Genomic DNA, 50,225 nt, shown 5'->3' on the forward strand with positions numbered 1-50,225 from the left:
GATAAAGCTGCTAAAGACAAAGCCGCTGCTGATAAAGCTGCTAAAGACAAAGCCGCTGCTGATAAAGCTGCAAAAGACAAGGCCGCTGCTGATAAAGCAGCTAAAGACAAAGCCGCTGCCGATAAAGCTGCGAAAGACAAGGCCGCTGCTGATAAAGCTGCAAAAGACAAAGCCACTGCCGATAAAGCTGCAAAAGACAAAGCTGCTGCCGATAAAGCTGCGAAAGACAAAGCCGCTGCTGACAAAGCATCAAAAGACAAAGCTGCCGCTGATAAAGCTGCAAAAGACAAAGCCGCTGCTGATAAAGCTGCAAAAGATAAAGCAGATGCCGAAAGAGCCGAAGCAGATGCAAAAGCCGCTGCTGCTAAAAAGGCAGAGCAAGAGGCAGCTCAGAAAAAGGCAGATTCGAAAAAAATTGCTTCGACTGCCAAACGTGATTTCACAAATAAAATTGAAAGAGCTTGGAATGTCCCTTCTGGTTCAACAGGACAAAAAGCAACAGCCCGTGTAACACTTAGTGATAGTGGTGCTGTTTTATCTGTGATTGTAAATTCTAGTGATCCCGATGTAAAAGCAAGTGTAGAAGCCGCTGTTCGAGCCGCTGCTCCTTACCCTATGCCAGATGACCCTGATGCACGCCGTGAAGCAAGAAGCTTTACTTCTAGCTTTACTGCAAAACAGTAATGAATAGTTAACGTTACATGCTTTTAATAGAACAAAGCCTGTAACTATGTTAAATAATCAACAGCCACAAAAATACGAACATAAGTAATTGTAACTATGGACAAGACTCGTAAACACCTCATCTCCTTAGCAGTTTTGACTGCTATTAGCGCAATTGTTCCAACAGCAACTTTTGCACAACTTCACCTTGAAATTGCAAAAGCACCCGAACAAGCGCCAAAAATTGCAATTATCCCTTTTACAAATGACAGTGCGATTTATCCAATCATTGAAAATGATTTAAATCGTTCAGGTCGATTTACAAGTGCATCGCAAAACTTACCTGCAACTGCAAGCATCAACCAAATCCAAGCTGGTGATTGGCAAAATGCTGGTGTGCCATATGTGGTGGTTGGTCAAATTAAAACCATCGATGCGAATACATTTGAAATCCATTACCAACTCTATGATGTACAAAAACAACAATACTTATTAAATGAAGTGCTGACTGTACCAAGCTCTCGTGTTCGTCAAGCTGGGCATATGATCAGTGATGCGATATATCAAGCACTGACTGGTATTGCGGGTGATTTTAGCGGTCGTATTGCCTATGTATTACGCAATCCAGAAACCCCTGCTCAACGCTATACATTACAAATTGCTGATACGGATGGCGAACAACCTAAAACGGTACTGTCATCACGAGATCCAATCCTTTCTCCAACATGGGCACCTGACGCTAAAAAAATTGCTTATGTCTCTTTCGAAACTAAACGTCCTGCAATTTACATTCAGGATTTAGCAACGGGTCAACGTGAGGTTTTAGCGAGCTTCAAAGGCTTAAATGGTGCACCAAGCTTCTCGCCCGATGGGCAATCTATGTTGTTCACAGCATCTATGCATGGTAATCCTGAAATTTATCAGATGAATTTAAATACGCGCCAACTACAGCGTATGACCAATGACTCAGCGATTGATACCGAAGCACGTTATGCACCTGATGGAAAATCATTTATTTTCACCTCAGATCGTGGCGGTTCTCCTCAAATTTATCGCTACAGTTTTGATGATAGTTCAGTTAAACGCCTTACCTTCAAAGGTGCATTTAATGCACGCGGCACGTTAAGTGCTGACGGTAAAAAAATTGCTTTAGTTCATCGACCAAGTGGCAGTAATTACAAAGTCGCATTACAAGATATTAATACAGGGATCACTAATATATTGACACCAACCAGTCTGGATGAGTCACCAAGTTTCTCTCCGAATGGGCAGATGGTTGTTTATGCAACACGTGAAGGTAACCGCGGCTTACTCTCTATTATGTCTACAGATGGTCGTTTCCGTATGAATTTACCAAGCGAACAAGGTGAAGTCCGTGAACCCGCTTGGGCACCAAAATAAATTTGATTGATTGGAGAATCACATGAATATTAAATACCTAACAGTTCCACTCTTAGCTGCGACGATTGCTTTCACGGGTTGTGCGAGTCGTAAACCTGCTGCTGAAATCACAGCAGGCAATACAGCACCTAATACGTCAACCACGGTAAGCACTGACGGACTAAGTGAAGATGCTGCATTAAATGCACAGAACTTGGCTGGCGCTTCATCAAAAGGGGTAACTGCTGCGAACAAAACATTTTTAGCGAAACGTGTTGTTCACTTTGATTACGATAGCAGCGATCTATCAAATGATGACTATCAAACACTTCAAGCACATGCACAGTTCCTCGTTGCAAATGCCAATTCTCGGGTGGCATTGACAGGTCACACGGATGAACGTGGTACGCGTGAATACAATATGGCTTTAGGTGAGCGTCGTGCAAAAGCGGTCGAAAGTTTCTTGATTACCAATGGTGTCAACCCACAGCAGTTAGAAGCCGTGAGCTACGGTAAAGAAGCACCTGTAAACCCGGGTCATGACGAAGCAGCGTGGAAAGAAAATCGTCGCGTAGAAATTAATTATGAAGCAGTGCCACCATTATTAAAATAATGTTCGGATTTGCAATAAAAATGCTCACAATGTGAGCATTTTTATTTTGATTAAGATGAAGATTTTTGCTTCGACTGAGGTTGCATCGACTCAATCATATCGTGCTTATTAAATTCTTTATACTCAGGCTTCGCTTCATACTCTTTCCAAGCATCTTTCACACTTTCTTTCGAAATCGTATCTAAGCTAATCGATTCACTTGGCGTAGGGGTAGCTTCAAAATTTTTGGTTGACATCGTTCCTCTCCAAACTTCCTGTCTAGTATGCAATCAACATAGCATGTAATAGAATGCTTGTAATCACAAAAGCAACATAAATAAATTAAGATAATTTTTATTTTTCGAGCGATCTCATCTAGAATAGCGACATTCTTTTTATCAATTTTTGATGCGGCTAAATCGGAGCAATTCAATATGTCAAACCTTACATTATCCCAATATTTAGAACAACAAAAAGGGAATTTGACACCAGAATTGGCACAAGTCATTGAAACAATCGCGGCAACATGCCAAACCATTGACCAAGCACTACAAAAAGGCGCTTTAGCTGGTATTTTAGGCAGTGCTGGCAACGAAAATGTACAAGGTGAAACTCAAAAGAAATTAGATGTCATTTCTAACGACTATCTTATTGATGCATTAAAAGCGCATCCGCAAGTAGGTGGATTAGCTTCTGAAGAATTGGATGATTTCACACCTGCCCAAGAAAATGGCAAATATTTAGTGTTATTCGATCCACTCGATGGTTCAAGCAACATCGACATCAACATGTGTGTTGGCACAATTTTCTCTATTCTTCCCGCTAAAAATGCAGTCACTCAATCTGCAGATTTTATGCAAGCGGGTACTGAGCAAGTGGCGGCTGGTTATGTGCTTTATGGTCCTTCGACCATGTTAGCGCTTACCGTAGGTGCAGGTGTTGTATTCTTTACTTTCGATCCAACCACTCAAACCTTCCTACTTACTACGGATCAAGTACAAGTTTCAGTAGATACACAAGAATTCGCTATCAACTCATCAAATCAACGTCATTGGGAAAATCCAGTGAAACGCTATATTGACGAACTTTTAGCGGGTAAAACATCAGTCCGTGAAAAAGATTTCAATATGCGTTGGGTTGCATGCATGGTGGGTGATATTCACCGCATCTTATGCCGTGGCGGCATCTTCCTCTACCCTTATGATCTCAAAGATCCTAAAAAAGCAGGTCGTTTGCGTTTAATGTATGAAGCAAATCCAATGAGCATGTTAATTGAACAAGCTGGTGGTGCCTCTACGACAGGACGTGTTCGCATTATGGATATTCAACCAACAGAATTACACCAACGTGTTCCTGTTATAATTGGCTCTAAAAATGAAGTGGAACGCGTAACAAGCTACCACTAATTACTTTTATATTCAGGGCATTATTATCATCTTATAATGCCCTTTTGGATCTTTATATTATGGCTGTTATTTTTCTAGAATCAAAAGACAATGCAAAAATCAAACATTTGCGTGGGCTGATCGAACTCAATAGTGCTCGAAAGAAACATCAGCAAACTGTTCTAGAAGGTACTCATCTGTGTTTAGCATGGCTACAACAACATAAAAAAATCTTTTCATTATTTACGACTGAACAAGCTCTCGATCATCCTGAATTACAAAAGGTGATTGAATTACACCAGGGACATATTTTTGTCATTAGTGAAGTACTGTATAAAGATTTAAGTACTTTAGGTACAACTCTGCCTTGTTTAGCAATTGTCGATCTCCCTAAAACATCATTAACAATTGATTTTAAAGCTGATACCTTAATCTTAGAAAATGTGCAAGACCCTGGAAATGTTGGTACGCTATTGCGTTCGGCTGCCGCAGCCAACATTAAGCAAGTAATTTGTACGCAAGGTTCAGCTTCTCTTTGGTCCCCACGTGTATTACGCGCAGGAATGGGTGCCCATTTTAGCGTACATTGTTTTGAGAATTTTCAGTTAACCGACATTCTTCCCAAGTTTCAAATTCCTGTGTTTGTAACGAGTTCACATCGTTCAACCAGCTTGTATAGCAAAGATTTAAAGCAAGCATGTGTTTGGATTTTAGGTAATGAGGGACAAGGTGCAAGTGACTATGCCCTAGAACATGCTCAGGCTGTTACTATTCCTCAACCGGGCGGGCAAGAATCTTTAAATGTTGCCATCGCTGGATCAATTTGCTTTTTTGAAATGGTTCGCCAGCGCCAATAAAACGTTAAATTATTTTAAATACGATTTTTTTAATGAAAAAATCCATTACACTCATAAAATAATTGCTTAAGTTGTCAACGCATCCACCATTTTCAACGTTATATAATTAATGAATTGAAATAATGGTGGGTATCCATGACAGGATTTTCCATCTCTATGGATTTAGCACCGAAACAGGCTCGAACTGAAAATGGTACTGATTGTAGTACTGTTGAACAACGTCTGCGTTTTTTTATGCAAGACGTTACAGGTCGTGCACTTGTGATGATGGAAAGTGCAACTCAGGGACAACAAGGCATTGCAATGGATTTGGTACAAGAAGCCTTTATTTCATTGCATAAATCGTATTCAGATAAAAGTATTGAAGAATGGTATCCATTGTTTTATACCATTTTAAATAACAAATTACAGGATTGGAGGCGCAAAGAAGCACGTCGAGCAACTCCTTTCTCATTATTCAAAAAAATTAGCTTAGACGATGATGAGGAAATTATTGATGCGGTAGATGAATCTACCCCCAATCCATTCGAATTTCTGAACCAAGAAGTCACAATGGATGAAATTCAGGCTGCCATCAACCAATTACCAGTACGTCAACAGCAAGCATTTATGTTAAGAGCTTGGGAAGGTTTTGATACGGCAACCACCGCTCAAATTATGAATTGCAGTGAAGGTAGTGTAAAAACCCATTATCATCGTGCAATCCAAGGGCTTAGAATTGCTTTAGAGCATTTAAATCCACATACGGGAGGGTCATCAAATGAATAAAGATGAGTTCACTAAATCAGTGACTTCCAAACTCGATCAACTAGCAAAAGAGCAACATCACAAAAAAATGTTAGTGATGAACCATGTTCTAGATACTGTTCAAAAGAAACCAACCTCTTATTATAGTCTGTGGAAAATGGGAGGCTTTGCTTTAGCAGCAGCTCTCACTGGTATCGTTGTATTACCAAGCTCTCTACAACTGAACGATAAGCCACAAAGTCAGGTCGTTGTAAATCCAAAACTTTCACCGCAAATGGTTGAAGATATGGAAATGTTGATGGTACTTGGTGAGGATAAAGTTCCACATGGCAGCTAAGAAAATAGCAATTGTTGTGTGTACACTCAGCTTACTTCAAACAAGTTTTGCTGGTTCTGAGCGTTTTTGGGTGTTCTCAAAATCAAATAAACCAACTACAGAAGAAGCTTGGGATGATTTATCTCCAGAAGAACAACGTGTTCTTATTCAACGTTATCAAAGTTTAAAAGAAATTCCAACTGATCAGGGCTCTCAGCTTCAACAAAGAATGGAATGGTTTACTCAGCTTCCAGAAGATGAAAAACAAAAAATGCGTAATGTTTGGCAAAAACTGGGAACTCAGGAACGGAACACTTTGCGTAAACGTATGCAAAATGCCAGTGCCGAAGATAAAGTGAACATCCGTGAAGAATATTTAAGCAAATATTCTGAACACTAATTACTTTTAAATATTACTCTTTAGTTGTATACATTTAATTTATAATTTGAACATATAAAAAAGAGCGCTTTAAAAGCGCTCTTTTTTATTCAATCTTATTTTTTATAACGACGATATGCTAGTAAACCCAACAAACCTAATGCAGAGAAGATACCCATACTTCCTCCGCCGCTTTTCGCAGGTCGAGAATCATCCGAGGTAGTTGCTGTACTAATCACGTTTACAGTTGCTAAATTTGAAAGTTTTGGTGTTTCATCATTATCATAAACTTGATAATTAAACGAATAATTAAATGGATTAAAAGTATTTACTTCTTGAATATAAATATTTCCACCATAACACGTTTCTTTTTGATCAGGCGGAGGACATTTACCTTTACGATCAGCAGTAACTATTAGATTTTTTGTTGGGACATTCGATAATCTTATCGGTAATTCTAACCCATCTTCATTTATCCAAAAGTCTGACTTATTAGGTTTTGTTTCAGGACCTTTACCACCTGGGCCTGTATCACCTGCATCGTTAGCTAGTTCTAAAAGATTCAATTTTGCGATTTCTTTTTGCTGATACTTTAATGTCACAGATGTATCTTTAGCTTCAGGTGCTTGATTTGTAAATGAGGCCTTAATTAAACCTTTTGTTTGTATTGTATGATCATTTTTATATGTGATGGTATAACTACACAAAGCTTGTTCACCATCTTGTGTAATCGTATCATCTTTTCTATATACAACAATTTGTTGAATCTCAGGGACCCAAGTACATACTAAATTGCTATCTTCACGAGAATTTAGTTGACCATTAACAACTGAACCAACCCCAACCGTATCAACTTTAATATCATATAATTCTGGGCTGAAAAAATCTAAATGATGACTATCATCTTCGTGTGGTAATGGAAGTTGAAATGATTGTAAGTCAATATAAATAGCCCGATATTTTAAATTTTCTTTTTTATCATAATATTCAACCAATTTTTTATATGGTTCTAATCGGTATTTATAGTAGGTAAGATATTCTGGATCATTTGGGTTTTTAACTAGATTATCAAAAAAATCATTCTGAACCTTATAATTACTTATTAATTGACTCAATGATCGATTAGTAATACTGTCAATATCACCTGCAGTTAATTTCATCAATTCTACAGAACCAATATCACATGTATTTTTTGCTTCCGGCTGATAAAATAATACTCCATCAGCAAGACGAGCTAATCCTCTTTGGTCATATTCACTACAACCAGTTGTACCTTCACCACTTACATTCACTAAATCCTGCTTATCGACTCCTGCTTGTGTTATTCTTTTTGGATAATACATTGGTAAAAAAGCAGTATATTGAGATGCTGGGGCCATTGAACTTAATACAGTATCCATAGGAACATTGGTTAAATCAATGTTTGTTGTATTATCTTTATATACCTCTGCGGGTAAATCACATTTGCCATTATTTAATAATGAAAATGCATTATAGATAGCACCAATTCCCACATTCTCTTCTTTTGAAGCATCACCCAACAAATAACGACAAGAATATGCTCCTGAATTATAAGCAATTATATTAAAAAGCAAAGTCTTTATACCAATCTTATCATATAGAAAAGTTGTATATGCTTTATTTTCTACAATAGTGTTACTTGTTAGTGCTAATGCACTACCGCTACTTAATATTGTTGAATTGTTTTGATCTTCAGATCCAGCTTTTGTATCACCACTAAATTTTATTAAATTTCCTTTGACAGAGTTAGCGGTATTCTGAGCAATCGTATTTGCTTCCAATTCTGCTTTAGGTAGACCACAGAACTCCATCATACTTAATGAAGTATCCGATCCATTTTTTATCAGACTACTTGCTGTAAAACTTATATTTCTTTCCGAATATAGATTATCATTCTTACAAGCCATTGCAATTACACTACCAATTGTAGCGTCATTACCTTCAAATAAACTTTTAGAAATTGTAGCCGAAGCAGCTATTCCAGCTAGATAAATTGCCCCACCTGCACCAGTAGTTGCTTTAGAGTTTAATACCTTAATACTTTGCAAGGTAATATTTGCACCAGCATAAATTGCACCACCATTTCCCTGATTAGGCGCAACACCATTCGCAAGTATTAAATTCGTTAAAGTTAAAGGGTTCTTACCAGCAGTTGTATTAAAAATTCGAGAATTCTCTGCTTTGATAGTAGTCTTAATTTCAACTTGTGCAGGATATTGATTTGACACATCATTAATTAGAACATTTTTTTCATTCCAATTAGCTGGGGCTGCTCCCCATATTCTCACTTCTGAGTCAGGTGTTAATTCACTTTTTAACGTATATTCACCCGCTTCTAATTGGATATCTTGAGTATTAGAATAAATATCTGCAACAACACAACCATGTGCAGATACACGCGTTTTTGCAACCTCTAAGGCTTCTCTGATTGAACAAAGAGAATCTTCTTTATTTTCATCATTAAAGGTAGTCACTTTAATTGGTGCTGTTGCACTATTTGTTGCAGCTAACAATGGCATAGCTGAAACAACCATTAACGCTAATAAGGTTTTCTTATAATTTTTCATCTCATTTATCATCCTTGATTATGATTTAAAACGTCTCAATCCAATTAAACCAAACACCATTAAGATCCATCCAAAATCCATGCTGCCAACATTTACAGTTTTACTTTGAAAATTATTTGGCGGATCTTGGACAATTGTCGTAGGAATATCAATATAATAATTTGAAGGGTCATTAAGCCTAGTGATTGTAGTGATTACACGGATATTAAATTTATCTGCACCATGCCAATTACCATTTGGCACATAGACAATATTCCCTTTTGAATCTATTGTTAATTTACCTTTTGACTTTGTTTCAGTCTGTTCAATATTAAGACAACCTGATTGCCATGGTAATCCGTTAGCATCTGTATCACTCTTAAATATTATTTTACACGCCTCAGGATCAACTAATTCACCATCCAATAAACTATTCGCAATACTAAACTTTGCGATTTGTCCATATAGAATATCTTGCCCAGCAATTTCTACATCATTACGATTTACTACCAACTCAATCGCACCTAGATCACATAGTTCACTATAAACACTGCGCGCTTTACCTCGTTGATCAGAAGTTTCACAACTAATAGCTCCCTTGTTTGTCCCATCGCTAAAAATCCTCCCCTTATTAATGATTAGAGAGTCAGACAATGAATTATAAGAAGTTAATAATCTTGGTTGAAAAAAACCTAACATTTGATCTTTGGGAGTCGTATAAGGACATAATAATCCTTTGTCCTGAGGTAAATCACAATCCCCCTCCACTTGTCCACCTGCAATCAAATCAGTGTTTAATAGAAAATTTGGCAGTCCAGCGGGTGCATTACGATTGCAATCCACCTCTGTCAAATTACTTTGAATAACCGAAGAATCATTACTATCTGCAACACAGTTTTTATTATTTTTAGCTATGATACTATTTGAAATAAACGCACCATTCTCTAATTCAGCAGGTTTTGTGTCAGTAGCAGGGGTTGAAATCCATTTCGGAGCTTGCAAATATAGTCCAGCATCATTATAAATCATCGTAATATTATTGATGACCATTCCCCCTCGAATATTTGCTACATAGCCTCCCTTATTATTAAAAATGGTTGAATTTCTGAGTCCAAAAACTCTCAACAAGAGTGCATTCGAGATTGCGGTATCACTATAAGCATTTTGTACATATAAAATACTTCCATTTGCTTTTACTTCATTATTCTTTATCACTGATTGAGTAATAATATAACGAGGAACCTCACTATAAATGACCGCCCCCTGATCAGCTTTATTACCTTCAAAAATAGTATTACTTACACTAACAACACCTGCAGTTTTCTTGTCAGATAGTAAACCTTTATTATAAATAGCACCGCCTAAACTTGCATTACCATCCATCAATCTAGAGTATTGAATTGTTAATATTTCACGATTTAGAATCAAGCCACCTTCGACTACTTTCTGCGATGACCCTTTAAGATTCAGCTCTTTTAAGCCCACTGATAAAAGTTCATTTTCTACATTATTATCATCTATAATAAAAACACTTTCCGAACCCAACATTTTAATAGTAGCATTATTTAAACCTTGCTTATTATCATTAAAATCAGTACTGGAAGCAGTATTAATAGTCATCGATGCTTTAATTTGTATTGCCTTATTTAGAGTGTACTCTTTATCACGTTCTAGAATAATAATCGATGAAGCATCCTTATTACCACAACCATGATAACCGTTTTCAAATTCTTTTTGAGCACGATTATTTAAGAATGTTACAGCTTCACGTAATGAACAAACGGTATCATCTTTGTCTTCATCAACTAATGTTGTAACTTGAATATCCGCAGAATATACATGTCCAGTAATCGCAAATAAAGCGCAGGCAAGCGTCCGTTTGAGCATACCGTTCTCCTTCTATTTTCATTTTTCTTAGTATTGCAAACTACAAATTTGCAACCACATTCCTTTGTGCGTACTTTGTCATAGCTGTCAAAATTACTCAAGAAATTTTATGCGATTAGTGATATTCATCAATCAGAGCAAAAATTTGCTTAATCGTCGTATTTGAGAGCTTTGTTTTCTCACCTTTCAACATCTTTTCAAGTTGGGCAAGTGTCTGTAATAAAATGGAAGCTTGATGTGGCCCATTACTCAACAAATAATCAATAATTTGTTGGTCAAAATGAATTCCTCGCCTCGTCATAACAGAGTGTAATAAAGCCTGTCGATCTGTATATGAGCTTCCATTTGGCACTTTGACACTGACCGCTTGAGTCAGTCTCGACTGTAAGTCAGGTAATTCTAATTTTAATTCTATCGGTGCTACACGAGATGAAAAGACCAGTTGTCCCTCATGATTATTCATTAAATGAAAAACAGCTTTTTGCCAATGAGGTACACCACTAATTGCATCAATATCATCTAATGCCACTAAATCATAAAACTCTAATGAAGTAATCGCTTCAATTGGTGCATCTAATAATTCTAATAATGAGACTTTTATTGCACGACGACCCAATTCCAAATATGAATCACAAATTGCAGAGAGTAAATGGCTTTTACCAGTACCAGCACCGCCATAAACATAAAAGCGATTTACCAGTCCAGTATGTAACTGTCGTATCGCATCAACTACATGACCCCACCCTGGCCCCGAAAAATCGCTAATTCGCGCATCGAGCTGTGGTTCTATATCGAGTTGTAGTTGACGCATATCGTTAATTTGTTCCTCAATTACTTTAGATCATTTGAATGTGAAGTTTCGCTATCTTGAGAGTTTTTAATCTCAATATCAAGTTCTACATCACCAGCATCCACATTTATACGTTGAATTTCACCATGTTGAATACTGACCTCAATTGGAGATCCGTAAAATCGACTTTTTTCGTAATTATCTCTTGCGTGTTTAAGTAACACGACGATAACAGCCGCTACAGGCAAAGCAATCAGCATCCCTAAAAAACCACCCAGTTGAGCACCAGCTAGTACCGCAAATACAACAGCAACAGGAGATAGACCAATTTTGTCACCAAGTAAGAAAGGCTGCAAAATATATCCTTCCACCATTTGCCCAATCATAAATACAATACCCACTAAAAGTAACTGCATCCAATCAAGACCAAACTGGAATAATGAAGCAATCACGGCTGCGATAATACCAACACCAAAGCCTAGATAAGGGATAATACTGGCCAAACCAGCAATCATTCCAATAATTAAACCCACTTCTAAACCAATGATTTGCAGGCCAACGGCATACACTATTCCTAATAGCAGCATTACGAGGAACTGACCTTTAACAAACGCTCCAAGCACGCTATGACATTCACGAACAATGACTAAAGTTGATTCTTCATATGGACGAGGTATTAAACGACGCATACTTTGCAACATTCTTTCCCAATCAAGTAAGAAATAGAATGAAATGATAGGAATCAAAATAAATACGCCACCTAATTGAATAAAATTCAAACCAGATTGTGCTAAACGTAAAGCCATGGCTTGAATACTATCTGCACTGTAATTCGTTTGAATGTATTCCATAATTGCTTTAGAAATCTGTTCTGTATCCAACTCCATTGGAACAACATTAAAAGTATGGGATACCCAAGGTAGAAATGTCGCATTTACCCAATGTATACCTGCTGGAATACTATCTCGCGCATAGATTAATTGCTTCCAAACCAATGGGACAAGGAACCATAAAACAACTGTTAAGGTTACGCCAATCCCAACAAAGACGAGACTGATCGCCAACCAGCGAGGTAATTTAATTTTTACAAGGACATCTACAAGGGGACTAAAGAGATAGGCAATAAAAAAAGCGCCAACAAATGGTAATACAACTGGTTTTAATAGATACAACACCCAAAGTAGTAATGCGAGTCCTGCGAGGATAAAGATACGACGTAGTACCTGATCTTGCATAAAATCTAGCCTTTTTTCGTGTAATCGTTATAAATGGGAAAAAAATTTAATTAAAGATAGCATTTTCGAGCATAAATAACATAAGAGTTTCGTATATTCAGGTTATAATCTGCCGCCAATGCGGAGACTTCACTATGAGCAACTCAACTTCTACCCCAAATACTGGTTTAAGCTATAAAGATGCGGGCGTCGACATTGAAGCGGGCGACGCACTGGTCGATCGTATCAAATCTGTCGCTAAGCGTACCACTCGTCCGGAAGTCATGGGCGGTTTAGGTGGTTTTGGCGCACTATGCAAAATTCCAAAAGGCTATGAAGAACCTGTATTGGTTTCTGGCACAGACGGCGTAGGTACAAAATTACGTTTAGCGTTAAATCTAAATCGTCACGACACGATTGGTCAAGATCTTGTTGCAATGTGTGTAAACGATTTACTTGTTTGTGGTGCTGAACCATTATTTTTCCTAGACTACTATGCAACAGGTCATTTGAATGTTGATGTTGCAGCAAATGTAGTAACGGGTATTGGTAAAGGTTGTGAACTTGCTGGCTGTGCACTTGTTGGTGGTGAAACTGCTGAAATGCCAGGTATGTATGAAGGCGAAGATTACGATCTTGCTGGTTTCGCTGTTGGTGTAGTTGAGCATAGTAAAATTATTGATGGCACTAAAGTAAAATCTGGTGATGTACTTATCGGGGTTGCATCAAGTGGTGCGCACTCTAATGGTTACTCATTACTACGCAAAATTTTAGATGTTAAGAACGTTGATTTAACTCAAATCGTTGATGGTCGCCCACTTGCAGATGTTGCAATGGAACCAACACGTATTTATGTAAAACCAGTACTTGAACTTTGCAAACAAGTTGATGTTCATGCTATGGCTCACATCACGGGTGGTGGGTTACCGGGTAACTTACCGCGTGTTCTTCCGAATGGCGCTCAAGCTGTAATTGACGAGTCAAGCTGGGAATGGTCTGAATTATTCCAGTTGTTACAACGTGAAGGTAATGTAGAACGCTTTGAAATGTATCGTACATTTAACTGTGGCGTTGGCATGGTAATCGCTGTTGATGCAAGCGAAGCTGATAAAGCCATTGATGTATTAAATACTCAAGGCGAAAAAGCATGGAAAATTGGTTATATCCAAGAAAATGCTGAATCAGTTGAAGGTGCAGACGAAAAAATTCGCGTGATCTTTGCATAATGAGAATTGCTGTCCTTGTCTCAGGCAACGGTAGCAACTTACAGGCCCTGATAGATGCAAATCTGTCAGGGCAAATCATTGGTGTTCTATCAAATAAAGCTGATGCATATGCATTGCAGCGTGCTGAGAAAGCCAATATTGCAACCGCTGTTATTTCACATAAAGATTATCCGAATCGAGAAAGCTTTGACGATGCTATGCATCAGCAATTGCTTGCTTGGGAAATTGACTTAGTTATCCTTGCAGGTTTTATGCGTATTTTAACGCCAAACTTTGTCAGTCAATGGCAAGGTAAAATGTTAAATATTCACCCTTCTCTGCTGCCTTTTTATAAAGGAATTAATACACATCAACGTGTATTAAATACTGGAGATCGCTTGCATGGTTGTACCGTTCATTTTGTCACTGCTGAACTAGATGCTGGACAAAGTATAGCGCAATCCGCCATTCAAGTGAGTTTGCATGATAATGTAGAAAGCCTAGCACAACGTGTGCATGAGCTTGAACACTTCATCTACCCTCAGGTTGCAGAATGGTTATGTAATGGTCAACTCACTTGGACAAATGGTCAAGCATATTTCAATAAAAAACCTTTAGAACGACCAATTCAATTTGCTCAATTCTAAAAATAAAACACATCTTCGGATGTGTTTTTTATAATTCAATTTTTAAATTTTCACTGTTTTTCTATATAAGGATAATGAAGATAAATTGAAGCATAATAGATTTAGAGGAAGACCAATTTCCCAAAAGTAATACAAATCAATCGGAATAATAAAAAAATAAACACACCACTTAAAATATTTTTCAAATTGTTGTTGCGAAAGCAAAAATAAGGCTAAGATTGGAAGAACATCTACAATTAAGAATAAGTAAATGTAAGGGTGTTGAACCAAGCGCCAACAGAGGTGTTCAAACTTAGCCATAACAATTGTTGGTTATTTTGATAATAAAAATATTCTATCCCATAGAAAAATAGAATACCTAACATGTATACAGCTACACCATAAGTTTTCCATCGTTCTTCTTTATAAATTATTTGAATAAAGTGTATTTCTTATTGTCCATTAATTCAACCAAGTTTTGATCACCTGATACTTGGTTGAATTTCGTATTTTTTTAGCTTATTTATCAATCAAACTTCTGATTTTTTCCACAGTTTCAGTCGGATGCTCTAATGGGAACATATGTCCACCATTAACAATTGAAAAAGGAATACCCAATTTCCGTTTAGCAACTTGAGGAAGTTTTTCTTTTAAGAACACACTATCACGACCAACAACCAAATGAACAGGTACTCTAGGTTTTGGCATAGGCAACCACCACATCGATGGTGTCGTTCTAAACATTGCAACCTCATCCACTTTCGGGATGGTTAAAGTCACTCCACCCTTCAATGGATCATTGCTCAAAGCATGCTGAATATAAGCTTGGAAGCAATCTGCATCAAAGTGTTGATAAAATCCTCTAGAGCCTAAAAGTTCTGCTGCTTGTTCACGAGACTCCCAATGATCACGGCGACGTACAGATAGACCTGCTGGCGTAATTTTATCGACCAATTTAGGTTGAAAAACTTTAGCAAGATGAAAAGCAAATGATGCTTTACCTATAATAAATGGTGGGTCAAGCATCATCACTTGAGAAAACAACTCAGGACGACGATAAGATGCCATTAGTGTTAATACAGAACCTAACGAGTGTCCCAAGCCAATTACTTTTCGACCTTGTGATTGTTGCACGATACTATCAATGATTTGATCAACTAAATGCCTCCATCCATGTGTAATTGGATAACGTTTATCAGTGCCAATCTCTGCAACATAGATAATGTCATATTGATCTTTTAACTGCTCAAATAGCTTCTGATAAACTTTAGATGGAACACCATTAGCATGTGCAAAATGAATCAAAGGTTTCATAAGCGTTTCTTTCAATTTATATATTGATTGGTCGATTATCTCGCGCTGCAAATGCTTTGCAATTTAAAAGGGAGAACTGCCCAGTTATGTTTAAAAATAAAAAAGGCTGTGAATGATCATAGCCTAGTCTTGATGATTATTGTATTTTTGCATTTTGTTGGGTTTGTAGTTGTGCAGAAAGTGAACTACTAATTCCTTCACCAATCTTTGTACCCATACGTCCTAAAATCGACTCTAAAGGATTGCGTTGAACGGTATAATCTAATTTCTGATCTATTTTAAGATCGCGCATCAATGTTGTAATACTACCACTACGATCTGCAACACCTAATGCAATTGCCTGTTCACCCGTCCAGAATAGACCAGAAAATACCGCAGGATCATTTGACTTTAATCGTTTTCCACGACCTTCTTTGACTGCATTAATAAAATGTGTATGAACATTATCTAAAACAGCTTGCACATGTGCTTGTTGCGCTGGATTAATTGGCTTAGTCATACTTAGAATGTCTTTATTATTACCAGAAGTTAAAGTACGGTCTTCAACACCAAGTTTTTGCGCTAAACCACTCAAACCATAGTTCGGCATAATCACACCGATTGAACCAACCAAACTTGATGGGTTTACAATGATCTCATCTGCAGCAGAAGCAATATAGTAAGCACCCGATGCACCCATATCACCAATCACGGCATAGACTTTTTTATCTGGATGTTGTTTTTTAAGGTAGCGAATCTCTTGCCAAATCTCATCAGATTGCACGGGTGAGCCACCAGGAGAATTAATATTCAATGCAATCGCTTTACTGCCAGTGGCTTCAAATGCACGATTTAATGCTTTATTGGTGTCTTCACTATTGACAGTAGATTGACCACTAGAAGAATCAATAGTTCCAACAATATCAATCACAGCTAAATGATCAGAGCTGACATTCGTATTTGATTTTTCTACAGAAGTTGAGCAGCCTTTGCTCATTGCGATCAATACGATTAATAAATACGCAAAACCTAAGCATTTAAAAAAGATGCTCCAACGTCGACTACGGCGTTGTTCTTCGACAGAAGCCAAAACAGCTTTTTCTAAAATCTGCCATTCTTTGCCTGTCACATTATTGCTATTTGTAGGTTCATTTTGTGGTTTTGGTGGCCAATCGGACATAAGATTCCAATCCAATGTATTGTAAAGTGAATTTATTATATACGTTGATTTATAGAAAACTGTTTAAATAACTTGTTTTAACTTATAATTATTTTATACGTTATACTCTCCTCTTGTAATTTTTTTAATGTTTGATATATGGCACACCCCAAATCAACAAATAGTAATTACCGTCTCATCCAATTTCTGAGTCATCAACCACTCCAATTAGGTCGTTTTATCGCAGGTTTTGTTGCACGATTACTCAATAGTTTCCAGCTTTCTAAACTCTCAAAAATTATACAATTGAATTTACAGATCGCATTTCCTGAAGCATCTCAACAAGAAATAAATCAATTAAAAAAACAAGCAATTAAAAATGAACTAACCTCTTATTTTGAATTTGTGAGCATTTGGGGAGCTTCAAATGAGAAAAATATTCAGCGCATTCACAAAATTCATAATGAGCATTATTTTCACGAAGCCCTCGCAGAGAAAAAAGGACTTGTCCTGATTATGCCTCATTTGGGTACTTGGGAAGTGATGAATGCATGGCTATCCAAACATACTCAAATGACCATCCTTTATAAGCCAGTGAAAAATCCTGATGCTGATCGTTTTGTTCGTGATGCACGTAGCCGTAATCAAGCGAATTTAGTACCCACTGATGAAAGTGGAGTTCGTCAGATTTTTAAAGCATTAAAACAAGGTGGTACAACTGTTATTTTACCTGATCACACCCCTGATCACGGTGGTGAAATGATTAAGTATTTTGGTATTCCCTTGGCATCGAGTAGTTTAAGCGCAAAGTTAATTCAAAAAACAAAAGCACGAACTTTATTCCTTTATGCTTTGAGGAATGACAAAGGTGGATTCGACATGCATATCGAGCGTATCAATCCTCAAATTTATGAAGGCAATGCCGAAGATGGTACGCTTATTATTCATCAGACTTTGGAAAATTTAATCCAACGTCTTCCAATGCATTATCACTGGAGTTATAAACGATTCAGTGCGAACCCTAGCTTACGCAAAATTTATGATATTGACGTCAACGAAGCTTTAGCAAAAGTTGCTGAAGTTCGTCGGCAAGAAAATACTCAACTTTAATCCTATAAATATTGTGATATGAAAATATTACAATATTTAAGTTATTTTCTTTCCAACCATTTAATTTGCTGTCTTTGCTGTCTGAGCTCAACCTGACCATTTTCAAAAACAAAACGAATTGTTCCTGCTTCAACCGTAGTTAATAATGGAATGTGTAGCGCCTGTAGACGATTTTTCAACTCTTGACTAGGATGTCCATAACGATTATCAAACCCTGCCGAAGCAATCGCAAGTTTCGGTTTTAAAGTCGCTAAAAAATCATAAGCAGAACTATGTTTACTCCCGTGATGTCCCAAGATCAAAACATCTACTTTTAAGTCGGGATATTGTTGCATTAATTTATATTCAGCCTCCCAACCTGCATCTCCCATGATTAAAAATTTTTGATAAGGTTGGGCATTTAGAAACTGCAAATACACCATACAGGAATACTCATTTTGCTGATCCTTTGCATGAATAAGCTCATCTGATTTAGGGGATAGAATTTCAACTTTTAGATTTTCATATGACCAATGCTGACCTTGCTGACAAAATGAGAAATTGTTTTTGAACTGCATTTTTTGGTCATATTCATTTGACTGAACTTGGGATATTTCAAAGTTTTTTTGAATAATAGGAAAAGCACCACTATGGTCTTGATCAAGATGAGATAAGATTACATGGTCGATGTGGCGTACACCTTGTTGCCGTATAAATGGAATAACAACCCGCTCTCCTAAACTAAATTTATTTTCATTGTAAGAGCCCCCTGTATCAATCATAAAGATTTGTTCGGGATGTTGTAAAAATACAGCTTGCCCTTGTCCAACATCTAAAATATTTAAAACCGTAGGTTGAGTCTTTACACCTATACATATAGGTAAAAAACAAATCAATGCCCAAGCTTTAGGAATCGTTCCCCTCGGCATAAATAAAATAAGCATACCAAGGATTAAAGATACCATCATTAAGGGTGTATAACTTACCCCATATAAATGCGGTGCAATATTTTGCAAGATGTCTAAAATTGACATCAATATAGATAATACAAAATCATTAATTTGAAATAAAAACTGCCCTAATGCAGGAATGATGAGCCAAATACATGCAGCCAGAATACCTACTGGCACAACGACACCGCCAAGTAAAGGAATTGCAATTAAGTTACTTACAGGTGCAATCCAAGAAACTTGCTGAAAGAAAATCAAGACTAATGGTAATAAGGCGATAAAAATCTTAGATTGCGATTCAACCAAAGCTTTAGCAGCTAAAAATATTTTTTGAGTCCACGTAATCGGCTGATCTTGCGGTAATTGTGCAATGGTCTGATAAACTCTAAGTAGAATAAAACAGGCCCCATATGACAGCCAAAAACCAGCGGATAGAATACTAAAAGGATCAAAAAGTAATAATATACTGGCACTATAAATCAATAAGCTAAATGGGCGAATCGATTGACGAAAGAAGAGAAAAATACTTGCAAGCAAAGCAGTCAATAAAGTTCTGATCGCTGGAATCTCAAAACCAACAAATGCCACATAGACCAGAACACTGAGCAAAAATGGCAATAATAATAAAATTTGTCTAGGCTGCCATAAGTATAGATGTGGGCAGTAATGCTGTATGAGACGTTGTATCAACCAAGACAACATGAATGCAAAGATCAACACATGTGGACCAGAAATCGCTAACAAATGCGAAATTCCAAGCTGTTGAAATTGTTGTTTCAATGTGTTGGATAACAGGCTTTCATCACCTGTTAGCAAGGCTAAAAGTAAACCTTTATGCTGAAGCTTAGAAGTTTGTAACATCTGCCGGAATTCTAAGCGTTTCATCTCAACGTTTAATAAAAACTTAGCAGAAAAGCTTTGCTGTTGCTTTAAGTGACCTTGATAACCCAAACGGTAAATTTCATCAAAGCTTAAAGGTTGAATAGACTGCACTGAAAATGCAGACATTATATTTTGCTGCAAAAACCATTTTTCCTGATCAAATGCACCCACAACAGCATAACTATGCACTGGTTTAATCTGACCATAAACTCGATAATAATGACCCAACTGTAAACTTTGCTTCTGATTTAACTGATATTTGTCTTGTTTTAAATAAAGTAACCAGTTGACAGATTGCTTATGTCGATTAAGCACTTCAGCAATTTGTTTATGACCATCATTACTCAATTCATCTATATTTTTGATATAAACAATTGCTTCATAGGATTGTGATTCAAACTCTTTTAATTGCAGTCGTTGTTCTAATGCGGAATCTGCAAAATGATATCCTGTTGTAAACAATCCCCAGCTTGCACTGATTAAAATAAGTGCTTTATAAAAAGGTCGATAAAAATAGAATTCTTTCTTGTATATGCCAAAGCTAAAGATCAGGATTGCAATAGCCAACCAAATCCACCATGTCAGCTCGATAAAATCAAGATGAAATCCCATGATTGCAATACCAGCAATCCAGCCCAATAAAATAATTTTTAACATGTAATTTTTTAATTAAGTTTTTGATTTTTCTGAACGGAAAATTAAAGCCCGTTTTCAGGGCTTTAACAAGAGATTAAACAAAATAAATTATTTTGGATCAATCCATAAACCATCTTGCATATGCAAAATCGAATCTGCTGATTGAGCCAATTGCTCATCATGAGTCACGATTAACATCGCCATATTCAGCTCTTTTTTGAGATCAGTCAGCAATTCAAAAATACTCAATGCTGTTTTACGATCTAAATTACCAGTTGGTTCATCTGCTAAGACAACTGCAGGTTTCGTCACTAAGGCGCGCGCTAAAGCCACACGTTGACGTTCACCGCCCGATAATTCACCTGGTTTATGATCTAAACGATGCGATAAACCGACACGATCAAGTAGGTATTCTGCTTGTCTTTTAACATCCTTATAATTACTTTCACGACGTAACATCAAAGGCATGGCTACATTTTCTAAAGCAGAAAACTCAGGCAACAAATGGTGAAATTGATAAACGAAACCTAGATATTGATTACGTTTATAACCACGCTCTGCTTCGCCTAAATTATCAAAACGCTGACCTTGCAAAAAGACTTGTCCTTGCGATGGTTGCTCTAGGCCACCAAGCGCATGTAATAACGTACTTTTACCTGAACCACTCGAACCAACAATGGAAACAAACTCGCCTGCTTTTACTTGAAGTGATAAACCTTTAATCACTTCAACTTTGCTTTTACCATCATCAAAATATTTATAAATATCTTTGGCTTCTAAGACGATCTTACTCATAACGTAATGCCTCAGCAGGTTGAACTTTGGCTGCACGTAATGCAGGATAAATTGTCGCCAAAAAACTCATCAATAATGAAACAATGACAATTACCGTAACATCTTGCCATCTGAGATATGAAGGCAGATAGTGAACAAAATAGGCATCAAACAAGTTCAAACCTAGAGCAGTATTGAACCAAGAAATAATATCGCTAATGGTCAATGCTAAAGTTACACCTAACACTGTTCCTGCAATCGTTCCAATGACACCAATCACTGTGCCTTGTACCATAAAAATTTTAGTGATCATGGACGGTGAAGCACCGAGAGTCCGCAGAATCGCAATATCAGATTTTTTATCTGTTACGACCATTACTAAAGATGAAACGATATTAAATGCAGCAACCACAATAATCAGAACAAGAAGTAAACCCACTAAGGTTTTTTCCATCTGAATCGCATTGAAAAGATTGCCGTGCGTATACGTCCAATTCGATGCGTAGAAATTACTTGGTAATTGTTTCACGATATCATCTGCAACAGATGGTGCAGCAAAAATATCATCTAGCTTTAATCGCACGCCTTGCGCACCATCAGGCAAACGCAATAATGTTGATGCATCATTTAAGGCGATATAACCCACCATCGAATCAACTTCTGCACCTACACTAAAAATTCCAACGACTTTAAAACGTTTAAAACGTGGTACCACACCTGCTGGTGATGGTGTTGCTTCAGGCAGAACTAAGGTGACATTGTCATTTAAACCGAGACCAAGCGCATCGGTCATGTCCTTGCCTAGAACAATACCGAACTCGCCTTTCTTCAAAGCATTTAAATCACCTGAGACCATATGGTTTTGGATAATTGAAACTTTTTTTTCATATTTAGGCTCAATTCCGGTCACCATAATCCCTGCAACTTGCCCTTGAGCGGTTAACATCCCTTGCAATTGAGTAAATGGTGCAACACCTGTCACATGCGGATGGTGTTCAACTCTTTTTACAAGCTCAGGCCAATCTGTTAGTATCTGAGTAGAAGAAACTGTGGCTTGCGGAACCATTCCAAGAACACGATTTTTTAATTCACGGTCAAAACCGTTCATAACAGACAGTACTGTAATAAGGACAGCAACGCCAAGGGTTAAACCAATCATGGAAACCAAGGCAATAAAAGAAATAAAATGATTACTTCGCCGAGCACGAGTGTATCTCAACCCTATATACAGCGAAATTGGCTTAAACATACCATTTAGTCCGAGGTGATTTATTATGGAAAATTCACAACATCAGCTTGTTGAGGACAACTCTGAACGTCGAGTGATGTCTCGTATTGATGCTGTGTTAAGAATCAACTATCAAGTCATTCCTGACGACGTTGCGCTGAATGATCCTTATGATTCTCACTTTGTATTGCCACGCTATTTTCTACTACTTGCTGAATTAGATCAATTTGATCATGCATTTCGCTACGAATTAGAACAATTAAATGAAAAAGATCAACAAATTGCTCGCATATTATCCCTTTTCAATCAAAAATTGAATCTGATTACTGGTTCTTTTTACGACAATATCGTGCAATCCCTACTGCCAGTCCCTGAACAAGTTAACTTTTCCGAGAACGGTTTGAGCTTCTTTAGCTCACAAGATATTAATGAAGGAACCTACATTCATATTACGTTGAGTCATCCTGAAAACTACTTTCATATCGCAGCAACTGCTCAAGTTGCTTACAGCTCAGCAGATGAACAAGGTAAATTCCGTATTGGTGCTTATTTCATTACCCTTAATCCACAAGATCGTGCCAAATTAGCGGAAAGTATTCAAGAATCACAACAAACTGAAATCAACCCAAATTAAATATGAAAATGTCCTTTTCATATTTTCAAACGGCGATAGGTATTAAAATCTTTATAAAAATAAAGACACAAACCTAATAGAATGATGCTTGCCCCAACAAAAACCTGTGCAGACAACTGTTCATGATTGAGGTAAGCACCTATGAGTATTGCCAACATTGGGGTCATCACCGTCGTCAGTGATAAGGTGGTCGCTTTCAAATTTTGTACCAGCTTAAAATAACAAAACATCGCAATTAATGAAGCCATTACAACAGTATAAGTCAACGCTAACAATGATTTCGTCGAAGGAATGTGCGTTGGTGCATGTTGCCAAATCCAAGGGAGTAATAATATGGCTAAGATTGTTGAAACCAGAATTGAACCGGTTGCTTGAGCCATCGGTTGCACATCCGCATTGATTTTTTTCACCAGAAAAATAGAAAGCGAATATGCAAAAACACTCATCAGCATTAAAACAATACCTATCGGCTGCACATGCTTTTGACTGCCACTCAGACAAATCATCGCTAACCCAATAATTGAGGTTCCCATCCCCAACCACTGCAAACTCGCTAACTTTTGTTGAAAACCAAAACTTCCAATCAGCCCAGCCATGATCGGAGCTAAGCCGAACATCAATGCAATCAATCCAGAACTTAAATAAGGGGTTGCTGCATAAGTAAAAATTTGCGAACCGATCAAACTTAATGAACCAGCTACATAACTTGATAACGCAACTTTATGAATCGGGAATTTAACCTTTAACAGCAATAACACGCTAACCGCCAAAGGTAAGGCAATAAAAAAGCGTAATACCAAAGCCCACATAGGGTGTAAATCAGTAACACTCCAAACAATTGCTAATGGCGTGGTTGCCCAAATGAATACTAATAATCCATATGTCAGTACTAAGTTGATTCGTGAAGGCATATTTAGCTCAAGAAGCGGTTTTGCGTTTTTGTTTGAAAATAGTTTGATCTAAAGAGCTTGAGAATTCACGTTTATCACGTTCAGAAATAGGCGGTGGACCGCCTGTTTGCACACCTGCACCACGCAAAGTATCCATAAAATCACGTAAATGCAGGCGTGCTTTAACATTGGCAGTGGTATAAATTTCACCTCGTGGGTGAATAGCAATCCCACCTTTTTCAATGACTTGTGCAGCAAGTGGAATATCTTGTGTAATGACAATGTCATTTTCATGCATACGCTCAATGATTTCTTTGTCTGCTTGATCTGCCCCACTCATCACCTGAATCGAATTAATCCGTAGAGATGGCGTAATCCCAACATTCTGATTAGCGACAAAGGTAACTTCTAATTGATAACGATCAGACGCACGTAAAATCACTTCACGTAAAATTTTAGGTAAAGCATCCGCATCTACCCATAATTTAAATGGCAGCACGTTGGCACAAGCTCATAAAAATAAAAATATAGTGTAGCAGATTACGGTAAAAGTAGAGTTAGCATCATTAGAATAATTGCTGCTGTCCATTTCATTGATTAGATTTGAGATCAAAAACAGAAATTTGAATTAATTTTTAATGAATTACATATCCAGACTTGAAAAATGGATGTTACCCTCGATTTAATAGAATAAGTTCAATCTTTTTAGCATCACGCTTTATGAAAAATCAAAACAGTCCTGAAACTATTAAAATTCAAGATCAAAATTTCGGCAATCATGTTGAGCATTGGAACCTATTGACTGATACACCCGAAACAGATGTTCCCAAATGGTTAGGATTGGCACTTGATGCTCCAGTGATGCCTATGGGCTTATGTGAAGATGAACAAGATATGGATCAATCATTTTGGTTGATTCAAGGGCCAAAGGGTCAGTCTATTTCAATCAATCAAATTATTGCGGTTGAAAATCAAAAACCACGCGCATTAAAAACAGCATTCCCAAGTTTTGAAAGCCCATATAAATATGATGCCCAAATTGAACGTATTATTACTTGTGATTCTGCGACTCAAGCAGTATTACGTCTGAGTTTAAATAAAAATACGGTTATTTATGCATTTGATAATTTATTCAGTGTTAATCACTGCCAATATGATCAAAATCAAACTTATCAAGTTCAATTTAATGCTTGGGCATATGAATTAGAACCAGTTGCTGAAAATGAGAAAATCATTGTTGATGACCCTGCATCAATTAAACATCATCGTGCTTTAAATGCTATTTTGGCTGAACATAATGGTGTTGCACCAGAAAACTTACAAGAGCTGATTAACGACTGGCAACCACAAACACCTGAAGATCACGAACCTGTAACCGTTGATTTTTCTAAAATGGTGGCATATTTGTATGGTGAAACATTAGGTCAAGAAGATGAAGCTTGGTTCCAAGGTAATATCGTTGGCAAAACAACCATGCAATTTATGCAAGATGAATATACGCTGTATGATGTGACTTTAGTTTTAGAAGATGATTTACCTGCAATTTTAATTCGAATTGCAACAAAAAATGATTTGTATAAAAACTTTAACATTGGCGAATATATTCGCGGCAACCTATGGATTCAGGCGAATATTTATGCTAAAACTGCACTAAAGTGACAAAAAATCACACAAATGGCATTTTTAGGCGTTCTAATGAAAATTATACCAGAACAAACGACCACCAGTTTGATTCATTCGAGTGATCAAGGTCTTAAACTTGATATTAATGTGGTTCCGTTAATTAGACCACTCAATTCAGTTTTATAAGTGATAAATCCGCTCTAAATATTTAAATTATGCTGCCATTACTTTTAGTAAATGTTGATCATAAAATTCATTTGGTGTTGCCTTATTCAAACTTGAATGAGGACGTATCGTGTTATAAAAATCCAAATATTCAGCAATTGATTGTTTCGCTTGTTTAACCGTATCGTAAGCCTTCAAATAGACTTCCTCATGCTTCAAGCTGCGCCATAATCGCTCAATCATCACATTATCTCTCCACCGTCCTTTCCCATCCATACTGATACTGATATTTCGCAATTTTAACTCATTCAAAAATGCCTCGCTTGTGAATTGACTGCCTTGGTCTGTATTAAACACCTCTGGACAACCATATTTCACAATTGCTTCTTGCAACGCATCTATGCAAAAGTCTGTTTCCATACTGATCGATACACGATGAGCCAGTACTTTACGACTATGCCAATCTATAATTGCACACAGATAGACAAAGCCTTTAGTCATAGGAATGTATGTGATATCTGTACACCAGACTTGATTAGAGTGAGCGATGACCATGTTTTTCAACAGATATGGGAAAATACGGTGTGCAAGATTAGGCTTACTGGTATTGGGTTTTGGATACAAGGCATGTATTCCCATCAAGCGCATTAAACGTCGGACTTTACGCCGACCTATTTGATGTCCTTGACGCTGTAGCATATCTCGTATCATTCGACTGCCCATAAATGGGTAGTCGAGATGAATTTCATCGATCAGACGCATCAAACTCAAATCAGTTGATGAAATCTCTTTGGGCTTGTAATACAACGTACTGCGATTGATTTGAATCAATTGCGATTGTTGTCGTACCGAAAGTTGATGGGTCTTATCGATCATTTTTTGCCGCTCAGCTGCCCTATTTTTCTGAGCGCACCTTCTAAAAAATCAATTTGCAATGCCTGATGTCCTATCTTGGCATGTAGAGCTTTGAGGTCAATCTCAGGTTCTTGTTGTGCTGTTGGTCGTGAAAAAATATTGATTGATTGCTCAAGCAGTTGATTTTTCCAATCGATGATTTGGTTTTGATGTAAATCGAATTGAGTAGAAAGTTCAGCGAGTGTGTGGTCGCCTTTAATTGCTGCGAGAGCAACTTTAACTTTAAACTCTGCTGAATGATTACGACGTTTTCTTCGTGTCATGGTTGACTCCAAAAACAAGCATTTCCCATGCTTATTGGGGAGTAGATTATCACTTATAGACGTGGTCTAAAATCCTAGAACCACATCAATATTGGTGCTTTTTGCTTTTTTTTACTTGGTATGTTTTTAGCAGCACTCTTTTTTCATCAAATCGGCTTATTTTAATTTTTAGATTTAAATTGTGTTAATAAAAAAGCCCTCATGAATGAGGGCTTTTATTTTATGGATGATAAATTGCTTAACCGTGACGTTTTGCAAACTCGTCCATGAAATTAACCAATGCTTGTACCCCCTCTAAAGGCACAGCATTGTAAATACTTGCACGCATACCACCCACAGAGCGATGACCTGCTAAGTTAAGCAAATGGCTTTGCTCAGCTTCTTTTAAGAAAAGTTTCTCAAGTGCTTCATCTGCAAGTGTAAATGGTACATTCATGATTGAACGATTTGGAATTGCGATTGGATTATTATAAAAATCACTAGAATCAATATATCCATAAAGCAATTTTGCTTTTTCTTGGTTTACTTTATGCATTGCGTCTACACCGCCTTGTTCAAGTAACCATTCAAATACCAAACCAGACAAATACCAAGCATAAGTTGCAGGCGTATTTACCATTGAATCATTTTTTGCCTGATCTGAATATTTCAAAATGCTTGGAATTTCAGGTTTTGCTTGATCTAATAAATCATCACGCACAATAACGATCGTTAAACCTGCTGGGCCAATATTCTTTTGTGCCCCAGCATAAATTAAACCGAATTTACTTACATCTAATGGTGCAGACAAAATACTTGAAGAAAAGTCACATACCAACGGCGCATTAACGTCTGGTACACCTGCAAATTGTAGACCACCAATCGTTTCATTATCCGCATAGTGCACATAAGCCGCATCGTTTGAAAGATTCCAAGTACTTTGCTCAGTAATGGCGTGTTTTCCATCAATGAGCGTACCCGCTTCAATGACATTGATGTCCCCATAACGTTTTGCTTCTTTCAACGCTTTTTCAGACCAAATACCAGTATGAATATAATCAGCTTTCGCATTCTTGCCGAGCAAGTTTAAAGGAATTGCTGAAAATTGAAGCGATGCCCCACCTTGTAAGAACAATACTTTATAGTTCTCAGGAATGTTCATGAGCTTACGCAAATCCGCTTCAGCTTTTTCCGCGACAGCAACATAGTCACTACTACGATGACTCATTTCCATGATCGACAAACCTTTACCTTGCCAATCCAACATTTCTTGTTGAGCTTTCTCTAAAACGGCAGTAGGTAATGCAGCAGGACCAGCGCAGAAATTATAAGCACGCATGAGTTTTCCCTTGTCAAAGTGAAACAAATTGAAATGGGGATTTAATCATAGATTAGCGAAGGTTGCAGCAGCTTATCGAGTAAATATTTAAATTTTAGTGCAAAAAACATATAAATTTTTTAATCTGCTTTTGATTATTTTGATGCATTTTATTCACTGATCACAGTTTAAATCCCATTCTTCTTTATAGATTAAAAACTCTATTTTTTACAAATTCAATACACCAATTGAAGTGATATAACTATTTAATTAAGAACATAATATTTCAATTTTATAAAAAGAATTTAGACTATCTGAGGATATTATTAAATTGCGACATGCTCTTATGTTGAAACAACATGATCGACCGAGCCTTCAGGTCAAACGGTTTCCAAAACAGCTCAGCCTATATATGAGCCTGATTAGTTGTACCCTATTTTCATTACCATCATTTGCTCAGACCTTCAGTTATAGCCAAGCTGAACAATATGTCGTGCAAAATGCTTATAGTTCTCAAGCGCAACAAGCCTTACAGCAAGCATCGCAATTAGAAATGGAAGCTGTTAAAAATTTAGGCTTACCAAGAATTGATTTAAATGCTCGAGCCTATGCATTTCATAGTGAAACGAGCGTGCCTCTTGAATCAAGTAAACGTCGTTTAGAAAATTCATTAACAAATGGTTTCGATGAAAAATTATCTCAATGGCAAAATGTATTACCTCCAGAAGTCATCGATCAGGTCAGCCAAGGTTTTGATCAAGTTGTTAGCGATGGTTTAAATAAAGTTCCAAATAACTTAGATGTCACTATTGAAGATCATGATGTTCGTACTTCAGTTTCAATGGTTATGCCACTATATACAGGTGGAAAAATTAATAGCGCTAAACAAATCGCCACCATTCAAGCAAAACGCTCAAATATTAGTGAAAAACAACAGCAAGATACACAACGTTTCGAAATGATTCAGGCTTATTTCAATGTGCAATTACAACAACAATTAGCCAAGTCAGCGTTGTTTAATTTGAATGCGATGCAAGAACATTATAACAATGCGCTAAAACTTGAAAAACAAGGTTTTATTAACAAGGGACAGCGTATGCAATTTGAAGTTGCACGCAATAATGCTGAACGTACTTACCAAAATGCACAGTCTAATTTAAAAGCGAGCGAATTTAGTTTACAGAATCTATTACAAACCAAAGAAAGTGTCAGTCTAAGTACCCCACTTTTTGTGAATTTAACTCAGAATCATTCTTTGGATAAATTGCTTGCAAATTATGATCAGAACTCAAGTTTGATTAAAAAACTACAAATAGATACTGAATTGGCCAATGAAAATGTGAAAGTTCAACAAGCCTCTAAAAAACCAAGTGTTTTTGCTTTTGGAGAATATGGCTTAGATAGCAAAGAAAATTGGATTGTGGGTGTGATGGCAAAATACAATTTATTCTCAGGTATAGACAATAATAAAAATATCCGTGCCGCAGAGCTCAAAAAATATGCAGCAGAGCTTATGACTGAACGGACAAAACAAGAAGTCGAAAATGTTTTATACAAATCTTATAGTGAATTAAATTCTTCGCAAAATAGCCATCAATTACTTACCCAGAATACCAAAGCAGCTCAAGAAAACTTAAGGATCCAACAACTTTCATTTAAAGAAGGTATGGGTACTGCAACGCAGGTGATTGATGCCCAAAATGCTTTAAGTGCTTTAAAAACTGAAATGGCACTCAACTCGTATAAATATATTTTATCTTTAGCTACCTTATTACAAAGCTATGGTTCTATTGATGAATTTAAGCTTTACGTCAATCAACCACGTACTGACTATATCCGCTAATTGGAGAAATTTATGAGCCAGAATCCATCATCATCCAATTCAGAACGTGATACAGATCAAATCAACCAAACAACAGATGCTCAAACAAAAGAAACAGCATCTGAGCCTGTTTCTCTAATTGAACATACAGAAAAAGTAGAAGCTGAAACAGCACCTTTGAATAAAAAAATTCCACCGAATAAATCATCTAAAAATGGAAAACTCAAACTTATTGGGTTAATTATCCTTATTTTATTATTCAGTTTAATCGCATATGGTCTATGGAAGGCTTATCAACCTCAGACCATTGAATTACAAGGTCGCGTTGAAGCAGAAACAGTACATATCAGCACCAAAGTTCCAAGCCGTATTGAAGAATTTTACGTCACTGATGGACAACCCGTTAAAAAAGGACAGGCTTTGGTTCGTTTTGTTAGTCCAGAGTTAGAGGCAAAGAAAGAGCAAGCACAAGCAGCTTTACAAAGTGCTACAGCATTTCATTCAACTGTATATCGTGGTGCTCAGCAAGAGAATATCGAAACCTTATACGCCAACTGGCAAGCAATGAAAACCCAAGCTGATTTGGCAGCAACCACTTATAAACGTGGTGAAAATTTATTTCAACAAGGTGTCATTTCTCGTCAACGCCGTGATGAAATGTTAGCCGCCCAAACTTCGGCACGTGAAACTGCTGAAGCAGCTTATCAACAGTACGCACGCGCTAAACGAGGCAGTACGGAGCAACAAAAATCAACTGCTGATGCACAAGTGGCTATGGCTCAAGCAGCGGTAAAAGAAGCCAATGCTTTAACCGAAGAGACCAAACTATATTCACCGACTGATGGTACTGTTTCTAAAACTTACGGTAAACCAACTGAGTTAGTCGCGACAGGTATCCCTGTAGTAAGCATTATTGAAGACCATGATTTATGGGTAAGTTTGAATGTCCGTGAAGACATGTATAGCTCAGTCTATAAAACCAAAACTCTGGAAGGCTTTATTCCTGCACTCAACCATAAAGCAAATTTTAAAGTGAAAAAAATTGATGCCGAAGGTGATTTTGCAACGATTAAGACAACAAGACAAACTGGCGGTTATGATATTCGTAGCTTCAAATTTCATTTAGTACCAGAACAAACTATTCCAGACCTAAAAGTCGGTATGAGTGTTTTATTTAACATTGCAGAGGCAAAGTAACCGATGTTTGCAGTAATGCTTCGGGAGTTGCGCTATTTAAAACGCCATAAAGCTGATTTTTTTATGGCGATCATTGCCCCTTTGTTAGTGATTCTTCTTTTTGGCAATATGTTTGCATCGGGTAAAGCTGAGCATTTACCTATCGTTGTGATTGATCAAGATCAAAGTGAAATGAGCCGTAAAGTCATTCATGCACTGAGTATCAATCATACTTTACAAGTAAAAACCATCACCACTAGCCAAGATGAAGCCGAACAGCTTATTAATAAAACTGAAGCATGGGGATTCGTTTTAATCCCCGATGGTGCAGAACAAAGATTAGTACAAGCACAGGATGCACAAATCAGTATTGCCTACAATCAATCTTTTTTTAGTATTGGGAATACCATTTCCTCTGCAATGCTGATGAGTACATTAAACGGTATGGCAGATTATACGGGACAGAGTTACTTATCAAATGTAATCCCCTACTTGGATGTTCCGACACCTCATATCAAAATTTCTACACTATATAATCCTAATATGAGCTATGAACTGTTCCTTGAGCCGTTCATGGTACCCGCAGTTTTGCATTTACTGCTTTGCTGTTGTGTGGCTTTTGCCATTGGACAGGAATTTAAAAGGAAAACTCTGAATGAATGGGTTGACTCAAAACACATTATTTCTAGCCTATTAGGTAAAATTCTGACCTATGTCTTTATTTTTTGTGCGTGGACATGGTGCTGGATGTTCTGGTTGGCACATATTCGTGGCTATTTTATTGCTGGTTCACTCAGCCTGATTTTAATTGCCCAGTTTCTTCTATATTTTGCCTATGCGGTGATTAGCAGCACGGTGGTGTTAGCAACCAAGGATTTACCCAAAACCTTTGGTTTTATTGCACTTTACGGTGGATCATCACCTAGTTTCTCGGGAATTACTCTCCCCCTGAATAATGCACCAGCATTTACTCAATTTTGGTCAATGATTATTCCGTATACGCCTTATGCAAAACTACAAACTGAGCAATGGGTGATCGGTAGCGATATTTCAGTATCTCTCATTCCTTTTGGTATTTTAGTTATTTTCTCTGCTCTTTATTTAGGTTTAAGTATTCGTTTATTGAAGAAAAATATTCAGGAGCAAAATCAATGAAATCATTTTGCTTCTATTACATCCAAACGTTTAAAAATATTGTTGCAAATAGTTCTGTATTTACCACATTGATTGCAGCTGTAATCATGTATAGTTTTTTCTATCCTACTGCTTATAAAGCTCAGTCGGCAGCAGACATCCCAATTGTGATTGTTGACCAAGAACAAAGTATTTTAACCTCAAAAATTATTAGTCAAGCTGCTAATAGTCCACATATTCGAATCACAACAGTTACCGATAATTTCCTAGAGGCTGAGAAACTCGTAAAAAATCAGAAAGCTGAAGGCATTTTACTCTTACCCGAAAATCTTACCAATAGTTTGAAACGCGGCGAAATGGGTGGAATCGGTCTTTACCTAAGTACAGCCTATTTCATTCGAACCAAAGAAGTGGGAATTGGTCTAGCGACTTCAATTGAAGCGAGTTTACAAGAATATTTAGAAAAATTTGGCAAAGCTTCTTCATTTCATCCTGAGATCTCAATTCATCAGATTCCTCTATTTAATACATTATCTGGCTATGGCAGCTATATTTTTCCTGCTGTATCTAGTCTTATTATTCATCAAACCATATTACTCGGACTCGCAATGTTGATTGCGAGCTATAGAGAAAAAGGTTGGGTTGCCAACCGATCAGAATTTTTTGCGATTTTTGCCGCAATATTAACCATCGGATGTTTAGGTTGTCTCTATTTATTTGGCTTTACATTTTGGTTATATGAATATCCGCATGGGGGTAATTTCTGGGGAATGCTATTCGCTGTTCCAATTTATGTGAGTTGTATCATTGGTTTAGCAATGCTTATTGGCTCATTGGTGGATATGCCCGAACGAGTCGGACATTTAATTGTTGTGACTTCAGTGCCTTTGTTTCTATTAACAGGAACAGCATGGCCACATCAAGCTATGCCTGAATGGATGCAATTCTTGGCGTGGTTACTACCATCCACCAATGGCGTACAAGTGTTCGTGCAACTGAATCAGATGGGGGTCGCAACATCCATTGTTGTTCCTAAACTTATTTATCTTGCGACGGTAGCTGCAATTTTACTGGCACTTTCTTATTATCGATTAGTGATGATGAAATCAATAAAAAAGGAAGCCGATTAGCTTCCTTTTTATGATCTTAGATGACTTAAGCTTCTGGCGTATCATCTTTTGGTTGTACTGTCGCTTCTTCAGAAGTTACAGCCTCAACCTTTGTATTTTCCGTTTCTTCTGTAACGTCTAACTCTTCGTCATCTTCTACAGCTTCAATCGAAACAACACCGACTAAGGTTTCAGCATCGCTTAAGCGGATTAAACGAACACCTTGGGCATTACGTCCAGTCGTCGCAACTTCAGCGGCACGCGTACGAACCAAAGTACCACCATCAGAAATCAACATCAGTTCTTTGCTTTCATCAATAGATACCGCACCAACTAGCTCACCATTCCGTTCACTAGTCTTGATTGCAATCACACCTTTACCACCACGTTTCTTGGTTGGGAAGTCATCTACAGGTGTACGTTTACCATAACCGTTTGCACAAGCACACAGTACTTCACCCGTTTCAGGTACAACCACAAGTGAAACAATACGACTTACAACATTCGAATCTAATGAATCATCATTGTCATCGCTATCATCATTTTCGACTTCAGCATCTTCAGATTCAATGGTATTGCTTGCAAAACTCACACGCATACCACGCACGCCTTTGGCCGTACGTCCCATCGCACGAACATCTGTTTCAGCAAAACGAATTGCCTTCCCTTCGTTCGAGAACAACATGATCTGCTGATTACCATCGGTAATTGCAACACCGATTAAAGTATCTTCTTCGTTCAACTCAATCGCACGTAAACCATTAGAACGAACATTGCTAAATTGTGCTAATTCAACACGTTTAACCGTACCTGATGCTGTTGCCATGAATACATAGTGATTTTCAGGGAATTCAGTCAACGGTAAGATTGCAGTCACGGTTTCATTTGCATCCAATGGAAGCAAATTAATAATTGGACGACCTTTTGCACCACGTGAAGCTTGCGGAACCTCAAACACTCTCAAGCGATAAACTTTACCAACATTGGTAAAGCACAATACTGTCGCGTGATTCGATGCAACAATCAAATGTTGAATAATATCATCATCTTTCATCGAAGTTGCAGACTTACCACGACCACCACGACGTTGCGCTTGATAATCAGAAAGTGGTTGAGTTTTCGCATAACCTGTTTGAGAAACAGTCAATACCACTTGTTCTTCTGGGATCAAATCTTCACGGCAGAAATCAACGCCTGATTCAACAATTTCAGTACGACGCCCATCACCATATTGTTGCAAGATTAAAGCAAGCTCTTCACGGATCACATTCATCAATAAATTAAAATCATTGAGAATTGCTGTTAATTCAGCGATTTGACCTAAGATTTCAGAATATTCTGCATGTAACTTGTCTTGTTCGAGACCCGTTAAACGATGCAAACGCAATTCCAGAATTGCGGCAACCTGTGTTGGAGATAAACGATAAATATCACCTGACAAGCCAAATGGACGTGTAGGGTCTTCGCCTTCAATCTCATCGGGACGAACAGAAATCGCGCCTGCTTTTTCAAGTAGTGCAACCACACCACCGCCTGCCCACTCACCTGCCTGTAAACGCTCACGTGCTTCAGCGGGGTTAGCAGAAGTTTTAATGGTTTCAATAATGGCATCAATATTTGCCAAGGCAACCGTTAAACCCTCTAAGATATGTCCACGTTCACGTGCTTTACGCAATTCGAACATGGTACGGCGAGTCACGACTTCTTGGCGATGACGAATAAATGCCGCAATAATATCTTTCAGGTTCATCAACTTAGGCTGACCGTTGTCTAAGCAAACCATGTTAATGCTGAACGAGTTTTGAAGTTGGGTATGCAGGAATAAGTTATTCACCGCAACTTCTGCATTTTCACCACGCTTCAAGTCGATCGCAATACGCATACCGTCTTTATCTGACTCGTCGCGCAGTTCAGAAATACCTTCAAGTTTCTTTTCTTTGACTAACTCGGCAATACGCTCAATGGTTTTTGCTTTGTTAACTTGGTAAGGAATCTCAGTAAACACAATCGTTGTACGACCCGTTTTTTGATCTTCTTCGAAGTGATATTTACCACGAATATGCAAACGACCTTTACCAGTGCGATAGGCATCAACAATGCCTGATTTACCGTAAATAATACCGCCTGTAGGGAAATCTGGACCCGTAATGTGTTCCATCAAGCCTTCAATCGAAATATTCGGGTTATTGGCGTAGGCTAAACATGCATTCACGACTTCTGTCATGTTATGCGGTGCCATATTGGTCGCCATACCTACCGCAATACCTGTCGTACCATTAATCAAAAGATTTGGAATACGTGTCGGCATGACTTGAGGAATACGCTCAGAACCGTCGTAGTTATCTTCCCAATCAACAGTATCTTTTTCTAAGTCTGCTAAGATTTCATGGGTCAACTTTTGCATACGAACTTCGGTATAACGCATTGCTGCTGCGCTATCACCATCGACCGAACCGAAGTTACCCTGACCATCAACTAACATGTAACGCAAACTGAAGTCTTGCGCCATACGAACGATTGTTTCATATACTGCGCTGTCACCATGAGGGTGATATTTACCGATCACGTCCCCGACGACACGAGCAGACTTTTTGTATGCTTTGTTATAATCATTGCCCAATTCATGCATTGCAAACAACACACGACGGTGAACAGGTTTAAGACCGTCTCTCACATCTGGCAATGCACGAGATACAATTACGCTCATCGCGTAATCTAGATATGAATGCTTGAGTTCGTCCTCAATGGCAATCGGTCTAATTTCCGATACGCTCATGCATACTCCTTGTTTACAAGTAGATGGCTCTACTTGTTTTTATGTATTCAATCTTGCAAAAAATTAGTTCAGAAAATTGAACTAAAATTAAAAAATATAGCGAAAAATTATAGCATAAATGACAGGTTAACTGGGAGTTATTGATACAAATAGATTGTCGTATTTTCTTTATTTATATAGAATTTGCAGAAATTGAGAAAGCAAAAATTTATTTAGAAAAAGATGATTGGAATTTTCATTTCCCTACATGGAAATGTGAAATTTCCTCACCTTATTACAAATACCATTTATTAATTATGCAATTAACACATGGCTTAGTTGTTATGTCCTTTTGTTTCCCTACTTTGAATTCTTCATCAATAAAAAAACGCCCCTTTCGGAGCGTTTCAAACTTAATTCAGAGAATTAAAGTTTAGATACCAATTCTGGTACAACAGTGTTCAAATCGCCCACTAACCAGTAGTCAGCAACGCTGTTGATTGGCGCTTCTTCGTCTTTGTTGATTGCAACAATAACTTTAGAATCTTTCATACCCGCTAAGTGCTGAATCGCACCAGAGATACCGATTGCCAAGTAAAGATCTGGCGCAACGATTTTACCAGTTTGACCAACTTGGAAGTCGTTTGGTACGAAACCAGCATCTACCGCAGCACGTGAAGCACCTTGAGCAGCACCAAGCTTATCAGCTAATGGGTCAAGTACCTTGTGATAGTTTTCACCAGAACCTACACCACGACCACCAGAAACAACGATACGCGCAGCAGTTAATTCTGGACGATCAAGTTTCACGATTTCTTCGCTTACAAACTTAGAAATACCAGCATCTTTCGCTTCAGCAACAGCTTCAACTGCAGCAGAACCGCCTTCAGCAGCTGCAGCATCAAATGCTGTACCACGAACTGTACCAATGATGATTGCTTCGTCAGATTGAACAGTTGCGATTGCATTACCTGCATAGATAGGACGCTTGAAAGTATTTGCAGATTCAACAGCAATGATGTCTGAAATCATGCTTACGTCAAGAAGTGCAGCAACACGTGGAAGGATGTTCTTACCAGTAGTTGTAGAAGCAGCTAATACGTATTTGTAACCTTTCGCTAAATCCGCAACTAAGCCAGCAACGTTTTCAGCCAATTGGTTCGCATAAGCAGCATTGTCAGCAAGTAATACTTTGCTCACACCAGCAACTTTAGCAGCAGCATCAGCAACTGCTTGAGCGCCAGAACCAGCTACTAATACAGTAATATCACCACCGATTTTTTGAGCTGCCGCAACAACGTTTAAAGTTGCACCGTTAAGTGACTGGTTGTTATGATCAGCGATAACTAAAATACTCATGATTTTATCCTTCTGTATTAGATCACTTTCGCTTCATTTTTCAATTTTTCAACAAGTTCGTCTACAGACTTAACTTGTACGCCAGCTTTACGTTCAGCAGGTGCTTCAACTTTAACTGTTTTAAGTTTAGTACCAGTTGCAACGCCGTAGTCAGCAGGAGACTTAGTATCAAGCGGTTTTTTACGCGCTTTCATGATGTTTGGAAGAGCAGCATAACGTGGCTCATTCAAACGTAAGTCAGTTGTGATGATTGCTGGAAGACCAAGCTCAACAGTTTGTAAACCGCCATCAACTTCACGAGTAACTTGTACTTTACCGCCGTCAACTTTAACTTCAGATGCAAAAGTACCTTGACCAGCACCAAGTAAAGCACCAAGCATTTGACCTACTTGGTTAGAGTCATCATCAATTGCTTGTTTACCAAGAAGAATTAGTTCTGGTTTTTCAGCATCAACAACGCCTTTTAAAATTTTAGCAACTTCTAAAGCGCCAATTTCATCAGTAGTTTCAACTAAGATACCACGGTCAGCACCTAAAGCCATTGCAGAACGAATTTGTTCTTGCGCGTCTTTAGAACCCACTGAAACAACAACGATTTCTGAAATCGTTCCTTTTTCTTTTAAGCGAACCGCTTCTTCCACTGCGATTTCACAGAATGGGTTAATTGACATCTTAACGTTAGTTAGGTCAACCCCAGTATTGTCCGGCTTAACACGAACTTTAACGTTGGCATCAACCACACGTTTTACAGCGACAAGAGCCTTCATGTAATCCTCGGCTGTTCTAAGCAAGTAAATGTAGTGAAGAGCATTCTAACTCTTCGATCGAAACTTTTTAGGTGCCCTATCTTGCAATGTATTTGGCATTTCGGTCAAGTCACAATTTTCGCTATGACTGTAAAAAAGATGAAATGCTCAGTTCACTAATTTAGAGCACTGAAAAATCAACTCAATTAAGCTGTCCATTCTTATCAATATTACATTTTGATTTTATTAATATTTTATAAAATTCAACCATCTAAAATATATCTTGCAGACAAAAAGCAGATGTTCTGTAACGGATCATTTCGGGCAAATCCAAACACCCAACAGTTTTTGCAAAAAATGGGCAATAAAGTGAGAATATTGTTTAAGCACTGTTCAAGTGTGCCCTGTAAAATAAGTTGCCTATTTTACATCCAATTTTGCAACATAATATATCAGGATTCAGTTTTTCTGCGCCCGAGGATGGGTTTGGTCATATACATTCATCAATTGTTCAAAGTCGACATGGGTATAGATTTGAGTGGTGGACAAGTTGCTATGACCCAACATTTCCTGAATTGCACGTAGATCACCACTGGCGGAAAGCAAATGGCTGGCAAAACAATGCCGTAATAAATGTGGATGCAAATCGACACTGATCCCTGCCCGCTGGGCCTGTAACTTGACCCGATTTTCAATTTGTCGTGGAGTCAGCGCATTGCCTTTTTGTGAAATAAACACGGCTGAATCTGCGGCAAAACCACCCTGCCATATCCGATAGATTTTTAGCCATTCAATCAAGCCTTGTTTTGCCTTGCTTCCAAACGGCACAACTCTCGTTTTATTGCCCTTACCTGTAATGCGTAATAACTGTCGATTAAAATCAATATCCTTGACAGTTAAACCCTGTAACTCGGCTAAACGTAGACCACTCGAATATAACAGCTCAAGCATCGCCCTATCCCTTAACCATAATTGCTGCTCAACTGGTTTTTCAGGTGCAGGCTGATCCAGAATCTGATTGATGGTTTCAATGTCAATCATGCCTGGCAAAGGTCGGGGCTGACGTTTTAACTTAAAATCTTCTGATGGATTCTGCTGTAAATATTGTCCTTGCTCAGCCCATTTCATAAATTGGCGGATGGAGGTCAAGTGACGTTGCAGGCTACTGGAACTCAGGTGGTCGCGTTCAACACGCTCGGCTAAATATTCACGTAAGTCTGAAGCTTCAACATCCTGTAATTGTAATTGTTTGTTTTCACAAAAACTAAAGAAATCAGTGAGATCTCGTTGATAGGCCGTGATGGTGTGTTCAGACTGATTTTGAATCATCCGCTCTTTTAACCACATGGAAAGGAGTTGTAAAGCTGTCTGCACACTCAACTCCCTAAAATTGCTTTATAAAATCGTTGATATAAATAGCAACTTCATCTGCATACTGCTCAGCAAAATCATGCTCTCCGCCTTGAATCACATAAAGCTCAGATTTCTTAAAGATATGATGTAAATGTTGTCCCACAGCAACAGGGCTAATCAGGTCCTGATCTCCCCACAATAATAAAACCTGTTGTTGAATATGTACCAATTGAGCTTCACAGTCTACCTTTGCTGTAACAAACCAATCGGGATATTGCAAATATTCTTGCTGATACGCCTGTCGCCAATCCTGAACTTGAAACGGGTCTAAATTGATACCTCCCGAAGTTGCCATCAGAACCAAGCCTTTGAGCAGATCAGTCTTTTGTAATATGGCTGCGATGGCAAAAATACCACCCATTGATTGAGCAATTAAAATCGAGGGTTGTTGAATCTGTGCAACCACATAATCAGTTAAATCATCAAAATTATTTATATCTGGATGTGCAGCCACACCATAAAAACCTGGATATGTAATGACCTGTTTGGTATAGCTCTTAGGCAATTGTGCAGTCAACGGATTCCAAAACTCTGTATTGCCTGATGCACCTGGAAGAAAAACTAAATGAGTCATTGATGTACCCAAATACCTCTTTCTTCAACAAAATAAGTATAATAATTAGCTACATTAAAATTATATGCACGTGTTTTATAACGGTCATAAAATCCACCATGTTTATTTTGCTCAAAACATGTCATAAATCTTTGAACTACATCCAGGCTTTCATGACCTGTTAATATTTTATTAACACTATTTGATTCATCTATAGTTAGCTCTCTACCCTGTCGATCAAAGATATGCTCAACATCATACGCCTGTACTTTATTCTCCTTAGACTCAATCACAAACTCTGGCATATGATCCCAGCTCGACACTAGATAACCGATATCTTTATAAGGTGTTGCTAATACTGGCTGAGCATACATTTCTACAAACTGACCAGATGCAGACACTTTTGCAATCGCCACTGCACTTTGTTCAAACAATTCATCTGGGCGCATCCAGCCATTTACTTGTACAGGGTCAACTGCATTTGACCCTTCATACTCTTGCACCCAAATAGGATGCCCACCCGTGACAAAAACTACTTTTAAATCTTTTCTCCAGTCTATTGCATCACAATTTTGATGAAATAGCGCCCAAACCTCCCTCTTATCAGATATAAATGTCTTTGTAACAGGTTGATATACTAATTCTCTTTCAACATTTTCAGGCTTAGATAACACCATATCTCCAACATTGATTTTTTCAATAGGGATCAACCCTTTGTTTGTATGAACCAGTGTCCCTGCTGCAAATCCATTCATTTTTATGTCCTTTTTAGTTATAAAAAAACCTATCCCACATCTCGCAAGATAGGTTTATGCTTGTTTAATTTTCAACCCTGAAAATATCGTAAATCCAGACGCGCATCATAAACATGCGTGGTTGGACCTGTCATCCAAACCACATCACCTTCACGCCAAGCGATATGCAACTTACCACCTGCAAGCTGAACTTCAACTTCATTGGCAAGTAAACCACGGCGCATACCACTCACCGCTGCTGCACAAGCCCCTGTACCACAGGCTAAAGTCTCGCCGACACCACGTTCAAACACACGTAAACGAATATGCTTTTCATCAATGATCTGCATAAATCCAGCATTCACCCGTGAAGGGAACCGTGTATGTGATTCTACTTGTGGGCCAATACGCTCAACATCAGCAGTTAAGACATCAGGTACGATAGTCACAGCATGAGGATTCCCCATGTTCACAACATCAATATTAATACTTTGATTGTTTGCAAGTTCTAGTGCGTATAAGTCTTCAATATCTTCATGTTCTTGGGTAAGAAATGGAATTTCTTCTGGAAGAAATTTTGGTGGGCCCATATTAACCCGAACCCACCCATTGGCACCCAATTCAGGCTCTACAATTCCAGCCTTGGTTTGTACACGAATTTTAGTTTTGGTCGTCAGTTGACGTTCATGTACAAAGCGAGCAAAACAACGTACACCATTACCACATTGTTCTACTTCTGAACCATCGGCATTAAAAATACGATATTTAAAATCAACATCAGGAAAATCAGGTGGTTCAACAATCAACAGTTGATCAAAACCCACACCAAAATGACGATCGGCTAAACGCTGAATGGTGATAGTATCTAAATAAGCTCGCTGCGTGATCAGGTCAACGACCATAAAATCATTGCCCAAACCATGCATTTTGGTAAATTCTAAATACATCTCAATTTACTCCTCAGGCAATAAACGTTCTTTTTCCCAAAGTGATTCTATGCTTTCACGTTCACGAATTACATAGGCTTGATCACCACTGACCATAACTTCGGCAGCACGACCACGCGTGTTGTAGTTCGAGCTCATTACAAAACCGTAGGCACCTGCACCTAATACAGCAAGGACATCATTTTCTTGAAGTGCTAAATCACGCTCTTTACCCAAGAAATCACCTGTTTCACAGATTGCACCAACCAAATCCCAAGTTTTAACTTCAACATCGGGATTTGGATTGACTGACTGAATATCCATCCACGCTTCATATAAAGCAGGGCGAATTAAGTCATTCATCGCTGCATCAATAATGGCAAAGTTACGATGATTGGTTGGTTTGAGTAAATCAACTTTGGTCAAAAGTACGCCTGCATTGGCAGAAATACTACGTCCTGGTTCCATATAGACTTTTAGACCCAGTTTTTCCAAAGCTGGACGCATGGCATTGGCGTATTCGGCAACACTTGGCGGGGTCTCATCTTTATAACAAACTCCCAAACCACCACCGATATCAATATGTTTGAGGTTGATGCCCAGACCTTTCAACTGTTCAATCATTAAAACCACACGATCAAGCGCATCAACAAAAGGCTTGGTTTCTGTCAACTGTGATCCAATATGACAGTCAATACCGACAATCTCAAGATTTGGTAATGACGCCGCATATTGATAAGTCTCATTGACCGTATCACTTGGAATACCAAATTTGTTTTCTTTCAAACCTGTTGAGATATAGGGATGAGTTTTCGCATCCACATCTGGGTTTACACGTAATGAAATCGGGGCTTTTTTGCCTAATTTTGCGGCTACTTTTTGGATCCGATCAAGTTCAGCATGAGATTCAACATTGAAACATGCAATACCTACGGTCAAAGCCTTTTCAATGTCAGCTTCAGATTTACCTAAACCAGAAAATACAATTTTTGAAGGTTCACCACCTGCTGCGAGAACACGTGCTAGTTCCCCACCCGTCACAATATCAAAACCTGCACCAAGTTTTGCTAATACATTCAGAACAGCGATATTTGAGTTTGACTTCACTGCAAAACAGATTTGATGATCAATAAAATCAAAAGCACGATGCATATCTAAATAATGCTTCTCAAATGTAGATTTTGAGTAAACATATAAAGGCGTGCCAAATTGCTGTGCGAGCTGATCTAATGAACATTGCTCAGCATGCAATACTCCATTAATGCGAGTGAAACTCATGAAGATGTCCTTATTTAAAAACTTAAGGTGAGGTTGTCTGTGATACTGTTGAAGATGTTGCTGCTTGGTTTTCAGCTTTCACATCATCAGATGACGTTTTAGCCTGAGACGTTTCATTTTTATAAAGCAGGTATTTTGCACGTTTGTCATGATTGATATCAGAAGGTAATTGCAATGCCCCTGACTGACCACATGCAGTAAGTACCACACTACTGAATAATAAACCGATCGAACAAATGACTTGACGCATCTGAGCACCTAACTTTTACAATTCGGAGCAGTATAGCGTGATCATCAGATTGGCTAAAGTCTAAACTTGAAGGAATAAAACAATATCCATAAAAAAACGCCGACTTAGATGCCGACGTTCATGTCAATTACTTCTTTAACTGCTTACTTCTTTTTATTTAAGAAATAACCAATTGCCAAAATAACAAACCAGATTGGGCTAACTTTAAGTGACTCTAAAGTGGTTTCATCCAAAGCAAGGAAATAAATCGTTGCAAGAAAGAATAAAATAACCACCCAACAAGTAAACACGCCACCAGGAAGTTTAAAGGTTGATTGTGCATGTAACTCAGGACGGTTTTTGCGGTAGTTAATGTAACTCCACATAATCACAATCCACACACAGATAAACAGGATGGTTGATAAAGTGGTTGCTAGAGTAAAGGCTGTCACTTCATCATTGGTTCCCGTCTGTACTTTATAAATGAACTGTACAAATGCACCAATAAAGATACAGATTGATGAGAAAACCAATGCTTTTGAAGGAACGGCAGATTTAGACAATTTACCAAATAATTTTGGTGCTTGCTTATCCGTTGATAAACCAAATAGCATACGACTGGTCGAAAATACACCACTATTCATTGATGACATCACTGAAGATAACACCACCAAATTCATAATAATCGCCGCAGAAGCAATACCTGCTTGTGAGAAGATGTTTACGAATGGGCTGACTTTAGGGTTAATTTGATCCCAAGGAGTTACACACATCACCACGAACAATGCCAATACGTAGAAAATAATGATACGAATTGGAATTGAGTTAATCGCTTTCGGTAAGTTACGTTGTGGATCTTGTGTTTCAGCAGCGGTTGTACCGACCAGCTCTACACCGACAAAGGCGAAAATTGCAATTTGGAAGCCTGCGAGGAAGCCATCTAACCCTTTAGGGAACATACCACCATGTGTCCACAAGTTGCTAATACTCGCCGTTGTACCCGCAGCATTAGTGAACCCCGTAAAGATCATCCATAAACCAACCGCAATTAAGACAATAATTGCTGTGATTTTAACCATTGCAAACCAGAATTCCATTTCACCGAATAATTTTACGGTGACAAGGTTCAACCCAAGTACAAATAGAATCGCAACACTACTAATCAACAATCCGCCCAATGGAGTAAATGACTCACCCCCATTGAAAAATTCAAGATAGTAAATAATGGCTGATAGGTCGGCAATACCAATCGTGACCCAACATAGCCAGTATGTCCATCCAACAAAATAACCCGCCCAAGGACCGATTAAATCAGTGGATAAATCAATAAAAGATTTATACTTTAAATTCGATAAGAGTAATTCACCTAAAGCACGCATGACGAAAAACACCATGATACCGATCAAGCCATAAATGAATAAAATAGATGGTCCAGCTAAACTAATGGTTTTGCCTGACCCCATAAACAATCCCGTTCCGATTGCTCCACCAATTGCAATCAGTTGAAGATGTCGATTAGATAGACTACGGTGAAGCTCACTTTGCTCGTTGGCCTCACCTAAATTTTGATTCGACATTTTTACAAAAACTCTCAAGTATTTTTCGTTCGTTAGCTAATGCTCAAATCAAAATGACAATTCGCACCATTTAATGGCATCTTCTTGCATTGTAAATTGCTTTGATGATGTTTTAGCTAGCCAATTTTCTGTCTGTACAACTCAACATTTCAAGTTAAATACAAATGGACCTGATCATACGCACAAGGATGTACCAACTCAATGCACTTTTTTGACTCCATATTTTTCAATAGCTTAAAAATTAGGCAATAAAAAAGCAGCCTCTGAAGGCTGCCTTTATATCTAGATATTTACTTTAATTTATTATGATATTAGTTTTGTTTATTCTTAATACGATCTTCCCAGAACGTAGCATTACGAATACCAAGTTTTACTGGATCAAAAGTAAACTCTTTAACACCCGCTTTTTGCTGCTGTTCATAATCTCTCAACGCTTTAATCGTTGGTTTCCAAATGAAGTAAGTGACAATAATACCAATGATATTAATCCAAGCCATTAAACCTACACCGATATCTCCAATTCCCCAAATATAACCTGTTGCACTGATTACACCATATGAAACAGAAAGAATGATGAAGCATTTGGTGATAAATAATAAAGATGGAGTTTTAGTAATATAACTTAAATAAGTAATATTGGTTTCAGCGATATAGTAATACGCAACAATCGTTGTAAATGCGAAGAAGAATACAGCTAATGCAACAAAGATTTGTCCAAAACCACCAAATACTGTACTTACTGCCATTTGAGTAAACGCAGGAGAGCCAATTTCAGCCGTGGCGGCAACATTTTGTACAATAAATTGACCTGCCTCTAGAGTACCTTGAACATTGTACATTCCAGTAATAAGAATCATAAATGCAGTAGCAGAGCAAACAAATAAAGTATCGATATAAATTGAGAATGCTTGTACTAAACCTTGTTGAGCAGGATGCTCTACCTCAGCTGCGGCAGCGGCATGTGGTCCTGTACCCTGACCTGCTTCGTTAGAATACACGCCACGTTTTACTCCCCAACCAATTGCAGCACCAAGACCTGCCATAGGAGAAAAGGCATCAGCGAAAATTAAGGAAATCACACCAGGTAACTTATCGATATTGATAAAGACAATAATTAATGCCATTACAATATAGCCAGCCGCCATAAACGGCACTACAAATTCAGCGAATTTTGCAATACGTTTGATACCACCAAAAATGATGACTGCAAGTAGTGTTACAATCACAACTAAAGCGAGTAGTTTATAAGTGCCGACATTTCCAAAAACAATTGCACCTTCACCTGTGATTTGTGTGAAAGCATTACCTACTGCATTTGCTTGAATACCGGGTAAAAACAAACCACATGAAATGATCGCGGCAATCGCAAATAAAATACCCAACCAACGCTGACCTAGACCTTTATCAAAATAAAAAGCGGGTCCACCACGATATTGTCCTTGATATTCAACTTTATAAATTTGACCTAAGGTTGATTCAACATAAGCAGTACTCGCTCCTAAAAATGCAACAAGCCACATCCAGAAGACCGCACCTGGCCCACCAAAACCAATTGCTGCTGCCACACCTGCAATATTACCTACACCAACACGACCTGAGAGTGAAACAGCGAGTGCTTGAAACGAAGAAATACCTTGTGCCGATGAGCCTCCTTTAATGAGGAGGCTTATCATATCTTTGATCTGACGAACTTGAACAAACCTTGTTAGGACGGAGAAAAATAAACCTGCACCTAAACATAAATAGATCAGAGCTTTGCTCCAAATAATACCATTTATCCAATCAACAATTTCTGCTGCACTCATAAACATCAACCTTTTGTATAATTTAAAAATATATCAATTGATACATTTTCATTTGTCTGAGCATCAGCAATATTTATGCCATTCAATATAATTCTTATGACAACAAATGAGCAAATGCTCAAAGACCTTCCGTGGAAAAAGTGAATTTAAAGAATTTTCGACTCAAAAACCGACTATATCTTACTTGTAAAAGTCTTATATCGTGTTATTTTTCTGAGCACTTCCCTTTAACCAGTCAATTACGAAAACACCGTTTAATCTTAATTCCTTATCAAGAAAATGAACGATATTGATCTTTTCCGTAATTACTCTACTTTTTAACTAATTTATCGCAAATTTTCAATTTTATATATGGCAAAAATTAAAACTGTTTATCGATGTGAACAATGTGGTGCAGATCATTCTAAATGGGCTGGTCAATGTTCTGAGTGTGGCGAATGGAATAGTCTAGTAGAAGTTCGACTGGAACCAACAGTTAGTCATAGAGCTCAGCCTAAAATGGGCGGTGGTTATGCTGGTCAAAGTGCTAATATCACAACCCTTAATCAAATCTCAATTTCACATGAAACTCGTCTACAGACAGGTATTAGCGAATTCGATCGTGTACTCGGTGGCGGTTTGGTTACAGGCTCTGTTGTACTGATTGGTGGTGATCCTGGTATTGGTAAATCAACAATTTTATTGCAAACCGCAACTCACATGGCTAGCAAGAAAAGTTCAGCTCTTTATGTCACAGGCGAAGAATCACTTTCTCAAGTTGCCTTACGTGCTCAACGTTTAGATCTGCCTACAGACCAACTCAGAGTTATGGCTGAAACTTGCGTGGAACGTATTTGTGAAGTTCTCGCGCAAGAGCGTCCTGCTGTGGCCATTCTTGATTCAATTCAAACCATATATACAGAAACTCTGCAATCTGCTCCAGGTGGAGTTTCACAAATCCGTGAGTCTGCTGCCTTACTTACTCGTTTTGCTAAAAATAGCGGAACAGCGTTATTTATCGTGGGGCATGTAACTAAAGAAGGTGCTTTAGCTGGACCACGTGTGCTTGAACATATGGTGGATTGCGTACTGTATTTCGAAGGTCAGTCGGATTCTCGATATCGTATGATTCGTGCCGTGAAAAACCGTTTCGGAGCAGTCAACGAGCTAGGTGTCTTTGCCATGACCGACAAAGGACTTCGGGAAGTTGCCAATCCATCTGCAATTTTTCTCAGTCGTTATGATGAAGCGATTCCTGGTTCAATTGTCATGATCAGCCGTGAAGGAACGCGCCCTCTCTTGGTCGAAGTTCAAGCCTTAGTTGATGATGCACACGGGCAACCACGTCGAGTGGCACTTGGCTTAGAGCAAAACCGTTTGAATATGTTACTTGCAGTGATGCATCGTCATGGTGGTGTGCAAACCTCAGGACAAGATGTTTATGTCAATGTAGTGGGTGGTTTAAAGATTACCGAGACTGGCTCTGATCTTGCGGTTTTATTGGCTTGTGCATCAAGTTTAAGAGGTAAAGCCCTGCCACAACAATTGGCAGTTTTTGGTGAGGTTGGACTGTCTGGTGAGATTCGTCCTGTACCAAATGGTCAAGAAAGATTAAAAGAAGCGACCAAGCATGGCTTTAAATATATCATTTTACCAAGAGCTAATGCACCGCAAAAAACTATTGATGGCGTTCAAATCATTGCCGTTGCACGCTTACATGAAGCTCTCACTGAAGCAATGCAATTGAGTGACGAGTTGACATAAAAAAACATACTTTTTTAGTTGAAATTATCAACGAATACCTTCATAAATACACTTACATCTTGGAATTAAATAGGAATTTTCGATGCAAGTACACCAGCGTGGCTTGATGGCAGCTTTATTGATGGCAACTTTGGTCGCAGCACCAGTTGCAGAAGCTAAACGTGCGGGCGGTGGCAAAAGTCATGGTATGACTCGTTCAACAACGACGACTCAATCTCAGCCAACTACAACTCAATCGTACCAACAACCTACAACTAAAACTACGACGACTCAAAAATCAGGTCCAGGCGTAGGTTCTATGGTTGCTGCTGGTGTAGCAGGTGCTGCTGTAGGTGCAGTTGCTGCAAATGCGCTTGCTGATGATAAGAATCCAACTGCAACAGAACAACAAGCTGCTGAACAAGCTCAACAAGAAGAAAAAGGCGGCATTCCTAGCTGGCTTTGGGTTCTTCTTGCAGCTGCTATCGCCTTCTTTGTATTCCGTAAATTCGGCGCAAAAAAAAAATTAGCCGCAGCTAATCCATATGCTCCAAATAATAACGGTCAAAACAACTTTGGCCGTCCTGTAAGCCCACAACCAACTATGCGTCAAACGGCTGGCGATAACACCAATATCTTTGGTCAATCTGTCGGTGGCGGTACGGCTGCTCCTCAAGCAGCATTTGGCGGGGCATCAATGAGTAGTGGCAATCAACTCCCTGATGGTACTGAACCTGCTGCATTCCTGCGTGTTGCACGTCAGCGTTTCAACCACATTCAATCTGTCAATAGTGCAAGTAATGTTGAAGAAATTCGCCGCTATTTAACACCTGAGCTTTTTAATTCAATGTATCAGGACATCATAGCCAATCAGGATCAGGATGTTGCTGAATTTAGTAACCTGAATGCAATGGTGGCAGACACTGCAACTGAAAATGGTCAATATGTGGTTAGCGTTCGTTTCACAGGTACGGTAAGTGAAGATTTAAATAGCTTGCCACAACCATTTACTGAAATTTGGCACTTTGTTAAACCTGTTGGCTCGCAACAAAATTGGGTTGTCGCAGGAATCCAACAAGCATAATTGCTAATATCATTTGAAAAAGGAGCTATTCAATAGCTCCTTTTTTATTGGTGCAATTATCTGAGAAATAAAAAAAGCCACTCTCGATTTCTGAGAATGGCGGAGTGTAAACCCTAATTTCGATTGCCTATATTTTTAAATAGATCTAAACAGGCAGTTAAGTAAACTGTGTATCTCAGTTATCTTAGCGGATAATCAAGAATAAAAATATTCCTCGTTTGGGGAATAAAACTTTTTGTAATAGGTTCACGTAGATCTTCTTCGCTTATTTAGGAACAATCATTACTTCAGGCATTCAGGCATTCAGGCTTTCAGGCTTTCAGGCTTTCAGGCTTTCAGGCTTTCAGGCTTTCAGGCTTTCAGGCTTTCAGGCTTTCAGGCTTTCAGGCTTTCAGGC

The 50,225-nt window shown here is 38.2% G+C and carries 44 protein-coding genes; 19 read left to right on the forward strand and 25 right to left on the reverse strand.

The window, feature by feature from the left end:
- The 3 genes from tolA to pal form a co-directional block, all read left to right on the forward strand.
- Positions 1–684, forward strand: a 684-nt coding sequence (gene tolA / locus F908_RS16315) for a cell envelope integrity protein TolA (protein ID WP_005161234.1), incomplete at its 5' end; no start/stop codon positions are given.
- A 96-nt stretch (positions 685–780) separates the two neighbouring features.
- Positions 781–2,064, forward strand: a complete 1,284-nt coding sequence (gene tolB / locus F908_RS10055; protein ID WP_005161248.1) for a Tol-Pal system beta propeller repeat protein TolB — start codon at positions 781–783, stop codon at positions 2,062–2,064.
- Positions 2,065–2,086: 22 nt separating this feature from the next.
- The gene (gene pal / locus F908_RS10060; protein ID WP_005161251.1) at positions 2,087–2,656 is read left to right on the forward strand and encodes a peptidoglycan-associated lipoprotein Pal; all 570 of its coding nucleotides are present in this window, start codon (positions 2,087–2,089) and stop codon (positions 2,654–2,656) included.
- A 50-nt stretch (positions 2,657–2,706) separates the two neighbouring features.
- Here pal and F908_RS10065 read toward each other — a convergent pair whose 3' ends face one another.
- The gene (locus F908_RS10065) at positions 2,707–2,892 is read right to left on the reverse strand and encodes an NF038105 family protein (protein ID WP_005161254.1); all 186 of its coding nucleotides are present in this window, start codon (positions 2,890–2,892) and stop codon (positions 2,707–2,709) included.
- 177 nt (positions 2,893–3,069) lie between these two features.
- On the opposite strand from F908_RS10065, the gene F908_RS10070 reads away from it, so the two are divergent.
- The 5 genes from F908_RS10070 (at position 3,070) to F908_RS10090 (ending at position 6,340) form a co-directional block, all read left to right on the forward strand.
- The gene (locus tag F908_RS10070) at positions 3,070–4,041 is read left to right on the forward strand and encodes a class 1 fructose-bisphosphatase (protein ID WP_005161257.1); all 972 of its coding nucleotides are present in this window, start codon (positions 3,070–3,072) and stop codon (positions 4,039–4,041) included.
- Positions 4,042–4,100: 59 nt separating this feature from the next.
- The gene (locus tag F908_RS10075) at positions 4,101–4,877 is read left to right on the forward strand and encodes a TrmH family RNA methyltransferase (RefSeq protein ID WP_005161260.1); all 777 of its coding nucleotides are present in this window, start codon (positions 4,101–4,103) and stop codon (positions 4,875–4,877) included.
- Positions 4,878–5,033: 156 nt separating this feature from the next.
- Positions 5,034–5,645: an RNA polymerase sigma factor gene (locus F908_RS10080; RefSeq protein WP_005161262.1), complete on the forward strand. Its 612-nt coding sequence runs from the start codon at positions 5,034–5,036 to the stop codon at positions 5,643–5,645.
- A complete protein-coding gene (locus F908_RS10085) occupies positions 5,638–5,961 on the forward strand; it encodes a hypothetical protein (protein WP_005161264.1) in 324 nt (107 codons plus the stop codon). The genes F908_RS10080 and F908_RS10085 overlap by 8 nt, the downstream gene beginning before the upstream one ends.
- Entirely contained in the window at positions 5,951–6,340 is a 390-nt protein-coding gene (locus tag F908_RS10090) for a DUF3106 domain-containing protein (RefSeq protein ID WP_005161265.1), read from the forward strand. The genes F908_RS10085 and F908_RS10090 overlap by 11 nt, the downstream gene beginning before the upstream one ends.
- Positions 6,341–6,435: 95 nt before the next feature.
- Here F908_RS10090 and F908_RS10095 read toward each other — a convergent pair whose 3' ends face one another.
- From F908_RS10095 to cxpE, 4 genes are all read right to left on the reverse strand, one after another.
- Positions 6,436–8,907: a hypothetical protein gene (locus tag F908_RS10095; protein WP_005161266.1), complete on the reverse strand. Its 2,472-nt coding sequence runs from the start codon at positions 8,905–8,907 to the stop codon at positions 6,436–6,438.
- Between the two features lie 18 nt (positions 8,908–8,925).
- The gene (rbtA, locus tag F908_RS10100; RefSeq protein ID WP_005161268.1) at positions 8,926–10,773 is read right to left on the reverse strand and encodes a rhombotarget A; all 1,848 of its coding nucleotides are present in this window, start codon (positions 10,771–10,773) and stop codon (positions 8,926–8,928) included.
- A 115-nt stretch (positions 10,774–10,888) separates the two neighbouring features.
- Positions 10,889–11,584 (reverse strand): DnaA regulatory inactivator Hda, encoded by a 696-nt coding sequence (gene hda, locus F908_RS10105; RefSeq protein WP_004661138.1) that lies wholly within the window; start codon positions 11,582–11,584, stop codon positions 10,889–10,891.
- Positions 11,585–11,604: 20 nt separating this feature from the next.
- Entirely contained in the window at positions 11,605–12,798 is a 1,194-nt protein-coding gene (gene cxpE, locus F908_RS10110) for a chloramphenicol efflux transporter CxpE (protein ID WP_005161270.1), read from the reverse strand.
- A 134-nt stretch (positions 12,799–12,932) separates the two neighbouring features.
- Here cxpE and purM point away from each other — a divergent pair, with 134 nt between their 5' ends.
- Positions 12,933–14,003: a phosphoribosylformylglycinamidine cyclo-ligase gene (gene purM, locus F908_RS10115; protein WP_004661134.1), complete on the forward strand. Its 1,071-nt coding sequence runs from the start codon at positions 12,933–12,935 to the stop codon at positions 14,001–14,003.
- Positions 14,000–14,629 (forward strand): phosphoribosylglycinamide formyltransferase, encoded by a 630-nt coding sequence (gene purN, locus F908_RS10120; protein ID WP_171063585.1) that lies wholly within the window; start codon positions 14,000–14,002, stop codon positions 14,627–14,629. The genes purM and purN overlap by 4 nt, the downstream gene beginning before the upstream one ends.
- A 498-nt stretch (positions 14,630–15,127) precedes the next feature.
- Here the strand turns inward: purN and F908_RS10125 are convergent, their stop codons facing one another.
- Positions 15,128–15,922, reverse strand: a complete 795-nt coding sequence (locus F908_RS10125) for an alpha/beta fold hydrolase (protein WP_005161279.1) — start codon at positions 15,920–15,922, stop codon at positions 15,128–15,130.
- A 136-nt stretch (positions 15,923–16,058) separates the two neighbouring features.
- Complete coding sequence (sppA, locus tag F908_RS10130; RefSeq protein WP_005161282.1) at positions 16,059–17,081, reverse strand: signal peptide peptidase SppA; 1,023 nt, start codon at positions 17,079–17,081, stop codon at positions 16,059–16,061.
- Positions 17,082–17,219: 138 nt separating this feature from the next.
- Between sppA and F908_RS10135 the strand changes: the two genes are divergently transcribed.
- Positions 17,220–18,170 carry a lysophospholipid acyltransferase family protein gene (locus tag F908_RS10135; RefSeq protein ID WP_005161285.1) on the forward strand — a complete coding sequence of 317 codons (951 nt, stop codon included), beginning with the start codon at positions 17,220–17,222 and terminating at the stop codon, positions 18,168–18,170.
- Between the two features lie 41 nt (positions 18,171–18,211).
- On the opposite strand, the gene F908_RS10140 is transcribed toward F908_RS10135, so the two are convergent.
- The 3 genes from F908_RS10140 to F908_RS10150 form a co-directional block, all read right to left on the reverse strand.
- Positions 18,212–20,638 (reverse strand): DNA internalization-related competence protein ComEC/Rec2, encoded by a 2,427-nt coding sequence (locus F908_RS10140; protein ID WP_005161288.1) that lies wholly within the window; start codon positions 20,636–20,638, stop codon positions 18,212–18,214.
- A gap of 87 nt (positions 20,639–20,725) precedes the next feature.
- Positions 20,726–21,412 carry a lipoprotein-releasing ABC transporter ATP-binding protein LolD gene (gene lolD / locus F908_RS10145; protein WP_005161291.1) on the reverse strand — a complete coding sequence of 229 codons (687 nt, stop codon included), beginning with the start codon at positions 21,410–21,412 and terminating at the stop codon, positions 20,726–20,728.
- Entirely contained in the window at positions 21,405–22,640 is a 1,236-nt protein-coding gene (locus tag F908_RS10150) for a lipoprotein-releasing ABC transporter permease subunit (RefSeq protein ID WP_005161293.1), read from the reverse strand. The genes lolD and F908_RS10150 overlap by 8 nt, the downstream gene beginning before the upstream one ends.
- Before the next feature lie 25 nt (positions 22,641–22,665).
- Here F908_RS10150 and F908_RS10155 point away from each other — a divergent pair, with 25 nt between their 5' ends.
- On the forward strand, positions 22,666–23,253 hold the full coding sequence (locus F908_RS10155) for a PilZ domain-containing protein (protein ID WP_005161296.1): 588 nt from the start codon (positions 22,666–22,668) through the stop codon (positions 23,251–23,253).
- 17 nt (positions 23,254–23,270) lie between these two features.
- Here the strand turns inward: F908_RS10155 and F908_RS10160 are convergent, their stop codons facing one another.
- Together F908_RS10160 and F908_RS10165 are read right to left on the reverse strand one after the other, a co-directional pair.
- The gene (locus F908_RS10160) at positions 23,271–24,164 is read right to left on the reverse strand and encodes a DMT family transporter (protein ID WP_005161299.1); all 894 of its coding nucleotides are present in this window, start codon (positions 24,162–24,164) and stop codon (positions 23,271–23,273) included.
- A 7-nt stretch (positions 24,165–24,171) separates the two neighbouring features.
- A complete protein-coding gene (locus F908_RS10165) occupies positions 24,172–24,642 on the reverse strand; it encodes a YaiI/YqxD family protein (protein WP_005161301.1) in 471 nt (156 codons plus the stop codon).
- Between the two features lie 221 nt (positions 24,643–24,863).
- Here F908_RS10165 and F908_RS10170 point away from each other — a divergent pair, with 221 nt between their 5' ends.
- On the forward strand, positions 24,864–25,802 hold the full coding sequence (locus F908_RS10170) for a hypothetical protein (RefSeq protein ID WP_005161305.1): 939 nt from the start codon (positions 24,864–24,866) through the stop codon (positions 25,800–25,802).
- 177 nt (positions 25,803–25,979) lie between these two features.
- Here the strand turns inward: F908_RS10170 and F908_RS15645 are convergent.
- Together F908_RS15645 and serC are read right to left on the reverse strand one after the other, a co-directional pair.
- Positions 25,980–27,109 (reverse strand): IS3 family transposase gene (locus tag F908_RS15645; protein ID WP_155756589.1). Its coding sequence is split into 2 segments (ribosomal slippage): positions 25,980–26,857 and positions 26,857–27,109, totalling 1,131 coding nucleotides; the frame shifts between segments, so codons are not numbered across the junction.
- 238 nt (positions 27,110–27,347) lie between these two features.
- A complete protein-coding gene (gene serC / locus F908_RS10185; RefSeq protein ID WP_005161323.1) occupies positions 27,348–28,427 on the reverse strand; it encodes a 3-phosphoserine/phosphohydroxythreonine transaminase in 1,080 nt (359 codons plus the stop codon).
- Positions 28,428–28,752: 325 nt separating this feature from the next.
- Between serC and F908_RS10190 the strand changes: the two genes are divergently transcribed.
- Genes F908_RS10190 through F908_RS10205 form a run of 4 tightly spaced genes read left to right on the forward strand, consistent with a single transcriptional unit; the run spans position 28,753 to position 33,668 of the window.
- Positions 28,753–30,249, forward strand: coding sequence for a TolC family protein (locus tag F908_RS10190; RefSeq protein WP_034602728.1), 1,497 nt, complete (start codon positions 28,753–28,755; stop codon positions 30,247–30,249).
- Positions 30,250–30,261: 12 nt separating this feature from the next.
- Positions 30,262–31,425: an HlyD family secretion protein gene (locus tag F908_RS10195; RefSeq protein WP_005161328.1), complete on the forward strand. Its 1,164-nt coding sequence runs from the start codon at positions 30,262–30,264 to the stop codon at positions 31,423–31,425.
- Between the two features lie 3 nt (positions 31,426–31,428).
- Positions 31,429–32,559: an ABC transporter permease gene (locus F908_RS10200; RefSeq protein ID WP_005161331.1), complete on the forward strand. Its 1,131-nt coding sequence runs from the start codon at positions 31,429–31,431 to the stop codon at positions 32,557–32,559.
- Positions 32,556–33,668 carry an ABC transporter permease gene (locus F908_RS10205; protein WP_005161334.1) on the forward strand — a complete coding sequence of 371 codons (1,113 nt, stop codon included), beginning with the start codon at positions 32,556–32,558 and terminating at the stop codon, positions 33,666–33,668. The genes F908_RS10200 and F908_RS10205 overlap by 4 nt, the downstream gene beginning before the upstream one ends.
- 25 nt (positions 33,669–33,693) lie before the next feature.
- On the opposite strand, the gene gyrA is transcribed toward F908_RS10205, so the two are convergent.
- From gyrA to F908_RS10260, 11 genes are all read right to left on the reverse strand, one after another.
- The gene (gyrA, locus tag F908_RS10210; protein ID WP_005161336.1) at positions 33,694–36,423 is read right to left on the reverse strand and encodes a DNA gyrase subunit A; all 2,730 of its coding nucleotides are present in this window, start codon (positions 36,421–36,423) and stop codon (positions 33,694–33,696) included.
- 405 nt (positions 36,424–36,828) lie between these two features.
- Positions 36,829–37,761, reverse strand: a complete 933-nt coding sequence (locus F908_RS10215) for an electron transfer flavoprotein subunit alpha/FixB family protein (RefSeq protein ID WP_005161338.1) — start codon at positions 37,759–37,761, stop codon at positions 36,829–36,831.
- Positions 37,762–37,778: 17 nt separating this feature from the next.
- The gene (locus F908_RS10220; RefSeq protein ID WP_005161342.1) at positions 37,779–38,528 is read right to left on the reverse strand and encodes an electron transfer flavoprotein subunit beta/FixA family protein; all 750 of its coding nucleotides are present in this window, start codon (positions 38,526–38,528) and stop codon (positions 37,779–37,781) included.
- Between the two features lie 438 nt (positions 38,529–38,966).
- Positions 38,967–39,854 (reverse strand): site-specific tyrosine recombinase/integron integrase, encoded by an 888-nt coding sequence (gene xerA / locus F908_RS10225; RefSeq protein WP_171063586.1) that lies wholly within the window; start codon positions 39,852–39,854, stop codon positions 38,967–38,969.
- Between the two features lie 37 nt (positions 39,855–39,891).
- Positions 39,892–40,494 carry an alpha/beta fold hydrolase gene (locus F908_RS10230; RefSeq protein ID WP_005161348.1) on the reverse strand — a complete coding sequence of 201 codons (603 nt, stop codon included), beginning with the start codon at positions 40,492–40,494 and terminating at the stop codon, positions 39,892–39,894.
- Complete coding sequence (locus F908_RS10235; protein WP_005161350.1) at positions 40,491–41,228, reverse strand: hypothetical protein; 738 nt, start codon at positions 41,226–41,228, stop codon at positions 40,491–40,493. The genes F908_RS10230 and F908_RS10235 overlap by 4 nt, the downstream gene beginning before the upstream one ends.
- Positions 41,229–41,299: 71 nt before the next feature.
- A complete protein-coding gene (gene dapF, locus F908_RS10240) occupies positions 41,300–42,154 on the reverse strand; it encodes a diaminopimelate epimerase (RefSeq protein ID WP_005161353.1) in 855 nt (284 codons plus the stop codon).
- Between the two features lie 6 nt (positions 42,155–42,160).
- On the reverse strand, positions 42,161–43,411 hold the full coding sequence (gene lysA / locus F908_RS10245; protein ID WP_005161356.1) for a diaminopimelate decarboxylase: 1,251 nt from the start codon (positions 43,409–43,411) through the stop codon (positions 42,161–42,163).
- A 22-nt stretch (positions 43,412–43,433) separates the two neighbouring features.
- On the reverse strand, positions 43,434–43,661 hold the full coding sequence (gene lptM / locus F908_RS10250) for an LPS translocon maturation chaperone LptM (RefSeq protein WP_004661075.1): 228 nt from the start codon (positions 43,659–43,661) through the stop codon (positions 43,434–43,436).
- A gap of 143 nt (positions 43,662–43,804) precedes the next feature.
- On the reverse strand, positions 43,805–45,217 hold the full coding sequence (locus F908_RS10255; RefSeq protein ID WP_005161361.1) for an amino acid permease: 1,413 nt from the start codon (positions 45,215–45,217) through the stop codon (positions 43,805–43,807).
- A 311-nt stretch (positions 45,218–45,528) separates the two neighbouring features.
- A complete protein-coding gene (locus F908_RS10260; protein WP_005161364.1) occupies positions 45,529–47,022 on the reverse strand; it encodes an alanine/glycine:cation symporter family protein in 1,494 nt (497 codons plus the stop codon).
- A 351-nt stretch (positions 47,023–47,373) separates the two neighbouring features.
- Between F908_RS10260 and radA the strand changes: the two genes are divergently transcribed.
- Positions 47,374–48,765, forward strand: coding sequence for a DNA repair protein RadA (gene radA, locus F908_RS10265; protein ID WP_005161367.1), 1,392 nt, complete (start codon positions 47,374–47,376; stop codon positions 48,763–48,765).
- Between the two features lie 82 nt (positions 48,766–48,847).
- Complete coding sequence (locus F908_RS10270; RefSeq protein WP_005161369.1) at positions 48,848–49,828, forward strand: Tim44 domain-containing protein; 981 nt, start codon at positions 48,848–48,850, stop codon at positions 49,826–49,828.
- The last annotated feature ends 397 nt before the right edge of the window (positions 49,829–50,225 follow it).

This window comes from Acinetobacter sp. NIPH 284, assembly GCF_000369425.1.
GTDB lineage: Bacteria > Pseudomonadota > Gammaproteobacteria > Pseudomonadales > Moraxellaceae > Acinetobacter.

What these genes read in the sequence shown, in the direction of transcription:
- dapF (WP_005161353.1), bottom strand. Translation starts at nt 42,154, where the DNA reads ATGTATTTAGAATTTACCAAAATGCATGGTTTGGGCAATGATTTTATG.
- F908_RS10255 (WP_005161361.1), bottom strand. Translation starts at nt 45,217, where the DNA reads ATGTCGAATCAAAATTTAGGTGAGGCCAACGAGCAAAGTGAGCTTCAC.
- F908_RS10230 (WP_005161348.1), bottom strand. Translation starts at nt 40,494, where the DNA reads ATGACTCATTTAGTTTTTCTTCCAGGTGCATCAGGCAATACAGAGTTT.
- lolD (WP_005161291.1), bottom strand. Translation starts at nt 21,412, where the DNA reads ATGAGTAAGATCGTCTTAGAAGCCAAAGATATTTATAAATATTTTGAT.
- hda (WP_004661138.1), bottom strand. Translation starts at nt 11,584, where the DNA reads ATGCGTCAACTACAACTCGATATAGAACCACAGCTCGATGCGCGAATT.
- F908_RS10270 (WP_005161369.1), top strand. Translation starts at nt 48,848, where the DNA reads ATGCAAGTACACCAGCGTGGCTTGATGGCAGCTTTATTGATGGCAACT.
- xerA (WP_171063586.1), bottom strand. Translation starts at nt 39,854, where the DNA reads ATGTGGTTAAAAGAGCGGATGATTCAAAATCAGTCTGAACACACCATC.
- F908_RS10095 (WP_005161266.1), bottom strand. Translation starts at nt 8,907, where the DNA reads ATGAAAAATTATAAGAAAACCTTATTAGCGTTAATGGTTGTTTCAGCT.
- F908_RS10235 (WP_005161350.1), bottom strand. Translation starts at nt 41,228, where the DNA reads ATGAATGGATTTGCAGCAGGGACACTGGTTCATACAAACAAAGGGTTG.
- F908_RS10075 (WP_005161260.1), top strand. Translation starts at nt 4,101, where the DNA reads ATGGCTGTTATTTTTCTAGAATCAAAAGACAATGCAAAAATCAAACAT.
- F908_RS10150 (WP_005161293.1), bottom strand. Translation starts at nt 22,640, where the DNA reads ATGTTTAAGCCAATTTCGCTGTATATAGGGTTGAGATACACTCGTGCT.
- cxpE (WP_005161270.1), bottom strand. Translation starts at nt 12,798, where the DNA reads ATGCAAGATCAGGTACTACGTCGTATCTTTATCCTCGCAGGACTCGCA.
- F908_RS10065 (WP_005161254.1), bottom strand. Translation starts at nt 2,892, where the DNA reads ATGTCAACCAAAAATTTTGAAGCTACCCCTACGCCAAGTGAATCGATT.
- F908_RS10200 (WP_005161331.1), top strand. Translation starts at nt 31,429, where the DNA reads ATGTTTGCAGTAATGCTTCGGGAGTTGCGCTATTTAAAACGCCATAAA.
- sppA (WP_005161282.1), bottom strand. Translation starts at nt 17,081, where the DNA reads ATGTCCGATTGGCCACCAAAACCACAAAATGAACCTACAAATAGCAAT.
- serC (WP_005161323.1), bottom strand. Translation starts at nt 28,427, where the DNA reads ATGCGTGCTTATAATTTCTGCGCTGGTCCTGCTGCATTACCTACTGCC.
- F908_RS10260 (WP_005161364.1), bottom strand. Translation starts at nt 47,022, where the DNA reads ATGAGTGCAGCAGAAATTGTTGATTGGATAAATGGTATTATTTGGAGC.
- gyrA (WP_005161336.1), bottom strand. Translation starts at nt 36,423, where the DNA reads ATGAGCGTATCGGAAATTAGACCGATTGCCATTGAGGACGAACTCAAG.
- F908_RS10125 (WP_005161279.1), bottom strand. Translation starts at nt 15,922, where the DNA reads ATGAAACCTTTGATTCATTTTGCACATGCTAATGGTGTTCCATCTAAA.
- pal (WP_005161251.1), top strand. Translation starts at nt 2,087, where the DNA reads ATGAATATTAAATACCTAACAGTTCCACTCTTAGCTGCGACGATTGCT.
- F908_RS10170 (WP_005161305.1), top strand. Translation starts at nt 24,864, where the DNA reads ATGAAAAATCAAAACAGTCCTGAAACTATTAAAATTCAAGATCAAAAT.
- F908_RS10190 (WP_034602728.1), top strand. Translation starts at nt 28,753, where the DNA reads ATGTTGAAACAACATGATCGACCGAGCCTTCAGGTCAAACGGTTTCCA.
- F908_RS10090 (WP_005161265.1), top strand. Translation starts at nt 5,951, where the DNA reads ATGGCAGCTAAGAAAATAGCAATTGTTGTGTGTACACTCAGCTTACTT.
- F908_RS10140 (WP_005161288.1), bottom strand. Translation starts at nt 20,638, where the DNA reads ATGTTAAAAATTATTTTATTGGGCTGGATTGCTGGTATTGCAATCATG.
- F908_RS10085 (WP_005161264.1), top strand. Translation starts at nt 5,638, where the DNA reads ATGAATAAAGATGAGTTCACTAAATCAGTGACTTCCAAACTCGATCAA.
- purM (WP_004661134.1), top strand. Translation starts at nt 12,933, where the DNA reads ATGAGCAACTCAACTTCTACCCCAAATACTGGTTTAAGCTATAAAGAT.
- F908_RS10155 (WP_005161296.1), top strand. Translation starts at nt 22,666, where the DNA reads ATGGAAAATTCACAACATCAGCTTGTTGAGGACAACTCTGAACGTCGA.
- F908_RS10070 (WP_005161257.1), top strand. Translation starts at nt 3,070, where the DNA reads ATGTCAAACCTTACATTATCCCAATATTTAGAACAACAAAAAGGGAAT.
- F908_RS10220 (WP_005161342.1), bottom strand. Translation starts at nt 38,528, where the DNA reads ATGAAGGCTCTTGTCGCTGTAAAACGTGTGGTTGATGCCAACGTTAAA.
- F908_RS10160 (WP_005161299.1), bottom strand. Translation starts at nt 24,164, where the DNA reads ATGCCTTCACGAATCAACTTAGTACTGACATATGGATTATTAGTATTC.
- F908_RS10205 (WP_005161334.1), top strand. Translation starts at nt 32,556, where the DNA reads ATGAAATCATTTTGCTTCTATTACATCCAAACGTTTAAAAATATTGTT.
- rbtA (WP_005161268.1), bottom strand. Translation starts at nt 10,773, where the DNA reads ATGCTCAAACGGACGCTTGCCTGCGCTTTATTTGCGATTACTGGACAT.
- F908_RS10135 (WP_005161285.1), top strand. Translation starts at nt 17,220, where the DNA reads ATGGCACACCCCAAATCAACAAATAGTAATTACCGTCTCATCCAATTT.
- lysA (WP_005161356.1), bottom strand. Translation starts at nt 43,411, where the DNA reads ATGAGTTTCACTCGCATTAATGGAGTATTGCATGCTGAGCAATGTTCA.
- lptM (WP_004661075.1), bottom strand. Translation starts at nt 43,661, where the DNA reads ATGCGTCAAGTCATTTGTTCGATCGGTTTATTATTCAGTAGTGTGGTA.
- F908_RS10080 (WP_005161262.1), top strand. Translation starts at nt 5,034, where the DNA reads ATGGATTTAGCACCGAAACAGGCTCGAACTGAAAATGGTACTGATTGT.
- F908_RS10215 (WP_005161338.1), bottom strand. Translation starts at nt 37,761, where the DNA reads ATGAGTATTTTAGTTATCGCTGATCATAACAACCAGTCACTTAACGGT.
- tolB (WP_005161248.1), top strand. Translation starts at nt 781, where the DNA reads ATGGACAAGACTCGTAAACACCTCATCTCCTTAGCAGTTTTGACTGCT.
- F908_RS10195 (WP_005161328.1), top strand. Translation starts at nt 30,262, where the DNA reads ATGAGCCAGAATCCATCATCATCCAATTCAGAACGTGATACAGATCAA.
- radA (WP_005161367.1), top strand. Translation starts at nt 47,374, where the DNA reads ATGGCAAAAATTAAAACTGTTTATCGATGTGAACAATGTGGTGCAGAT.